The organism is Microbulbifer maximicatervae (SeqCode) (assembly GCF_052467695.1).
In genome coordinates, this window is record NZ_CP174320.1 from 353,529 (window position 1) to 411,199 (window position 57,671).

54 protein-coding genes and 3 tRNA genes (2 of these 57 cut by a window edge) are annotated in these 57,671 nt (G+C 52.6%); 27 read left to right on the plus strand and 30 right to left on the minus strand.

The genetic code is table 11. The features are described from left to right. Positions 1-70: the 5' end (the start) of a flavin prenyltransferase UbiX gene (locus tag ACJJI8_RS01595; RefSeq protein WP_444934049.1), read on the minus strand. It extends 593 nt beyond the left edge of the window; only the first 70 of its 663 coding nucleotides appear in the window; it begins with the start codon at positions 68-70; the stop codon falls past the left edge of the window. Positions 71-101: 31 nt separating this feature from the next. Beyond that, positions 102-1,484: a UDP-N-acetylmuramate:L-alanyl-gamma-D-glutamyl-meso-diaminopimelate ligase gene (mpl, locus tag ACJJI8_RS01600; protein WP_444934050.1), complete on the minus strand. Its 1,383-nt coding sequence runs from the start codon at positions 1,482-1,484 to the stop codon at positions 102-104. Between the two features lie 287 nt (positions 1,485-1,771). On the opposite strand from mpl, the gene ACJJI8_RS01605 reads away from it, so the two are divergent. Next, positions 1,772-3,034, plus strand: coding sequence for a 6-phosphofructokinase (locus ACJJI8_RS01605; protein ID WP_282931458.1), 1,263 nt, complete (start codon positions 1,772-1,774; stop codon positions 3,032-3,034). A 66-nt stretch (positions 3,035-3,100) separates the two neighbouring features. Here the strand turns inward: ACJJI8_RS01605 and ACJJI8_RS01610 are convergent, their stop codons facing one another. The 3 genes from ACJJI8_RS01610 to ACJJI8_RS01620 form a co-directional block, all read right to left on the minus strand. Beyond that, positions 3,101-3,463: a VOC family protein gene (locus ACJJI8_RS01610; protein WP_413663152.1), complete on the minus strand. Its 363-nt coding sequence runs from the start codon at positions 3,461-3,463 to the stop codon at positions 3,101-3,103. 30 nt (positions 3,464-3,493) lie between these two features. Continuing rightward, the gene (locus tag ACJJI8_RS01615; RefSeq protein ID WP_444934051.1) at positions 3,494-3,862 is read right to left on the minus strand and encodes a hypothetical protein; all 369 of its coding nucleotides are present in this window, start codon (positions 3,860-3,862) and stop codon (positions 3,494-3,496) included. Between the two features lie 456 nt (positions 3,863-4,318). Continuing rightward, on the minus strand, positions 4,319-7,171 hold the full coding sequence (locus tag ACJJI8_RS01620) for an ExeM/NucH family extracellular endonuclease (protein ID WP_444934052.1): 2,853 nt from the start codon (positions 7,169-7,171) through the stop codon (positions 4,319-4,321). Positions 7,172-7,435: 264 nt separating this feature from the next. Between ACJJI8_RS01620 and ACJJI8_RS01625 the strand changes: the two genes are divergently transcribed. Then, the gene (locus ACJJI8_RS01625) at positions 7,436-7,909 is read left to right on the plus strand and encodes a MarR family winged helix-turn-helix transcriptional regulator (protein ID WP_444934053.1); all 474 of its coding nucleotides are present in this window, start codon (positions 7,436-7,438) and stop codon (positions 7,907-7,909) included. Between the two features lie 2 nt (positions 7,910-7,911). Continuing rightward, entirely contained in the window at positions 7,912-8,886 is a 975-nt protein-coding gene (locus ACJJI8_RS01630; RefSeq protein ID WP_444934054.1) for a S41 family peptidase, read from the plus strand. 28 nt (positions 8,887-8,914) lie between these two features. Here the strand turns inward: ACJJI8_RS01630 and ACJJI8_RS01635 are convergent, their stop codons facing one another. Next, positions 8,915-9,514 carry a pyridoxamine 5'-phosphate oxidase family protein gene (locus ACJJI8_RS01635; protein ID WP_444907402.1) on the minus strand — a complete coding sequence of 200 codons (600 nt, stop codon included), beginning with the start codon at positions 9,512-9,514 and terminating at the stop codon, positions 8,915-8,917. A 103-nt stretch (positions 9,515-9,617) separates the two neighbouring features. On the opposite strand from ACJJI8_RS01635, the gene pdxR reads away from it, so the two are divergent. The 3 genes from pdxR (at position 9,618) to ACJJI8_RS01650 (ending at position 13,275) form a co-directional block, all read left to right on the plus strand. Beyond that, positions 9,618-11,072 (plus strand): MocR-like pyridoxine biosynthesis transcription factor PdxR, encoded by a 1,455-nt coding sequence (gene pdxR / locus ACJJI8_RS01640; RefSeq protein WP_444934055.1) that lies wholly within the window; start codon positions 9,618-9,620, stop codon positions 11,070-11,072. 260 nt (positions 11,073-11,332) lie between these two features. Next, positions 11,333-12,142, plus strand: coding sequence for a right-handed parallel beta-helix repeat-containing protein (locus tag ACJJI8_RS01645; protein WP_444911428.1), 810 nt, complete (start codon positions 11,333-11,335; stop codon positions 12,140-12,142). A 200-nt stretch (positions 12,143-12,342) separates the two neighbouring features. Further along, positions 12,343-13,275, plus strand: a complete 933-nt coding sequence (locus ACJJI8_RS01650) for an ADP-ribosylglycohydrolase family protein (RefSeq protein ID WP_444934056.1) — start codon at positions 12,343-12,345, stop codon at positions 13,273-13,275. Positions 13,276-13,453: 178 nt separating this feature from the next. On the opposite strand, the gene ACJJI8_RS01655 is transcribed toward ACJJI8_RS01650, so the two are convergent. From ACJJI8_RS01655 to ACJJI8_RS01675, 5 genes are all read right to left on the minus strand, one after another. Then, positions 13,454-14,497 carry an alpha/beta fold hydrolase gene (locus ACJJI8_RS01655; protein WP_444934057.1) on the minus strand — a complete coding sequence of 348 codons (1,044 nt, stop codon included), beginning with the start codon at positions 14,495-14,497 and terminating at the stop codon, positions 13,454-13,456. A gap of 25 nt (positions 14,498-14,522) precedes the next feature. Further along, positions 14,523-15,116, minus strand: coding sequence for a peptide-methionine (S)-S-oxide reductase MsrA (gene msrA / locus ACJJI8_RS01660; RefSeq protein WP_444934058.1), 594 nt, complete (start codon positions 15,114-15,116; stop codon positions 14,523-14,525). A gap of 62 nt (positions 15,117-15,178) precedes the next feature. Further along, positions 15,179-16,363: an iron-containing alcohol dehydrogenase gene (locus ACJJI8_RS01665; RefSeq protein WP_444934059.1), complete on the minus strand. Its 1,185-nt coding sequence runs from the start codon at positions 16,361-16,363 to the stop codon at positions 15,179-15,181. A gap of 105 nt (positions 16,364-16,468) precedes the next feature. Further along, positions 16,469-17,875, minus strand: coding sequence for an aldehyde dehydrogenase family protein (locus ACJJI8_RS01670; protein WP_444934060.1), 1,407 nt, complete (start codon positions 17,873-17,875; stop codon positions 16,469-16,471). 18 nt (positions 17,876-17,893) lie between these two features. Next, positions 17,894-19,267: a glutamine synthetase family protein gene (locus ACJJI8_RS01675; RefSeq protein ID WP_444934061.1), complete on the minus strand. Its 1,374-nt coding sequence runs from the start codon at positions 19,265-19,267 to the stop codon at positions 17,894-17,896. 162 nt (positions 19,268-19,429) lie between these two features. Here ACJJI8_RS01675 and ppa point away from each other — a divergent pair, with 162 nt between their 5' ends. Then, positions 19,430-19,966: an inorganic diphosphatase gene (gene ppa / locus ACJJI8_RS01680; RefSeq protein ID WP_282931443.1), complete on the plus strand. Its 537-nt coding sequence runs from the start codon at positions 19,430-19,432 to the stop codon at positions 19,964-19,966. Between the two features lie 83 nt (positions 19,967-20,049). On the opposite strand, the gene ACJJI8_RS01685 is transcribed toward ppa, so the two are convergent. The 3 genes from ACJJI8_RS01685 to ACJJI8_RS01695 all read right to left on the minus strand — a co-directional run bounded on the left by ACJJI8_RS01685 (position 20,050) and on the right by ACJJI8_RS01695 (position 22,223). Beyond that, positions 20,050-20,523, minus strand: coding sequence for a hypothetical protein (locus ACJJI8_RS01685; RefSeq protein WP_413663166.1), 474 nt, complete (start codon positions 20,521-20,523; stop codon positions 20,050-20,052). 18 nt (positions 20,524-20,541) lie between these two features. Then, on the minus strand, positions 20,542-21,348 hold the full coding sequence (gene cysE, locus ACJJI8_RS01690) for a serine O-acetyltransferase (protein WP_444934062.1): 807 nt from the start codon (positions 21,346-21,348) through the stop codon (positions 20,542-20,544). A gap of 155 nt (positions 21,349-21,503) precedes the next feature. Next, entirely contained in the window at positions 21,504-22,223 is a 720-nt protein-coding gene (locus ACJJI8_RS01695) for a M15 family metallopeptidase (RefSeq protein WP_444934063.1), read from the minus strand. A gap of 246 nt (positions 22,224-22,469) precedes the next feature. Between ACJJI8_RS01695 and ACJJI8_RS01700 the strand changes: the two genes are divergently transcribed. The 6 genes from ACJJI8_RS01700 (at position 22,470) to ACJJI8_RS01725 (ending at position 26,553) form a co-directional block, all read left to right on the plus strand. Then, on the plus strand, positions 22,470-22,754 hold the full coding sequence (locus tag ACJJI8_RS01700) for a TfoX/Sxy family protein (RefSeq protein ID WP_108735343.1): 285 nt from the start codon (positions 22,470-22,472) through the stop codon (positions 22,752-22,754). A gap of 174 nt (positions 22,755-22,928) precedes the next feature. Then, the gene (htpX, locus tag ACJJI8_RS01705) at positions 22,929-23,813 is read left to right on the plus strand and encodes a protease HtpX (protein WP_282931439.1); all 885 of its coding nucleotides are present in this window, start codon (positions 22,929-22,931) and stop codon (positions 23,811-23,813) included. 108 nt (positions 23,814-23,921) lie between these two features. Continuing rightward, complete coding sequence (locus ACJJI8_RS01710) at positions 23,922-24,281, plus strand: hypothetical protein (RefSeq protein ID WP_444934064.1); 360 nt, start codon at positions 23,922-23,924, stop codon at positions 24,279-24,281. A gap of 7 nt (positions 24,282-24,288) precedes the next feature. Continuing rightward, positions 24,289-24,819, plus strand: a complete 531-nt coding sequence (locus tag ACJJI8_RS01715; RefSeq protein ID WP_444925796.1) for a hypothetical protein — start codon at positions 24,289-24,291, stop codon at positions 24,817-24,819. A gap of 285 nt (positions 24,820-25,104) precedes the next feature. Continuing rightward, positions 25,105-26,160: a S1C family serine protease gene (locus tag ACJJI8_RS01720; RefSeq protein WP_282931426.1), complete on the plus strand. Its 1,056-nt coding sequence runs from the start codon at positions 25,105-25,107 to the stop codon at positions 26,158-26,160. 48 nt (positions 26,161-26,208) lie between these two features. After that, positions 26,209-26,553 (plus strand): Rieske (2Fe-2S) protein, encoded by a 345-nt coding sequence (locus ACJJI8_RS01725; protein WP_444915635.1) that lies wholly within the window; start codon positions 26,209-26,211, stop codon positions 26,551-26,553. A gap of 18 nt (positions 26,554-26,571) precedes the next feature. On the opposite strand, the gene sfsA is transcribed toward ACJJI8_RS01725, so the two are convergent. Further along, complete coding sequence (gene sfsA / locus ACJJI8_RS01730; RefSeq protein WP_444934065.1) at positions 26,572-27,273, minus strand: DNA/RNA nuclease SfsA; 702 nt, start codon at positions 27,271-27,273, stop codon at positions 26,572-26,574. A gap of 258 nt (positions 27,274-27,531) precedes the next feature. On the opposite strand from sfsA, the gene dksA reads away from it, so the two are divergent. From dksA to ACJJI8_RS01790, 12 genes are all read left to right on the plus strand, one after another. Further along, positions 27,532-27,969, plus strand: coding sequence for an RNA polymerase-binding protein DksA (gene dksA / locus ACJJI8_RS01735; RefSeq protein ID WP_108734345.1), 438 nt, complete (start codon positions 27,532-27,534; stop codon positions 27,967-27,969). Between the two features lie 80 nt (positions 27,970-28,049). Further along, the gene (gene gluQRS / locus ACJJI8_RS01740) at positions 28,050-28,922 is read left to right on the plus strand and encodes a tRNA glutamyl-Q(34) synthetase GluQRS (protein WP_444934066.1); all 873 of its coding nucleotides are present in this window, start codon (positions 28,050-28,052) and stop codon (positions 28,920-28,922) included. Between the two features lie 142 nt (positions 28,923-29,064). Further along, on the plus strand, positions 29,065-29,241 hold the full coding sequence (locus ACJJI8_RS01745; protein ID WP_169337099.1) for a hypothetical protein: 177 nt from the start codon (positions 29,065-29,067) through the stop codon (positions 29,239-29,241). Further along, positions 29,231-32,194: an ATP-binding protein gene (locus ACJJI8_RS01750; protein ID WP_444934067.1), complete on the plus strand. Its 2,964-nt coding sequence runs from the start codon at positions 29,231-29,233 to the stop codon at positions 32,192-32,194. Before ACJJI8_RS01745 ends, ACJJI8_RS01750 begins: the two co-directional genes overlap by 11 nt. Before the next feature lie 129 nt (positions 32,195-32,323). Beyond that, entirely contained in the window at positions 32,324-33,715 is a 1,392-nt protein-coding gene (locus ACJJI8_RS01755) for a sigma-54-dependent transcriptional regulator (protein ID WP_444934068.1), read from the plus strand. Between the two features lie 812 nt (positions 33,716-34,527). Next, a complete protein-coding gene (gene pcnB / locus ACJJI8_RS01760) occupies positions 34,528-35,904 on the plus strand; it encodes a polynucleotide adenylyltransferase PcnB (protein WP_444934069.1) in 1,377 nt (458 codons plus the stop codon). Next, entirely contained in the window at positions 35,904-36,380 is a 477-nt protein-coding gene (gene folK / locus ACJJI8_RS01765) for a 2-amino-4-hydroxy-6-hydroxymethyldihydropteridine diphosphokinase (protein WP_282931421.1), read from the plus strand. Before pcnB ends, folK begins: the two co-directional genes overlap by 1 nt. Before the next feature lie 101 nt (positions 36,381-36,481). Next, positions 36,482-37,168, plus strand: a complete 687-nt coding sequence (locus ACJJI8_RS01770; protein ID WP_444915629.1) for a deoxynucleoside kinase — start codon at positions 36,482-36,484, stop codon at positions 37,166-37,168. A gap of 5 nt (positions 37,169-37,173) precedes the next feature. After that, on the plus strand, positions 37,174-37,986 hold the full coding sequence (gene panB, locus ACJJI8_RS01775) for a 3-methyl-2-oxobutanoate hydroxymethyltransferase (protein WP_444934070.1): 813 nt from the start codon (positions 37,174-37,176) through the stop codon (positions 37,984-37,986). 78 nt (positions 37,987-38,064) lie between these two features. Beyond that, positions 38,065-38,856, plus strand: a complete 792-nt coding sequence (locus ACJJI8_RS01780; protein ID WP_444934071.1) for an acyl-CoA thioesterase — start codon at positions 38,065-38,067, stop codon at positions 38,854-38,856. A 398-nt stretch (positions 38,857-39,254) separates the two neighbouring features. Continuing rightward, positions 39,255-40,292: an endonuclease/exonuclease/phosphatase family protein gene (locus ACJJI8_RS01785; protein ID WP_444907381.1), complete on the plus strand. Its 1,038-nt coding sequence runs from the start codon at positions 39,255-39,257 to the stop codon at positions 40,290-40,292. Between the two features lie 164 nt (positions 40,293-40,456). Beyond that, the gene (locus tag ACJJI8_RS01790) at positions 40,457-42,019 is read left to right on the plus strand and encodes a hypothetical protein (protein ID WP_444934072.1); all 1,563 of its coding nucleotides are present in this window, start codon (positions 40,457-40,459) and stop codon (positions 42,017-42,019) included. A gap of 55 nt (positions 42,020-42,074) precedes the next feature. Here the strand turns inward: ACJJI8_RS01790 and ACJJI8_RS01795 are convergent, their stop codons facing one another. The 14 genes from ACJJI8_RS01795 to ubiM all read right to left on the minus strand — a co-directional run bounded on the left by ACJJI8_RS01795 (position 42,075) and on the right by ubiM (position 55,361). Continuing rightward, complete coding sequence (locus ACJJI8_RS01795; protein WP_444911445.1) at positions 42,075-43,043, minus strand: zinc transporter ZntB; 969 nt, start codon at positions 43,041-43,043, stop codon at positions 42,075-42,077. 51 nt (positions 43,044-43,094) lie between these two features. Continuing rightward, complete coding sequence (locus ACJJI8_RS01800; RefSeq protein WP_413663182.1) at positions 43,095-43,499, minus strand: GFA family protein; 405 nt, start codon at positions 43,497-43,499, stop codon at positions 43,095-43,097. Beyond that, positions 43,492-44,142 (minus strand): hypothetical protein, encoded by a 651-nt coding sequence (locus ACJJI8_RS01805; RefSeq protein WP_444934073.1) that lies wholly within the window; start codon positions 44,140-44,142, stop codon positions 43,492-43,494. Before ACJJI8_RS01805 ends, ACJJI8_RS01800 begins: the two co-directional genes overlap by 8 nt. Positions 44,143-44,256: 114 nt before the next feature. Beyond that, positions 44,257-46,380, minus strand: coding sequence for a polyribonucleotide nucleotidyltransferase (gene pnp / locus ACJJI8_RS01810; RefSeq protein ID WP_444918105.1), 2,124 nt, complete (start codon positions 46,378-46,380; stop codon positions 44,257-44,259). Positions 46,381-46,643: 263 nt separating this feature from the next. Continuing rightward, positions 46,644-46,913 carry a 30S ribosomal protein S15 gene (gene rpsO, locus ACJJI8_RS01815; protein ID WP_252083174.1) on the minus strand — a complete coding sequence of 90 codons (270 nt, stop codon included), beginning with the start codon at positions 46,911-46,913 and terminating at the stop codon, positions 46,644-46,646. A gap of 146 nt (positions 46,914-47,059) precedes the next feature. Continuing rightward, positions 47,060-48,001: a tRNA pseudouridine(55) synthase TruB gene (truB, locus tag ACJJI8_RS01820; protein WP_108734360.1), complete on the minus strand. Its 942-nt coding sequence runs from the start codon at positions 47,999-48,001 to the stop codon at positions 47,060-47,062. 3 nt (positions 48,002-48,004) lie between these two features. Beyond that, positions 48,005-48,403 carry a 30S ribosome-binding factor RbfA gene (gene rbfA, locus ACJJI8_RS01825; RefSeq protein ID WP_108734361.1) on the minus strand — a complete coding sequence of 133 codons (399 nt, stop codon included), beginning with the start codon at positions 48,401-48,403 and terminating at the stop codon, positions 48,005-48,007. Positions 48,404-48,492: 89 nt separating this feature from the next. Further along, positions 48,493-51,387 carry a translation initiation factor IF-2 gene (infB, locus tag ACJJI8_RS01830; protein ID WP_444934074.1) on the minus strand — a complete coding sequence of 965 codons (2,895 nt, stop codon included), beginning with the start codon at positions 51,385-51,387 and terminating at the stop codon, positions 48,493-48,495. Between the two features lie 64 nt (positions 51,388-51,451). Beyond that, positions 51,452-52,954 carry a transcription termination factor NusA gene (gene nusA, locus ACJJI8_RS01835; protein WP_413663186.1) on the minus strand — a complete coding sequence of 501 codons (1,503 nt, stop codon included), beginning with the start codon at positions 52,952-52,954 and terminating at the stop codon, positions 51,452-51,454. A 42-nt stretch (positions 52,955-52,996) separates the two neighbouring features. Beyond that, entirely contained in the window at positions 52,997-53,461 is a 465-nt protein-coding gene (gene rimP, locus ACJJI8_RS01840) for a ribosome maturation factor RimP (RefSeq protein ID WP_108734364.1), read from the minus strand. Positions 53,462-53,597: 136 nt separating this feature from the next. Beyond that, a tRNA-Met gene (locus tag ACJJI8_RS01845) sits at positions 53,598-53,674 on the minus strand. A gap of 37 nt (positions 53,675-53,711) precedes the next feature. Then, a tRNA-Met gene (locus ACJJI8_RS01850) sits at positions 53,712-53,788 on the minus strand. A 41-nt stretch (positions 53,789-53,829) separates the two neighbouring features. Beyond that, positions 53,830-53,906 (minus strand) — tRNA-Met (locus ACJJI8_RS01855). 288 nt (positions 53,907-54,194) lie between these two features. After that, the gene (gene ubiM, locus ACJJI8_RS01860) at positions 54,195-55,361 is read right to left on the minus strand and encodes a 5-demethoxyubiquinol-8 5-hydroxylase UbiM (RefSeq protein WP_444934075.1); all 1,167 of its coding nucleotides are present in this window, start codon (positions 55,359-55,361) and stop codon (positions 54,195-54,197) included. A 195-nt stretch (positions 55,362-55,556) separates the two neighbouring features. On the opposite strand from ubiM, the gene ACJJI8_RS01865 reads away from it, so the two are divergent. After that, positions 55,557-56,348 carry a PhzF family protein gene (locus tag ACJJI8_RS01865; protein WP_444934076.1) on the plus strand — a complete coding sequence of 264 codons (792 nt, stop codon included), beginning with the start codon at positions 55,557-55,559 and terminating at the stop codon, positions 56,346-56,348. Positions 56,349-56,430: 82 nt separating this feature from the next. Next, the gene (locus tag ACJJI8_RS01870) at positions 56,431-56,853 is read left to right on the plus strand and encodes a GFA family protein (RefSeq protein WP_444896197.1); all 423 of its coding nucleotides are present in this window, start codon (positions 56,431-56,433) and stop codon (positions 56,851-56,853) included. 82 nt (positions 56,854-56,935) lie between these two features. On the opposite strand, the gene ACJJI8_RS01875 is transcribed toward ACJJI8_RS01870, so the two are convergent. After that, a protein-coding gene (locus tag ACJJI8_RS01875) for an NnrS family protein (protein ID WP_444934077.1) crosses the window boundary here: on the minus strand, positions 56,936-57,671 show its 3' portion. It continues 425 nt past the right edge of the window; the window shows 736 of its 1,161 coding nt (coding positions 426-1,161); its start codon lies off the right edge, out of view; the stop codon is at positions 56,936-56,938.

Here is a 57,671-nt window from a genome sequence, read left to right on the forward strand (position 1 = left end):
TAGCCAGGGTCACGGTCTTTTCGAAAGAGGATTGATGCAAAGTCGATACCTTATTAAGCCCTGCGAGCATAGGACTGCGCAGGAAACATTAGTCTTCTGACTTAGAGATCGTATTTCTGTTCCAGGGCACCGATAAGGCGCTGGTGGATACCGCCAAAGCCGCCGTTGCTCATCACTACGATATGGCTACCGGAATCGGCTAGCTGCAACACAGATTCCACACCATCTTCAATCGAATCAATAGTTTTGGCCGGCACCGATGAGTGGTGGGCGACGTCTTCCAGGGACCAGTTAACTCCCTCAGGCTGATACCAGAGCACCATATCGGCTCCGGAGCAGGAGTCGGCCAGCTTGCCCTGGTGCACTCCCATACGCATGGTATTGGAACGCGGTTCAATCAGGGCAATGATTTTATCCTCCCCTACCTTCGCCCGCAGACCATTGAGGGTGGATTCAATCGCGGTAGGGTGATGGGCAAAATCATCGTAAACACGGATGCCGGCCACTTCTCCCAGGCACTCCATACGGCGTTTAACCCCCTGGAAGCGTGCCAGAGCTGCCGCACTCAAATCTGGGGTGACACCCACATGCCGCGCCGCAGCCATAGCCGCGAGGCCATTTTGCACATTGTGCTGCCCGGTCAGGTCCCACTCGACCCGCGCCACAGCTTCGCCTTTGAACTGAACCGTAAAACTGCTGCCATCGGCGGCAATATCCACTGCGCACCAATCACCCACTCGCACACCTTCGGCAGACTCGCTGCCAACCCGCTGCACTTCACTCCAGCAGCCTTTATCAAGCACCTGCTCTACATTCTCTTCGGCAGAGGCCACTATCAGGCCGCTAGCAGGCACAGTTCGTACCAGGTGATGGAATTGTTTCTGGATTGCCGCCAGGTCCTCAAAGATATCTGCGTGGTCAAATTCGAGATTGTTGATAATCACCGTGCGCGGGCGGTAGTGCACAAACTTGGAACGCTTGTCGAAAAAGGCAGTGTCATACTCATCCGCCTCAACAATAAAGAAGGGAGACTCTCCCAAACGAGCAGAGACACCAAAATTAGCCGGGACCCCACCGATCAGGAAGCCGGGCTGCATATCTGCCGCTTCCAGAATCCAGGCCAGCATACTGGCGGTGGTGGTTTTACCGTGGGTTCCGGAAACCGCCAATACCCAGCGGCCACCCAGGAAGTGATCGCACAACCACTGGGCGCCAGAGGTGTAAGCCAACCCTTTTTCCAGCACCGCCTCTACTGCCGGATTCCCCCGGGACATGGCATTGCCAATAATCACCAGGTCCGGGGCGGGCTCCAGCTGTGCGGGATCATAGCCCTCGGTAATTTGGATACCCGCCTGTTGCAACTGGGTGCTCATAGGTGGATAAACATTGGCGTCACTGCCGGTTACGCGGTGCCCTTCCGCCACCGCCAGTTGGGCCAAACTGCCCATAAATGTGCCGCAAATACCTAGAATATGAATATGCATAGCGGAAAAATGTACTCCTACGGGTTGCGGCGCAAGCTTAACACGGCAATTCGGGCCAGTAATTGCCAAATACCCCAGTTACCATGCAATTTACTCGCTATTCCATTAGACTCCGCCCCCGCATTGGTCGGCCTCATCCCCGGTACGGTGGTAGGAATTTTCCCGAAAGGGTCGACACCCGATACGAGCTCCCGGTTATCCCCACTGGCACAAATGTTTAAAACTAGATGCGAGGCGGACTACCGGATCGGGATACTTCTCTATATCTCTATAAGCACAGGATAACCATGTCGAAAAAGAACGCCTTTTATGCGCAGTCCGGTGGCGTTACCGCCGTGATCAACGCATCCGCCTGCGGCGTAATTGAAGCTGCGCGTGAAAACCCGGACCAGATTGGCAATGTCTACGCAGGGCTAAACGGTATTCTCGGCGCGCTGCGCGAGGAGCTGATCGACGTGAGCCAAGAGAGCGCAGAGGATATTGCTGCACTGCGCCACACCCCTTCCGGTGCCTTTGGTTCCTGCCGCTATAAACTGAAGAGCCTGGAAGAGAACCGCGCAGAATACGAGCGCCTGATCGAAGTCTTCAAAGCGCACAATATTGGCTACTTCTTTTACAACGGTGGTGGAGACTCCGCAGACACCTGCCTGAAAGTATCCCAACTGTCCGAGACCATGGGTTATCCAATCCAGGCCATCCATATTCCCAAAACTGTGGATAACGACCTGCCCCTGACCGACAACTGCCCGGGCTTTGGCTCCGTTGCCAAATATGTTGCCGTTTCCACCAAGGAAGCGGCCATGGACGTGGCCTCCATGTGCGCTACTTCCACCAAGGTATTTATTCTCGAGGTGATGGGCCGTCACGCGGGCTGGATTGCCGCTGCCGGCGCTCTGGCCCAAGAACAGGAAGGCGATGCACCCCACATTATCCTGTTCCCGGAAATCGCTTTCGATAAAGAGAAGTTCCTCGCCAAGGTACAAAAGACCGTAGACGAGAAAGGCTACTGCGTTATCGTCGCCTCCGAAGGCGCCCAGTACGGCGACGGCACCTTCCTCGCCGATGCCGGCACCACCGACGCCTTTGGCCACAAGCAGTTGGGCGGTGTTGCACCGACCCTGGCCAACATGGTCAAAAGCGAACTCGGCCTGAAGTACCACTGGGCCCTGGCAGATTACCTCCAGCGCGCCGCCCGCCATATCGCTTCTGCTACCGACGTTGAGCAAGCCTACGCCGTAGGTCGCGCCGCAGTGGAAATGGCTGTAGCAGGCAAAAATGCCATTATGCCAGCCATTATTCGCGCAGAAGGTGAAGAGTACAGCTGGTCCATCGCAGAGGCGCCACTGTCTGAAGTCGCCAACGTAGAAAAATTTATGCCGCGCGAATATATCAGCGAAGATGGCTTTGGAATTACTGAAGAGGGACGCAAGTACCTGCTGCCATTAATTCAAGGCGAGGATTACCCTCCCTACAAAAATGGCATTCCCCAGTACGCCACCCTGAAAAAGCAGCTGGTGGAAAAGAAGCTGGGTACTGATTTCGAAGCTTAATAGAAACGATTGCCAGTCTCCCAAAAGCCTCCGAGTAAAATCGGGGGCTTTTTTCTGTAAACGCCTCTACGCAGACTCCACATCAGACCAAACCGCAAATTCATTGCCGCAAGGTTCCCTAAAATGGAAGCGCCTGCCACCGGGAAACGGGAAAATTGGCTTGGCTATTTCGGCTCCGCATCGCGTGACCTTCTCCAGGGTACCCTCCAGGTCGCGGCTGTATAACACCACTAATGCAGATCCATTTTCAGTAGTGCTCTGCAACTCTGCCTTGAAAAAGCCACCATCCAATCCAGCATTTGAAAAAGCGGTGTACTCCGGACCGTAATCGGTAAAAGTCCAATTAAAAGCCTCGGTAAAGAATGCTTTTGTCTTACCCAAATCCCTGGAGGGCAACTCAATATAATTAATTTTCTCGCACTCTCTCATAAGCTCACCATTTTCCTTATTTTTCAATTTTCAGGCTGTAGGTCGCACAGGGGTATTCACCACCCGAAAACTGCCATTTGCCAGCGCTAGTGGCCGATCCTGATAGAGAATAATGGCGCGATCCATCATCTGTACAAAATCGAGCATCGCATAAAGGATCACACCTTTTCGCCCCTGATATATATCAGGCCGATAAATCAACGCCGCCATCCTATCGTCCATGGCTTCATAGGTATATGAAGCCTCCCCAACTAACTCTCCCGACGCCGTAACATAACAATGTGTCGCGGTTTCATAGGTTACCGTGTGGGTAGAAAGGTCGGGGAAATCACCTTGTTTTGAATAGTGTGTGCCGGTCCATTCCAGGCTTAAACCTTCCAATGTCTTAAATGCCTGCAAACTATGTCTCCCCCAGTGGTTTAATAGCTTCGCCGATCACTAGTAACTGATTTACCTGAAGCAATAAAACACACGCTGACTGAAAACGACACTCCTTGCATTAAATATTTATCTATTTTGATACGTCTCCGATAGTCCCCAATGATACCTCAATACTCCAGAAAGACATCTTAGGCACTTTGCTCAAGTCTTTTTCCAATTCAGGGATCGGGCACGCACAAACACTTTCCCCTCCAATGGTCCATATAAAAAAGATTTTAATGACTCGCAATGGAGCCTTGCCGGGCTACCAATATGAAAACGAGGAAGTGAAACACTCGGGCATATACCCACGAAGGTAAAGAAGAAAAATACGCAATTAACGCGGGGAGGAAAGAAAACGGCCGAATATCTCTTGCCTTAATATCCGACCGTTCAATATGTGGAGTTAATTATTTATTGTTGTTGATATCCATCTCAGTGCCAAAACGGCTTGCGAATCTCAATTTCACGGTAGGCTTTATCTTCATTACCGAAATCGTCTTTCACAGTCAGGGTAATTTCATAACTACCACCGGTGGCATAGCGATGCAGTGCCATGGGGCCGGAGCGGCTGGTGCCATCACCAAAGTCCCACTCATAGCTCAGGTTACCGTCACCATCGTAACTACTGCGCTCTTCAACCCACACCCAGCGCAGGAAACTGTGCACTTTAAAGTCAGCCTGAAGCTCAACAACTTCATCAACCTGTACAAGCTGCTCAACGGTGGAGATCGCTCCCCGGTCGTCCTCAACCTGGAGAATTACAGAATAAGTGCCTGCTGCATCGTAGCTATGACTGGGGTTTTGCTCAGTACTGGTAGTGCCATCACCAAAATCCCAGGCCCAGCTAACGATAGTGCCATCGGTATCGACGCTGCTGTCGAAGTAGTTCACTTCGAAGCCTTCAACACCCCACTCAAACCCGGCAACCGGCTCCTGGTTATCTGCCCCCAGGTCCAACTCAACCACAAGCGGATCGTGATCTGAAGCGCGGAATGCATCAGTCGAGTAGAAACTCTCCACCTGCTCATCGGTTTTATTCTCGATGTTGTAATCCAGCACCCGAGGCTCATCGGCATTGATATGCCAATCGGCCGCACCTGTTACCAGAGGAGCCAGTGATTCACTGGCGAGAGCGTGATCCAAGTAGCCGGACTCACCGCTGTAAACATAGGAGTAGGCTTCTCCTTCACCGAAAACCTCCAACAAATCAGCGTAGCCAGCGTCCTTTAGAGTGCTAATTGGGTTTTCGCGGGCATAGCTATTGAGGTCACCGAGCACCAGAACACGATCGGTGCCGCTACCTGTCGGGTCAGAATCAATCCATGAAACCAGGGCATCTGCGGCTTCGGTGCGCAGCGAGTTCCAGCAGCCCTGTCCATCACCCAGATCATCGTTCAAACTGCCATCGTCAGGACAACTTCCCTTTGATTTGAAGTGATTGACCACCACGGCCAGCTCTTCACCACTTGATAGTTCGGCAAAAGCTTGTAGCAGTGGTTGGCGGTTACCGTCATCAAAGGGATAGCTATCAGTTGTCGCAGCAGCGCCTACAGGCATTACCCGATCGCTGCGATAAATCAGCCCCACAGAAATTTCATCGGTGCCCAGTTGAGTCAGGTCTGGATTAATAAATTGATAGTTTTCACTGCCAGTAGCCGTGTTAAGGCCATTAATTAAATCCTGAATAGCACTTTCTGAACCGTAGCCATCGTTCTCAATTTCCATTAAGCCAACTACATCGGCATCCAGGTCTAAAATAGCGGAGATAATTTTATTTCTCTGGCGCAGGAATTCTTCTTCAGTATCAGCCCCACGGGAAGTAGGGAAACCGCCGCCATAACCATCGCCATTAAAATAATTCAGAACATTAAAGCTGGCGATCTTTAAACTGCCCTTACCCGGTAATTGTGGAGCGCTTTCACGCAGGTTGGCAGCAACAAATTCTGGCGCCTCCACGGGATGTACTCGGTAGGCGCTGTAGCTATACCCCATTACACCGCGCAATCCCTCTACCGTATCGCCATTGCGTAAGGTATTACTGGCACTGAGGCCAGAGACCGGGTATGGCACCGCTTCCGGGTTCTGCACACTGGAACCATCGTCCAACACAATCCTGTTAAGATCGTTTGCACTTTCCTGTGCTACGGCTGCAACCCCAGGCTCATTGTTGTGGGTGGGAATATAGAGACGGCCATTGGCCAGGGTGACTTCACCATAGCGCCCCAGGTTATAGTGGTCATTCACCATCAGGGCTTGCGGGAACTCAACCAACATCCCCTCGTATTGCTCCTGCTCTTCAGCAGAACTAAACGGCAGGGAGACTTCCTCGGCAGTCACACTGTAGCCGCTACCGCAAACCGTAACGCCATCTACCTCATCTAACTCGGTAAAGTCATAGTATTCAGTAACCACACCACCGACACGAACCAAATCCCCGACTTGCACATCTACACCGAAGCCTTTGTCGTGTACAAACAGTCCCTCAGAGGTATTGATCTGGCCATCCTGATCACTGTCTTCCTCTTGCAGGAAGAAGCCGGAAAGGCCGGTGCTGGTATCTTGGAAATCACCAACAACAACGGCTTCAATTTCGTGGCGCTCATTCTCCAGAGCGCTTTCAAACTCATCACCCTGAACCTGGCTGATTAACGTAGAAGTATCTCCGCAATCGCCGAGAACAACATCGTCATCACCGCCGTCATCTCCGCCACCAGTGCCGTCTTCGCTGTGCCAACCGAGGTTGGAAAAGTCGTCCTGGCCCAAGCTGGACCACTGCGCAGCAGGGTCAAAATCCGTGCTGCCATCAACACGACCTTCACTCACACTCCAGTTGCGAGTTAAGGTTTGGTTCTGGGTACCCAGACTGCTATCGCCCCATTGGCTACCGGGATCAACACCGATCTGGCCGATAACATCCACATATCCATTGGGGCCACTCAGGGCAACCGCATCATCCCCATTAAACAGGCCGCTGGTATAAATCTGATCGGCTACTGACAGGATTGAGGAGTCAGCACTGGCGTGGGCGAATACGTAAACATCGCCGTCTGCCAAGCTGCCACTTAGGGCGATGATTGAAGCCGCCGCAGAGGAGCCATTGAAGTAAAGTTCAATGCTGTAGCTACTGAGGTCAACCGCTGCACCCGTGCCATTGTAAATTTCAAGGGCCTTATTGTTGCTACTGCCCTCGATATATTCAGAAATAATGAGGTCGCTGGCTTGGACCTCTTCAGCCAAAAATGGTAACCCCAGGGCTGCAAGGGCAGCCAAGCCAATCTCTTTCATAATGTTCTCTTCACTCGTACCTGACACAGATCACGCGGCGCAAAGATTGGCGGTTAATTCCTAAAGTTCGATGAATGAAATATGAAATTTAAATTTCAGCTCTTTGTTCAAAAATCCATTTCACACAGAACCCGCCAAACTCGCCACACAATGCAAAAAAAGCGCCAAAGAATTTGTACGGGGTGATGAATAGCGGCAAAGAAGCTTGAAAAGTTCGCCAAAAGTTATATAGTCACTTATATAAGTGCTTATGGAACAGCTTTTATGAAATACAACAGCCAACTGGGGACTCAGCTTCGTCACATTCTGGAATTACTGGATGGCGATGTAGCAGAGAGCTATAGGGCCTGTGGCCTGGAGAATTACAAACCCCGCTACACCCCGATAATGCGTGCACTTATCCACAAGAGAGATATCACCATTAGTGAGGTGGTAGCGAGCACCCACATTTCCCAGCCCGCAGTGAGTCAAACTGTAAAAGACATGATTAAGCAAGGGCTGGTACAGACCTCTTCTGGAGAGGATGCTCGCCAGCGCAAAATACGCTTGACCCGCAAAGGCAGTGCGTTGATACCCAAGTTAAAACAGCAGTGGATAGCAACTCTGGAAGCTGAGCAGTCCCTCAATAGCGAATTACCGACAGAACTATCAGAGCTGCTCAATCAAGCAGTTCAAGCTTTAGAGAAACGTCCTTATTTAGAGCGGATACAAGAAAATCTATCAATAGAGGCTACATAAATATGAAACGCCAACTCAAGATGAGTTTAGCGGTATTAATCAGTTTTTTTTCCATGTCTATCGCGGCAAGTTCCGGCGCAATGAGTTCCTGCCAGTTTGAGACAGGCCCGGTTATTAAAGCTGCTGCAGTAGCTATTCAGAAGCACTATATATTGGAGGAAAAAGGACAGGCGCTATCCGCTCAACTCAATAGCCTGGCAGAATCCAAACACTTTAATCATCTTTGTAGTGACTACCAACAATTAGCCAGCGCACTTACCAAAGAAATTCGCACCCTTTCCGGTGATAAGCATTTCTATATAGAGCATATAGATAACCAAAAAGAAGCCCACAATTGGATTGAACAGTGGCAGGCTGAAGCGCCCAGCAATAACTACGGCGTTAAGAAAATTGAGATTCTTCCCGGTAACATTGGCTACCTTTCCCTCTCTTCTTTCCACACCTATAAAAATGCCCACCAAACCCTCGCTGCGGCTTTCACCCTGCTTCGCCACAGCGAGGGCCTAATACTCGATTTACGCAGTAATGGCGGCGGAGACGAAGAAACCGCCAATGCTGTTCTGCAGTCATTTATTGACCCCCATTCTCCCTTTCCCTTTGTTATTGAAAGCCGCAAGGGGAGAGAAATACCGAAACGTATTTCACCTCAACCCTGGCCCACCTATGGGAGTGACAGACCAATGGTCATTCTGATTGATGGGAGATCCTTCTCTGCATCTGAGAGTACCGCCTTCGCACTACAACAGCTGGGCCGAGCCACGATTGTCGGTAATGCCAGCGCCGGTGGGGCACATATGATGGAGTCCCCCAAATCCCTCCCCTATGGCTTTGAAATCGGTATCCCAGATAAACGCCCGGTTTCTACGATTGCCGGCAGCCGCCCCAATTGGGAAGGACAGGGTGTTATCCCCGATATTGAAGCCGGCCAGCAGGAGATCATTCAAATCGCATTAAAAGTAGTGGCAGAGGCCCTATAAGGCTCCCTTTACTTTGCTAAATTGAGCACTAGCGAAACGGGCACACAGGCTTGACCCCGCTCCACACAGGCAGAGCCGAATCCTCTTTATTATCGGATGGCGCGCCAGTTCGGCTTTTGAAAGCCCCCTCCTCTATGGTCAGGCGCATCAAAGCTGTTCCCTTGCGCTCCTGTAGGCTGGGGAGGCGCACCTGATCCCAGCGCCCCGGTTCTATATCGTCAATAATCGCTTTAAAAACCGCATCAAATTCCCGCTGCTCTTTGACCCTCTCACCTCGGCAAAACAATACCGCAGAACGATAATTAGCACTGTGATGAAAGGCTGACTTGGCCAGTACCCACTCATCATAACGGGCAAATGAAATACAGACCTGTTCTCCTGCCTCCAATAGTTTTTGTAGCCGACTCTTGTTAGCCAGGTGAAAATACAAAAACTCTCCCAGGCGCCAAATGGTTAAGGGAATAATGATGACTTCGCCGTCTTCAATAAAACCGACATGGCCCATTTTTAGCTCGTCGACAAGCTTATAAACATCCTCTCGCCGATAACTGGCACGCTTGGGGGCACGACGTACACGACTTTTCGCTGAGGTTGGCAATTCATCAGAGATTGGCGAATGTAAATTCATAAAACCTCCTTTAATTCACTCTGGTATGAAATAGATATCGCCAATGTAGGATCTTGCTGGTACGCTGATAAGCGCCAGTTTTAACTATTTTATGGTGCCAGTTTTGAGTGCCGCCGAGCTTACAGACCTAACTCTCGAATCAGGCCAGCCACTACAGGAACAGTTGTATCGACAATTGGTAGATTGGATCTGCAACGGCCGGCTGGCTGCTGGTACCAAGCTCCCCTCCTCGCGCCGATTGGCAGAATCCCTCTCTATCAGCCGTAATACAGTGACATTAGTTCTGGACCAGCTGAAAGCGGAGGGCTTCCTTACCAGCCATCCAGGGAAAGGCGTATTTGTATCTCCCGAATTGCCGGCCTACACAAAGAAAACACACAGGCAAGGTTGGCAAGCACAGAGGAATAGGTACTTACCATCACTTTCTCACTATGGTGATTTTGCACAGACTTTATCTTGGGGTAAGAAAAGTGAAGATCAATCTCTTCCCTTCACCCCCGGCCTACCGGATCTAAACACATTTCCATTCACTATTTGGAACAAATTATACCGCCGTCACCAATCCAGGTTAGCTCTCGCAGGTTACGGGCAAAGCCAAGGTTATTTACCTTTGCGTATGGCACTTACGGAATACTTGCGCAACTCCCGGGGAGTTCGCTGTAATGCTGAACAAATTATTATTACCAATGGAGCTCAGGAGGCCCTGAATTTATGTGCACTAGTCGCGATTAACCAGGGAGACAAGGTTTATATAGAAAATCCGGGATATCGCCGTGCTCGAGCAGCTTTCCAATCTGTTGGAGCAAAGCTCGTACCAGCGAACCTGAAAGATAAGCACTTGGATGTGGATAAGCTGGTCAGTAGTGCAACCGAAGCCAAGTTACTTTTTACCACACCAACACATCAGTACCCAATGGGTGGTGTTATGCCCGCAGGTGAACGGATCAAACTGCTGGATTGGGCGACACAGGCGAGCTGCTGGATAATTGAAGATGATTACGACAGTGAGTTTTCATTCCAACATAAACCCGTCGCGGCACTCCAGGGCATGGGAGAAAATACACCTGTGTTCTACATGGGGAGCTTTAGTAAGACCTTACTACCCAGCCTACGATTGGGCTATTTAGTGGTGCCTAAATCTACAGTAGCGGCATTTACCCAAGCAAAAGAAATGTTATCTGGCCACTCCCCCTTAGTCACACAAGCTGTCGTGGCAGACTTTCTCGATGAGGGGCATTTTGTGCGACATCTTCGCAAAATGCGTTCAAGCTATATGAAGAAATGGGAACATTTCTGTCAGCTTATTCGAGAAGAAATACCACCTCCAGCCGGACTAATTGCCAGTAGTGCCGGTATGCACTTGGTTATATCCACGCCGGGACACGACGACATCACCCTTTCAAAAAAACTACGCGAATACGGATTTGGCAGCACACCACTATCGCTCTTCTATTCCAATAAAAATGAAGATTCAGGGTTGGTGCTCGGGTTTGCCAATACAACTTTCGAACAGAGGGCAGATTGCGTAAAGATTCTCGCAAAAAATCTTAAAAAGTAGCCATTGCACACCCAAACAACGCTTATTTTTATAATGCCGGCTTCTTCATTTTTCGCACCAGCATTAAGCACCTCCACCTAAAATAAAAAAGTAAATATTTTAATAGAATAAAAACAATCTATTATCACCAAAATATCAAATAAAACCCAATAAATTAGGAAAAATTTCCTATGGTTCTTTCCCAAACCTAGGTCACAATCTCCATGGCTTTGGGTGTTCACTCTCTTTTTTAATTACTCAGATAATTAGGGAAATTTGATATGAAAAATAGAAATATGAATTCTATAAAAGCATCATTGCTCGCTGTATCCGGTATTGCAGCACTATCGCTCTCCGCCGTCGCATCAGCTGTCAGCTGTGGAGATACCATTACAACCGCAGAATCACTTACCGGCGATATTCTTGGCTGCGCAAGCCATCCTGCACTCGTGATAGATGCTGGCGGATCACTCGATATGGCGGGTTACCACCTCAGCTGCGATGGCAGCGGAATTGGCATTCAATTGAAAGACAGCGATAGAGTCCTTGAGGATACTGTTGGTGGAAGCACTATCACAAACTGTAACAATGGCGTATCTGCCGAAGGCGATGGCAGCCATCAAATCTTTGATATCACTGCTTCATCAAACTCTATTGCAGGAATCGCCCTTTGGAGTTCAGGCAATACTGTTGAAGCCTCCGATGCTAGCGGCAATGGGGGTATGGGCATACGCGTTATGGGTGACGGTAATCGTGTGAGATACTCTGTTGCATCAAGTAACGGTCTCCAAGGAATAAAGATCGTTGGTGACAATACTCTCATCAGATTCAATGAGACGATTCTCAATATGTCGAGTGGGATTGTAATTGATAGTGGGGATGGCGGCATTGTTGCCAACAATCTATCAGATAATAACGGCGTTAACGGCATTATGATGTTGGGACTGGGGCAAGTCGGATACTTGATCATTGGCAATACCGCAGAAAATAATGCTGGCGCAGATCTTGCTGACCACAACCACCCTGCTTGCACTGGCAATGTATGGATTAGAAATACTTTTGGAAGTGCTAACGATGCCTGTATTAATTAAATGATATAGCGACTTTAGTGGCGAGCCGATTAGTTTTAAATATCGGCTCGCTCTCACCTAAAACAAAACCCTTCCCCTCGCGGGCCATCAACTACCAATAGATGTTTTCTAGAATAAAATTGTTACTTATAACAGCAATTAATAGTGGTCCTTATAGCTAGTAGCGACTTCCCCTGAGAGTAAGGTATAGAAATCAAAAAATGATAAAGCTCAGTAAATACAGAGGTTGCTTTAAAGGAATAGCCATCGGCGATTCCTTTGGCGCCCCGTACGAAGGCGGCATTCTAGAAAGACAACTCTGGAAAATTATCGGGAAAACCGAACAGGGTAGAAAGCGTTACACCGATGACACGCAGATGTCTATTGATATTGCGACCTCCTTTCTTGAACATAATTACCTTGATCAGGACCACATAGCCAAAAAACTTGCCCAAAGTTATCGCTGGAGCAGAGGGTATGGTCCCAGTGCAGCGAAACTACTCAAAGGCGTCAGGGATGGTAAACGCTGGCAAGATTTAAACCGAAAAAAATTTAAGCATGGTTCTATCGGCAATGGGGCCGCCATGAGAGCACCTATTATTGCCCTCTGCCACCCCCAAAATGACTATCGCCTCAAGCAATATGTACAATCGGTGTCTGAAATCACCCATGCCCATCCAGTTGCTGTCGAGGGAGCATACTTGATCGCTATCGCCATCTGTGAATCCCTGCAAGACCGTTCAAACAGAGAGATATTGAACAAACTGGAAGTAAGTTGTAAGTCCGAAATATATCGCTACAAACTGGAAAAGTGTGCGACTCTACTGTTTAACCAGAAAATCCCACATCCGCAGCAAATCAAGCAATGGCTAGGTAATGGCATTACCGCGCCAGAGTCCTGTATCACCGCTATTTACTTTGGACTTAAGTATCGAAACTCTCCTTTAACGTCTGTATTAGCTAATATTTTTTCTCTAGGTGGTGACACAGATACCTTGGGTGCCATGGCTGCTAGCATCTGGGGGGCATTAAATGGAGAAGACCGAATGGAAAGCATGGCCGACAAGGTCGAAAACATCGATTTTATTACCGAGCTTTCTGAGAAACTCTATTTCACCCAATATCAGCATGAACAAGCCTTACAACCTGCATAGCCTACTAAAAAGGGAGAAGGGAAGAATACACCGCGCTTGGACCCTATGGTGATTCTTTTCTTCCACCCCAGTAGTAAGCCTTAAACAAGTAGAGCGGATCGTAAAATAACCAAAATGTTAATTTAAAAATCTCTGACAGCTTAACCAGAGCACCATGTGGCTATTAAAAAGTGCTTTATTAGGACTGGATACTTCTCACCCTGGCCAAAAGCTTTTCGATACTATCAACAGTAGTGCGCGCCCCAATAGCGCCAACAAAGAAGAAATGGTTACCTGTAACGGTCTGTGAAAAATAAGCGGAAGACGAGCGGATAATAAGCTGTACTAGCTCCCACCTTTCCCTTGGAATCTGCTCTGGAGATGCACCCCCTAAAAGTTTACTGGCAAGAATTCGATTGCGAATAAATGCCCAATCATCAATATTACACAGCACGTTTTCCAAATCCCCCATTGAATCACTCTGAATAACAACGGGAATTGGATAGTCCAAGAAGTCAAAGGTGTTTGCCGTTTTCAATGCCCTGGAAAGATCTTCCTTAAACCCTTGCCCATCATACATTAACCCAGTGCCAATAAGTGCGATGGGAATTGCTCCAAGGAACGCCTCCCGATAGATATCTTTGGGGATAATTGTGTGTTGGTTTAAGGCATTTTGCTCATCAAGCGCGGCCAAAAAGGCAGGATATATGCCCTTTCGACTGGCCATCCCATCAACTGTCATTTCGATGGCTTTGGCATTAGCTTCGGGAAGAAAGCCCGGCAACGCGGGTTCTGCGGCCATAGCCACAAAGCATTCAATCGAAAAATTCAAGGCTTTGGCCGCCCTCGCTAGAGCCCCAGCGATTTTCCCTCCCATACTCCAGCCGCACACCACTACCGAATTTGGAAGGTTATATTCAGACAAAATCTTGGCAATAATTTCTGCAGCCTGATCTCCCCAATCTTGAATTGTAAACTCCGGGTGAGTACTGCAAAAAACCGCATTTTCCATAGGGTAAGAAATAGCAAGGAAGGGAAAACCCGCTCGATTGACCCAGTGACTTATAAAATCATCTGAGCGGCCACCGGGATAGCCGTAGAAAATACGCGCTAGATGTGCTGTGCCTGGAATAAATACCATTAGCGGATTGGTACTAACCGCCGAAATATAACGGTAAAGCACTGGAAAATCATTGATTGTTTCCAGGACTTCCCCGTCAAACAAAGTGGGACTCGGTGCCATATTCACCCTGCGGAGAGGCAATCCGTTAACTTGGCGCTTTCCCCCAGACCTCCTCTAAGCGCTTATCACGCCCACAGCGGTAGCGATAGTACTTGTAACGCAGGGGATTACGTTGGTAATAGTCCTGATGGTAGGCCTCTGCGGGATAAAAGGTTGCAGCGGGTTTTATTTGTGTCACCACCTTTTTACCCAACTCCGCTTCTACCTTTTTCTTGCTCTCCTCTGCTAACACCTTTTCTTCTTGATTGCCGTAAAAAATCTCGGCTCGGTACTGGTCACCGCGATCGCAAAATTGACCACCGGAATCAAAAGGGTCAACGTTGTGCCAAAAAATATCCAGTAAGTCGGAATAGCTGACTTTATTCGCATCGTACTTTACCTGAACAACTTCCGCATGCCCCGTACCACCGGAAGATACCTGTTCATAGGTCGGGTTTTTGACATGGCCACCGCTGTATCCTGAGGTGGTTTCCAGGACGCCATCGACCTTGTCAAATGGCGGCTCCATGCACCAGAAACACCCTCCTGCAAAAATAGCCGTGCGAATATTCGATGAATCCTGAGCCAGGGAAATACTGGCCAATGAGAGGAACAAGAGAGCAATAATACTGCGCATCATTCAGTCCTTTACCGATTGTCGATGGAACACATTCTCTTCTGTCGTCTATTCGCAGGAATTTATTACAGGGTGACGGTACCTTCACAGGCGCGCAAGAAAATATCCCGATACTCTATCCCGTTAAAACGCATCGGGTTAGTACTAGCGGAAGGCTCCACCGATGCCATTTTCCCAACTCTGTCGGCATCAGTGTCATCAATTCCAATCTCCGACAGGCTGTGGGGAATCCCCAGCTGTTTGCGCAATCCGAGCAACCAGTTGAGTACCGCATCAAATCCGCTATCAAACATCTCATTACCGGCCAGTTGTAGATAAAGTGCCAGATGCCCCATAGGCACCTGGATGGCTGGACGGTTGGCGATCAGAACGTAGGGCATCAATATCGCATTTAACAAACCATGGTGCTTGTCATACAGGGCCCCCAATGGATGTGCCAGGGCGTGGATAGCGCCCAAGCCCCGCTGGAAAGCTGTAGCCCCCATACAGGAAGCTACCAACATTTGCTGACGCGCCTCGAGTTCTGCGCCTATAGCATAAGCTCGAGGCAAATACTCCTTGATCAGGCGCATCCCCTCCAGGGCGATTCCCTCGGCCATAGGATGGTATTGAGGGGAGTAAAAAGACTCGAGATTGTGTGACAGCGCATCCATTCCCGTCGCTGCGGTGAGGTCTGGCGGCAACCCCATTGTCAATTGAGCATCGAGAATAACGATGTCCGGCATCATGCGCGGATGGAAAATCAGCCTCTTAACCTGTGCTTTCTCATCGGTAATTACCGCAACCCGGCCAACTTCAGAACCTGTGCCAGCCGTCGTGGGAATGGCAATCAGCGGTAAAATACCCTCTGGGTCCACACGCCTGTAGTTATCGCCAATATCCTCAAAATCCCAAATACTGTGCTGCTGTCCCGCCATAAGGGCAATGGCTTTGCCCGCATCCAGGGCCGAGCCCCCGCCCAAGGCAATGACCCCATCGCACTTCTGCTCACGCAGCCTGGCTACCCCATCGGCGATATTTATCTCATTGGGATTACCTTTGATTTTGGAAAAAACGCTAACTTCCAGACCCACCTGTTGGCATGGGTTAATCGCACTATCGACCAGTGGCAATGCGGCGACTGTAGGATCAGTAACTAATAGAGGCTTGTGAATATTCAGCTCCAGGCAAGCTTCAGCCAATTCAGTAATGCGACCGGGGCCAACCCAAACGGTCGTGGGATAATTCCAATTGACATGGTATTTATCCACAATTTCCTCTCTGACGTTCTGTCACTTTTGCATATTCAAAATAGGCTGTGACCTTTCGGAAAACAGGCAGACAATTTCACTTTCTGCATCCGGCAACCGTTCCCGCTAACCATCATGTTTAAAATGAAATGACTTGGGGCGGGTTAAATTCTCAAATCCAATTTTAGAAAGCGTACATCCACGACCAGATTGCTTAACACCCGTCCAGGCCAATTCCGGATCCAGGTAATCACAACGATTTAAAAAAACAGTGCCGGCCTCTAAATACCCTCCCATCTCCATTGCTACATCTTCATCGCGGGTAAAAATAGCCGCAGTAAGACCAAATGGGCTGTTATTCATAAATTCTAGAGCTTCGCCATCATCATGCACTTTCTGCACCCCCAGCACCGGCCCAAAAGTCTCCTCGCGCATCACTCGCATATGGTGTCGCACCCGGGTTAACAGTTGCGGTGCCATATATTGGGTGCCCCGCTTGTCCATTGGGAATTCACTCACATCCAAGTGGACCTTCGCGCCCTCCGCTATCGCTTCATCCACCTGCGCGCGAACCCGGTCTGCAGCTTCCGCACGCACCAAAGGCCCCAAAGTGGTCTCCACTTGATCCGGGCGCCCCAGTCGATAGTCACGCAGTAAGTCGACCGTTTGGGAAATAAACTCAGAAAAAATATCTTCATGCACATAGGCCCGCTCAATACCGCAACAGGACTGCCCGGAATTAAAATAGGCGCCGTCGACTACCGCAGCCACAGCTTGGTTAATATCGGCGTCGGCGCGGACATAAGCTGGATCTTTTCCCCCCAGTTCAAGTCCCACTTGAATAAATCGACCGGCAACTGTGCGTTCTAGGTTCGCGCCAGCGCCAACCGAGCCGGTGAAGGCAACATGCTGGATTTCCCCCGCACAGGCTAATCGCTGGGTATAAGCATGATTTAAATGAAGAAACTGAAAAACACCGTAGGGCAGTCCCGCCTCGCGAAAAATCTCCACCATTCTCTCAGCACAAAGCGGCGTCTGTGCCGAGTGTTTTAAAATCACTGCATTGCCCGATAGCAGTGCCGGTACCACTGCATTAACCGCCGTCAGGTAAGGGTAATTCCACGGGGCAATTACCAGGGAGACCCCTAAGGGCTCGCGGCGGATAAACCGGGTAAAACCCGGCTTCTCAGGTAACTGAATGTCAGCGAGGGCTTCAGTAGCAAGCTGTGCCATGGTCTGCGCACGATCCATAAACCCGCTAATTTCCCCTCCTGCATAACGGATTGGACGCCCCATCATCCAACACAGCTCCCGCCCCAAACGCTCTTTTTTAACGGCAAATATTTCCACAGCCCGCTCGACAATGGCGATGCGCTCATTGAGGGGAGTTCGCCTCCATGCTTTTTGTGCTTTACTGGCCCGATCCAGCACTACACGGATTTCCACCTCTCCCGCCAGAGCGCGCTCTACATAAACACTGTTATCAATAGGGGAAATACACTGAAGGTGGTGCATGATTTTTGTAGTCTTCATCGGCATCGATACTCCCAATTAAATAATTTCGAAGTACCGCTCCAACTCCCAGTCACTCACATGGCGGCGATATTCCCGCTCCTCCCACTCGCGACTGGCAGAAAAGTGTTCAACAAAGTCGCTGCCAAATAATTCCTGTGCCGCTTCTGACGCCTTAAATTGCTGAGTGGATTCCCACAGTGTACCCGGCAACACTTGTTCGTTTTCCAATTCCAGCGAGTAAGCATTACCGGCGACAGGCTCACTGGGCTGCCACTGCTGCATAACACCGTAAAGACCCGAGCCCAAAGCTGCTGCCAGTGCTAAATAGGGGTTGGCATCGGCGGCCCCCAAACGGTATTCGACGCGCTGGGAAGTGTCGCCGCCGGGGATAGCACGCAGTGCCGTTGTGCGGTTTTCCACCCCCCAATTGGCTCCCGTCGGCGCCCAAAAACCGGGTACCAGGCGGCGATAACTGTTAACGGTCGGTGCCATCAGGGCAAGGAATTGCGGCATCAGCCTTTGCTGCCCAGCTATGAACTGACGCATTATCTGGCTGATACCATCTGGCTGGCTCGAATCGAGAAAGGCGGAATCACCGCTGCCACTATTGCGCAGTGACAAATGAATATGCCCGCTTTGCCCCGGGTACTCACTGGACCAGCGAGACATAAAAGTAGCCATCAAACCCATCCGCTGTGCCAGCACTTTTATAAAGGTTTTAAACAGGGCAGCTTTGTCGCCAGCGGCCTCAGCGCTATCCACTGCAATAGCCGCCTCTAAAACTCCCGGGCCTGTTTCCGTGTGTAAGCCCTCCAAGGGGAAATCCATGCGCTCGCTCAGCTCCAGGATTTCCCGATACAGCTCTCCGTGTACGGAATTTCGCAGTATGGAATAGCCAAACACATCGGGGGTAAAAGGCTTTAAATTGCGGAAACCCTTGTTCCGCACTGAATCGGGCGTTTCGTCAAACAGGAAAAATTCGTACTCCAGGGCGGCACAGGGATCAAATCCCAATGCGCGACAGCGTTCAATCACCCTGCGCAGAACTGCGCGGGGGCACAGCGCCTGGGCTCGACCATCAAACTCCGCGAGAAACAACAACATATCGCCTTCAAAAGGCACATCACGGCAACTATCGGGGAGTATACGTACCGGGGCGTCTGGATATCCGGTATGCCAACCGGTATAACGAGTGTTGTCGTAGAGCTGATCCTTAACATCCCAGCCCAGGACCACATCGCAAAACGAGAAGCCCTTTTCCAGGGATGAGAGGAATTTGGCGCGGCTCATATATTTGCCACGCATTACACCATCGGTATCGAATAAGCCCACTTTGACATGACTGAGGCCTCGTTCTTCAACAATTGCGCGGGCCTCCTGAGCGGTTTTTACCTCCCGTGCCTTTACCATGACTGGTCCTGCCCCGTTGTTGTTATCTCCGAGTTACAGGATAGACCCGCCAGACGAGCTTCGACGCCAAAAACCCGGCGCAGGCGTGACTTTCAGCCGAGCCCGTCAGCATATATAATCCGCGCTCCAGATTTTCAGTTACCTATTCATTCAGGACCAGCAATGAGCTTCGAAAAGATCCCGGCAGGTAAAGAACTGCCCAACGATATCAACGTAATCATCGAGATCCCTGCCAACCACGACCCGATCAAATACGAAGTGGACAAGGACTCTGACGCAGTATTTGTGGATCGTTTCGTTGCCACTCCCATGTTCTACCCAGCAAACTACGGCTACGTGCCCCAGACTCTGTCTGAAGACGGTGACCCCCTGGACGTGCTGGTTGTAGCGCCTTACCCGGTAATGGTTGGTTCTGTAATCCGCTCTCGTGTTGTTGGCGTTCTGAACATGACCGACGAATCCGGTGTTGATGCCAAACTGCTGGCCGTTCCGCACACCAAGCTGACCAAGCTGTACGATCACGTTGAAGAAATCAGCGACCTGCCCGAGCTGCTGATCAAGCAGATCGAGCACTACTTCGAAAACTACAAAGCCCTGGAAGCGGGCAAGTGGGTTAAAGTAGAAGGCTGGGCTGACGCCGAAGCTGCACGCAAAGAAGTTATGGCTTCCCGCGAGCGCTACCTGAAAGAAGAAGGCTAAGCCTCACTTCTTTCAGAAGACTCTGAGCAATAAAAAAACCGGCCTAGTGCCGGTTTTTTTATTGCCTGTTAGGAGAGACCCTGTCAGTTAACTTCCCAATTGGGAACAGGGACAGGAGACGGCTCCTCCCCCTTGCGCTCACTCTCATCCAGAAGCTGGCCTTCCGCTGCACGCAAACTGAGATGCTCTACCTCAACGCTGACCGGTTCCACCGACTTGCGTTCATGCTCCTTTACGAGGTTTCCCTCCATGGGTGCCAAGGTCCACTGCGGTTTGGCCGCAGCTTCCTCCTTGGGCTTGCTCTGCTCAGTAACAGCTGTTCCGCTTTCATCCTTAATGCTGACCTGTGCGCCTATTTTGGCCAGGTTTGCCTGAAACTGCTGTGCTTGGGGCAGAGACAAGCCTTTTTTCAGTACCAGCGGGCGCCCACTGAATAGTTTCTCTATCGCCTGGGGATTACTTTTAAACAGGCGCACCATACTGGCTTTTACATCACCAGCGGTAAAACCCGCCACCAAATCACCGCGAAAAACCAAGCTGTAGGTGGATTGCGACATCAATAATATTTCCCTGAGTTACTCTTCCGAATCCAGAGTCTGGTCCATGGTATAAGCCGGGGCCCCTTCAACACGCCCTCCTACCTGGCGGGCGGGAACACCTGCGACGGTTGTATGAGCGGGCACATCGTGCAAGACCAAGCTACCGGCGGCAATTTTGACGTCCTCTCCCACCTTAACCGGACCCAGTACTTTGGCCCCGGCGCCAATCATCACTCCGGGGCCAATTTTCGGATGGCGATCGCCACTGCCGCAGCCACTGCCACCCAATGTCACCGAGTGGAGAATCGATACATTGTCCTCTACCACACAGGTCTCCCCCACCACCAATCCAGTAGCGTGGTCAATCATAATGCCGCAGCCAAATCGCGCTGCTGGGTGAATATCCACCGAAAACTGCTCTGATACCTGGCTCTGGAAATAGAGCGCCAGGGTATGGCGACCTTGATTCCACAACCAGTGCGCTATCCGGTGGGATTGCAGGGCGTGAAAACCCTTAAAGTACAGGAAAGGCGTCAGGTACTGGTCACATGCCGGGTCACGGTCATACCAAGCGCAAATATCCTCGCCCATACAGCGGGAAATACTCGGGTCATTGGCCAGAGCCAGGGCAATCACTTCCTGAAGCGCGGTTGCCGTGAGGGCATTGTGCTCAAGCACCGAAGCCAGGTGATCAGCTATAGCATCATCCAAGGACTTGTGGCGCAAAATGGTATTGTGGAAATAACTTGCCAGGATAGGCTCACCGGCAGCTGCCTCTGAGGCTTCAGCCCGCATCGCCTGCCAGATATCCCGCTGGCCTTGAACGGCCGCTTCCTCACCCATAATTCATCTCCCTTATATTCCCCAGGGCACTCACTGCGGCGCAGCTTGGCAGGATCACTAGCCCCTTTCAAGAGGAAGCCTCCATCGCAAAGTAGCTTTCTTGCCACCCCCAATGAGGTGGTAATGAACTGTAACCAACCTATCTCAACAGGCCGCTATAGTTGCCCATTAAATGGGGGATAGCAGTGATCCGGAACCCAGATATAGCGCGTATAAATGTCCTGAAGGTGCTCGCAAACCGCAGTGCCCAGGGATAGTTCTGACTCTTGCAGCAGCTCGGACAGGCGTTCCACGCTGAGAAGTTCCTGAAGCTCTCGGGCCCTGGGGGCATAGCTCAGGTGCCAGCGTTCCGGTGCGACTCCGCCGCGATCCTCTGCATAGGGTCGGAACAGCCCATAACTATTACCCGTGCTGATTTGGTTATCCAGCCAACGGTGGAAGGCGCCAAAAGCTCCGTCGTCCGCCACCTCCTGGGGGGTAAGCTGGACTGCATAGTCAGCAGGGACCGCCGCCGCATCAATAATATCGAAATCGGTACCCCAGTGGTGACGGGATGCTCCCGGCAATGCGGACCAGCGCAGAATGGCGAAGATCAGCTCCCGCTCGCTTAACTGTTCAATATCCAGGGGAGTACCGTGACTATCGAGAACCGGGCGGTGACCCTGCGCTTTGGCATTCCAAATCAACAGTTGTCGATCAAAGGCGCGAAAACCGGAAACGATTTTGGGGGCAAACCCCTCTTCACGGGCATCCCGACTCAAGCGCTGGAAGGCGATCAGTGCTTCGGGATGTAAAAGCTGGTCAGAAGCTGGGTCGACAATGACATGCTCATCGCCGAGCCCAAATAACATACGCTTCAGCGGTGTCGATAACATTTGCATCTCATTATTAGGCGAACTCCAAAGGGCAGGCTAAATTATTCAACAGGCTATGCCTACTTTAACAGAGCGCAGACAGTCGCCCTTAACTATGGCACCAAAGCAGGGGCACCAAAAGCAGGCGCGCCGCACAATAATCTGGCGGTAATGTTTGTTAGCCACCTGTTAATTTATGTTAAGTTCAAAGCCGCAGTCGAGGGGTTGGCTGCGACAACGGACGCTCAAACTGGTAGGGAAAACCGAATGCACCCGAGTCAATCAGAACTATTAAAACTAAAAAACCTGGGCCTGGCCTCGGTCAATATTCTCCACTCTATTGGCATTCGTTCCCACGATGATCTGCGCAGGGTTGGGCCTGTCGAGGCCTTTATCAGCATTCGCAATCGGGGGATTAACGCCTCCAAAGTAATGCTCTACGCTCTTCAGGGCGCGCTGATGGACGTGCACTGGAACGACCTGGAGCCGGAGCTGAAACAACACCTTACCAGCGAGGTCGACCGCCTCCTTGCCACCCAAAACTCTGACTAGCAATTCCCCTCAAACACCCCGGAAAGAGTCGCAGACACACGCACTCGACGGACTCGGCACAGCAAGCCAAGCTGTGCCGATCTACAGTAAGGCAAGTTGCGCCAACCCTATCTAAACTTACCGGTGGAGCCGCGGAATAATTCCGTAAAGACACTCACTCAAAGGAGAGATCCGATGTTGCGCATTGGGCTATTCCTGCTGACCAACCTTGCTGTCCTTGTATTGGTTGGCATTATTTTCAATATTTTTGGAATTGGGGGAATTCTTCAGGCAAACGGTGTCGATCTCAACCTCGGCGCCTTGTTGCTGATGTGCGCGATTTTTGGTTTTGGCGGATCTTTTATTTCCCTGCTCTTATCGAAAACCATCGCACGGGTCAGTACCCGCACACAAATTATCGAGCAGCCCCGCAGCGCCGATGAACAGTGGCTGGTAGAAACCGTACGGGAACTCTCTCGCAAAGCGGGCATCGGTATGCCGGATGTGGGGATATTTCCAATGCCCCAGGCAAATGCCTTCGCCACCGGCTGGAATCGCAACAGCGCCCTGGTTTCTGTCAGTGCAGGTCTGCTGCAGCGCTTTAGCCGAGAGGAAGCCCGCGCCGTAATTGGCCATGAAATTGGTCACGTGGCCAATGGCGATATGGTGACGCTGGCACTGATCCAAGGCGTGGTAAATACCTTTGTGATGTTCCTCGCCCGCTTGGTTGGATTCTTCGTAGACCGGGTTATCTTGCGCAACGAAGAGGGATTGGGCATCGGCTATTTTGTCACATCCATTGTTATGGATATCATATTCGGCTTCTTCGCCATGATGATTGTCGCCTGGTTCAGTCGCCGCCGTGAATATCGGGCCGACCATGCCGGCGCCACACTGGCCAGCCCCCAATCCATGATTGCCGCACTGCAACGACTCAAGGTGGAGTCCGATCGCGGTCACGAGGAACCCCTACCCGGCAATATGAAAGCCTTCGGTATATTCGGTAGCATGGGAGCACTTATGGCCACGCACCCACCACTGGATGATCGTATTCTCGCCCTGCAAAACTTCCGTAATTAGTGTCTAATTGGATAGATAAGTGATCAGAGCTGTAGTTTCAATTTCTCACAGAGCTGCCACTAAAACGTAGTTACTTTCTATGTGGACAGATGCAAAGTAAAAGCATTTATGCAAAGAAGTGTCCTGAAGTACATCCCACTACTCATCGCCATATTTTTAATTGGGTGTTCTCCTTCATGGAGTGATGGCCCTTACGAGATTTATTGGATAGATGGCGAAAAAGCCCTTGGTTTTAATTTGGGGGACGATGCCTACATCCGCCGTATCGATGAACCACATCATATCAGTGCAAACGAGATGTTCGTCTCAGTCTACGCTTGCCCTGAGGGTGCCTGCGCTTACTATTACGTAGATCGACTTAAAGACCACAAATTCGCAGATTCTTCCAAGTTTATTTTTGGCCCCTACACAGAAAAAACCTTTGCCAAATTGCAACAAAAGCTACAACTACCAAAACTGGAGCAATAATAAAAACATGAGAAAAGCATCAAGATTTATGCCTAAATACAAGCCTGAAAGGGCAAGTAAATTTACACTATTTACTTTTCTAACAGCAGTGTTAGCTCTCCTTATTTACCATCCAATATACCTTTTAGCTTTAGTTGGCTTAGTATTATTGGCCATAATTTGGGGCTATCTCGAACAACCCAAAATTGATAGGCATTTCCAACATCTACGTGACAACCGCAAAGGTTTATCCATTTGTGAATTTGCCCGGGAGTTTGATTGCAAAATTGTAGATACATGGATTATTAGAGCGGTGTATGAGCAACTACAAGCGACACTTCCCACCAAACAACTGGTCCCAATTCAAACATCAGATGATTTCTTTAATACCCTAAAACTGGATGAAGATGATCTCTATCTGGACTTATTTGAAGAGATCGCACAAAGAACCGGGCGAACCCTTGAGGACTATCAAAGCAATCCCTATTTTGGCAAGGTAACAACGGTCCGGAACCTGGTACTGTTTTTTAATCACCAGGCCCGTGGCGAGTCAACCTGACAGGCCGTAACAGGTTTTGTACTGTTCGACAAAACTAGCGCATATGTCACCATTAATCCCACCGCAGAAATTTCATTGCTCCAGCAGCAGTCGGCGACGCTCAGCCAAAGTGAGTTCCGATCCATAGCCCCCAACTTTAAATCTCGCCAGCAGCCCCCAATAAACAGCCAACACCGCATAACGATTGCAAACAAGATACACTTTCAAAACAGCAACAAACAAAAAGGGAGACGACAGTTACAGACGTCTCTTCCAATCCGGTAGTTCAAAGGGAGGATTGTATTAATGACTCTACTTAAAACTCTACGCGCCAGCTTAATCTCAGTCTTTTTACTGCTTACGCCAGCAATATCTGCACAGGCAGAAACCTTTGCCACCGACGACGAACGCAACACCATGCAGGTGTTCAATTTTGCCAGTCCGTCGGTGGTCTATGTCACCAATGAAACCCTGGTGCGGGATCGCAGGACCCTGCGCCTCCACTCAGTGCCCAAAGGCGCCGGCAGCGGATTTATCTGGGACACTCAGGGCCATATTGTCACCAATTTCCACGTCATTGAGGGTGCGCGGCAAATCACTATTACTTTGCAGGATCGCAGCGAGTGGCCGGCCGAACTGGTGGGATCTGCGCCGGAAAAAGATCTGGCAGTTCTGAAAATTAACGCTCCCAGGGAGTTGCTAAAACCGCTGGTTGTGGGCACCTCCAGCAATCTCGCGGTAGGCCGCAAAGTACTGGCTATCGGCAACCCGTTCGGCCTGGACACCACTCTCACCACCGGGGTGGTCAGCGCCCTGGGGCGGGAAATTGAAGCCGCCAACAACCGCACCATTCGTAATGTTATCCAAACTGATGCTGCTATTAATCCAGGTAACTCCGGCGGCCCATTGCTGGATTCCCAAGCGCGTTTAATCGGGGTCAACACCGCAATTTACAGCCCCAGTGGCGCCAGTGTCGGTATTGGCTTTGCGATTCCAGTGGATACGGTCAAAAAAATTGTGCCGGAACTGATCAATCACGGCCGCCTGGTGCGCCCGATTATTGGTATCGAATCCGCCCCGGACCAGTGGAGTAGCCGCTACGGCTTTGAAGGGGTCGCCGTATTGCGTACCGCTCCCGGGCTTCCCGCAGAGAAAGCCGGCTTGCGCGGTATCCACCGCACCCGGGGTGGAGGCTGGGAATTAGGCGATGTGATTGTAGAAATAGAACAGCAGCCGATTCGCAGCTACGACGATCTGCTCAATGCCCTGGAAAAGCACAGTGCCGGTGACGAAATCACTATCGGCATATTGCGTGACGGGACAATTCGCTATACGTCCATTAGACTCGCGGCACCCGAATAAGCAGGCGCTTGCGCCCTGAACAAGAATTAGGCCGGGAGCCGATAATCTATGCAGAAGTACTTCCTGTGTCGCTATGACGAAATAAGCGAAGGTCAATCTAAAGGGTTCTCCCTCGGAGACACTGCCGCCGGCACTGACAATGTGTTTGCTGTGATGAAAGATGGCGAGGTCTACGCCTACAAAAATACCTGCCCTCACCGGGGCATCAATCTGGACTGGCAGGAAGACCAGTTCCTCGATCCCGATGGCGCACTTATTCAGTGCGCCTCCCACGGCGCGCTATTCCTGATTGAATCCGGGGAGTGTATCGCCGGGCCCTGTACTGGTGATGCCCTGACCCCAGTACCCGTGGAATATGCACAGGATGGTCTCTACGCATTACTGGCCGACTGACAGCCCCCTGCCTTTCCCTCACGGGAGAAAAGGCAGGGCCTCCGCCAGCTCGACGCCTTCAGCATCGAGCTTCGCGCGATATGCAAGCACTTGCACACCAGCATCGACAGCGGAATCCAGGGCATCAGCATAAGCAGAGTCAATTTCCCGCGCCGCCTGCACCGTCTCGATACCGCTGTGTTGGACGCAGTAAAAAAGTACCGCTCGCACTCCGCTCTCAGCCAACTTTTGCAGTTCGCGCAGGTGCTTGGCGCCCCGAGTACTTACCGCATCGGGGAAGTAACCCTGCACCCCATCTGCCAGGGTCACATTTTTCACTTCCACGTAGCAGTCCCCATCGGCGCCGGACAACAACAGATCGATACGGCTGTTTTCCTCGCCGTAACGCACTTCCCTGCGCAGGGATTCATAGCCCTGTAACTCGCTGACTACGCCAGACAGAATGGCCTCTTCAACCAGAGCATTGGCGCGGCCTGTGTTCACCCCCGCCAGGGCTCCATCCGGGGTCGTACAGATTTCCAGAGTGTGGCGATACTTGCGCTTGGGGTTGCCAGAATCGGAGTACCAGCAGTCTCCCCCCTCCACCCAACAATTCTTCATAGACCCCGTATTTGGGCAGTGGATGGTAAACACGTCACCACTGGCAGATTCCACATCGGCGAGAAAGCGCTTGTATCGGCGCAAAAGTGTTGCCTTTTGCAACGGGGGGGTAAATTTCACGGGCTGGACCACTTGGCTGTAATTTCAGGCGCCACAAAATAGCAGACAACTATTTGTGGCGCGAATCGCGCAGATTTGATAGCTTCCTCGCTCTCGGTCGCCAGGGGTATCGGTACCGAGAACAGGATTAGCCTGACACCGCAGCGAATTTGATAGGTGAAAAAAGCATCACTTAGAAAGATTCCGGTCTAGGCTAGATTGAATTTGGTGGTATCGCCCCCATAAAGGGGGGCCCGTATAGAAAGAGAGGCAACGACTATGCCCAAAACTGCTGCGAGCACCGAATCTCTGCACGGCTTTGAGCCCTACAAGGAGACGCAGGGCGAAGAGTACATGAATGAGAAGCAGCAGGAGCATTTCCGCAACTTGCTGTTGGCCTGGAAGGCCGAGCTGATGGCGGAAGTGGACCGCACCGTTTCCCACATGAAAGACGAGGCCGCAAACTTCCCCGATCCCGCAGACCGCGCCAGCCAGGAAGAAGAGTTTAGCCTGGAATTGCGCACCCGCGATCGCGAGCGCAAGCTGATCAAGAAGATCGATGCCACCCTGGAGCTTATCGACCAGGATGACTACGGTTTCTGCGAAGCCTGTGGTGTTGATATCGGCATTCGCCGCCTGGAGGCCCGTCCAACCGCCACTCTGTGCGTGGACTGCAAAACCCTCGCGGAAATCAAGGAACGGCAGATCTCCGGCTGATCCACAACCGATAGCGGCACGGCGTTCGCTTGCGATCGCCCTGCTCGGAGGGGGCGATCAATGTATCGCCCCTATTCATTTTGAACAGCACAACTCCCTATATTGGTCGCTTCGCACCCTCCCCGAGTGGACCGCTCCACTTCGGCTCACTGGTGTGCGCCGTCGGCAGCTACCTTGACGCCCTCGCCCATGGCGGACACTGGCTCCTGCGCATGGAAGACCTCGACCCTCCCCGGGAAGAGCCCGGCGCGGCAACCCGCATTCTGAAATCCCTGGAAGCCCACGGACTGCACTGGCACGGCCCCGTCGAATGGCAGAGCAAGCGCTACGCACTCTACGAGGAAACCCTGTCCACACTGCGCCAACGGCAACTGATTTACCCCTGCGACTGCTCACGCAGCCAGATTAAGAAAAATGGTGGACATGCGAACGACTTCTGTCGCCTTAAATACGATGTGAGCGAACCCTCAGCGCTGCGATTGCAATGCGCAGGCGGCGAGGAAAGCTTTGTGGATATTTGGCACGGAGAGCAACGGCAGCTCATCCGCGAAGACACCATTCTCAAGCGCCGCGACGGCCTCTATGCCTACCAACTGGCAGTCGTTGTCGACGATATCGACCAACAAATCAACCAGGTGGTGCGCGGCTCAGATCTATTGGATACCACCGGTGCACAACAGCGCCTGTTTAAAATCCTCGGCGCTACTCCCCCCCAGTTCGGCCATCTGCCGCTGGTGATGGGCCCTGACGACAGGCAAAAACTCAGCAAACAAAATCACGCGCCGGCTATCGACGACAACATGGCTTCCGGTAACCTGTGTAAGGCTTTACAGTTCCTCGGCTTCAAACTGCCAAACACTGCCCTAACAGAATCCCCCGAGCATATTCTCAAGTGGGCTACCGCACGCTGGCGCCGCCACCAGGTAGATATGCGCAACCGCCAATTGCACTGATTCCAAGCTGCACTTACCATTTCCGCGCCAGCCGCCCTTAGGGGTCCGGCTGATAACCCGCGTTGACGATTACACAGGGATGACTTCTCACCGGTACAGTGCGCGGGCAACAAATTTCTCTAGCGGGTTTTCAAGGCGATCTATGAGTAACCGCACACTATTAATTCTGCTGGTACTGGTGGGTTATGTATTCTCCCCCACCATCTTTACCTGGATGATCAATCCCGTCGGCGCCTGGTACCGGCCTTTTATCCTCTGGTTCGTGCTGATCCTACTGGCGATTTTTATCCAGTGGAGGCGCAAATCGAATGAGCTTTGATATTGCCCACATTGCCCTGGTGGGAGTGGCCTATATCGCCACCCTGTTTTTTGTCGCCTTCGCCACCTCCAAGGGCTGGCTGCCTTCCCGCTGGGTGCGCCATCCGCTGGTTTATGTGCTCTCCCTGGGCGTATCATTATCGGCCTGGACCTTCTACGGTATCGTCGACCTGGCCTGGCAATATGGTTACGGGGTACTCGCCTACTATCTGGGCACCGGCGCCATGTTCCTGTTTGCGCCAGTAGCCCTGGAGCCACTGGCGCGCCTGGCACAGCGCTACCAGCTGTACTCCCCGGCAGATCTTCTGGTGTTCCGCTATCACAGCCGCCAGGCGGGGACTCTCGCCACCCTGTTTATGCTGTTGGCGCTGCTCCCCCTGATCGCCCTGCAAATCCAGGCGGTATCTGAGACCCTGGCGCTGCTGTCGCGGGATAGTGTGGCAGCCCTGGCACTGCCGGACAGCGGTGTATCGAGCAAAAATTTAATCGCATTTTTTTACTGCGTACTGCTGGCGGTATTCACCAGTATGTACGGCGCCACCCGCGAGCGTGGCGAGGGCCTGGCCAGCGCCATGGCCCTGGAGTCCCTGGTAAAACTGGTGGCGCTCACCGCGGTGGGCGGCTATGCCATTTACGGAGTCTTCGGTGGATTTTCCGGCCTGGATGAGTGGCTGCTGGAGAACCCCGATATGCACCAGCTGCTCTACACCCCCATCAAGCAGGGCTCATCCCACACCCTGCTGCTGGTGTTTATCGCCACTGCCGTGGCTATGCCACATATTTTTTACCTGAGTATTGCCGAGCGCCCTACCGGACAGGCAATGCGCACCGCCAGCTGGGGCTTCCCCCTGTTCCTGCTGCTGATGGCCCTGCCCATCTTCCCCATCATGTGGGCGGGCTTTGCCCTGGATGTGGCCGGCCCGGTGCAGTACTTCTCCCTGGCGGTTCCCCGCGCCAGTGGCTCGGCCCTGCTCACCACCCTGGCCTTTATCGGCGGCCTGTCGGCAGCCACTGGCGCACTGATTATGATCACCCTGGCCCTCGCCACCATGGTGATGAACCACTGGCTGCTGCCTGGCACCCGCTGGCACTCTGAGGACAATATGTACCGGCAGCTGGTGTGGCTGCGCCGCGCACTGATCGCCGCTCTGTTTATTGCCGGCTTTGCCTTTTACCTGTTACTCAACAACCGACTCTCCCTGTCGGATCTGGCCCTGCTGGCATTTATCGGATCACTCCAATTTCTGCCTGGGATTTTTGCTGTAATCCACTGGCCGCGAGGCAATCGACGCGGATTTGTCGGTGGCCTGCTGGCAGGCATGTTGCTTTGGGGGGGCGGCCTGTTAATTCCGTCAATTTTTGGGATTACCGGCATCACCCTGCCCGGCACCTCCCTCCAAATTCCCCTGGGAATGTCTATCTGGACACAGATCACCACCCTGTCACTGGGGGTCAATGTCCTGTTATTTGTCGGTCTATCTCTGTTCACCCGCACCAGTAGCCTGGAGCAGTACGCCGCTGACCTGTGTAGCGACGACACCATCGCCCAGGCTCTGCGCCTGGGACTGGATGTGGAATCCGCCGCAGATTTTCGCCTGCGCTTGGCTGAAAGCCTCGGGGCCGCTACTGCGAATAAAGAAGTTAAACGCGCTCTCGCCGCCCTCAATCTGCCGGACAACGAGCGCCGCCCCTACGCCCTGCGTCAACTGCGCAACAAGCTGGAGTCCAATCTCTCCGGCCTGCTGGGGCGTGTTCTGGCGGTGCAAATTATTGATCGACACTTCCCGTTCCAGAACAGCGATCAGCCGGCAAACAAAGACATTCACCTGATCGAGACCCGATTGGGCCGTTATAAGCACCAGCTCACCGGCTTGGCCGCAGAACTCAATAACCTGCGCCTGTATCACCGCCAAATGCTGGAAGAGCTGCCGATGGCCGCTTGCTCTCTGGGGCGCGACGGAGAAGTCCTGTTGTGGAACTACGCCATGCAGGACCTCACCGGTATCAGTGCCAGCGAGGTAATTGGCTCGAAACTGGAATACTTGGCGGAACCCTGGCGCAGCCTGCTGGGGGAGTTCGCCCTATCCACTGATGCCAGCCGCTTTAAGCAACAGGTGAGCCTCGACGGCAATAGCCACTGGCTCAACCTGCACAAGGCGCGGCAAAAACGCAGCCGCAGCGACCGCTCCCGCGACGAGCGCGGCGATGCACAAATGTTGTTGCTGGAGGACATTACCGAAACACAGGTCTTGGAACAGGAACTTATCCACAGCGAGCGCCTGGCCTCTGTGGGTCGCCTGGCCGCCGGCGTAGCCCATGAAGTGGGTAACCCGGTAACGGGAATCGCCTGCCTGGCACAAAACCTCCAGTACGACTGTGACAACCCAGAGGTCCTGGATACTGCCGACCAGATCCTGAGCCAGACCCAACGCATCAGCCGTATCGTCCACTCCCTGGTCAACTTCTCTCACAGTGGCAGCCAGGAAGACAGTGAGCGGGCCCCGGTAGATCTCTATGCCTGTGTACAGGAGGCGGTCAATCTGCTGTCCCTGCAACGGGATAAGACCGAGGTCCAGTTTGAGAATCGGGTACCCGAAGACCTGATCGCCCCGGGAGACAACCAGCGCCTGATCCAGGTGTTTATCAACCTGCTCAGCAATGCCCGCGATGCCAGCCCCGATGGCGGCCAGATTCTAATTGAGGGCTATCGCAAGAGCGGCAGCGCCTGTGTCTCTGTCACCGACAGCGGACCGGGAATTTCAGCTCAGCATCGTGAACGGATTCTGGAGCCCTTCTTCACAACGAAAGAGCCCGGCGAGGGTACAGGACTGGGCCTGGCAATGGTTTACAGCATTGTCGAGGAGCACGGCGGCCAGCTGGAATTGGTCAGTCCCGCAAATCCTGAAACCGGGACTGGCGCCCGCTTTATTGTGCAACTCCCCCTGGGAGACTGAGATGGCTGGACACCCAAATCGATCATTATTTGTGCAAAAATAACCCGATTAACCGTTTTTGAGTTGCATCGAAACGGCGCCCGGGTAAAACTAGGCGCTTACTGAGCATTTTGTAACCAGGCGTAACATATGAGCCACATCCTCATCGTCGAAGATGAAGCCATTATCCGAACAGCGCTGCGCAAGCTTTTAGAGCGGCACCGCTACAAAATCAGTGAAGCGGGTTCGGTAAAGGAGGCGCTCACCAAGTACCGCCTCAATGAAGTTGACCTGGTTATTTCCGATTTGCGCCTGCCCGGCGCACCGGGCACCGACCTACTCAAGCACGCCGGTGATATTCCGGTACTGATCATGACCAGTTACGCCAGCCTCCGCTCTGCGGTGGACTCCATGCGTATGGGCGCCGCCGACTATATCGCCAAGCCCTTTGACCACGACGAAATGCTCGCAACCGTCCGCCGAGTCATAGGCAAAGCGGAGCAGAATCGCGCCCAGCCCGTCAACGAGAAAGAGAATACCGGCACTATCGCCGGCATGATTGGCAGCAGCCCTGTAATGAGGGAGCTCTACAGTCGCATCCATAAAGTTGCCCCCACAGATGCCACCGTCCTGGTCCACGGTGAAACCGGTACCGGTAAGGAACTGGTTGCCCGGGCTATTCACGAGGAGAGCCGCCGAGCCAACAAACCCCTGATCTCCGTCAACTGTGCCGCAATTCCCGACACACTGATTGAATCGGAGCTGTTCGGCTACGAGAAAGGCGCATTTACCGGTGCCCAGAGTTCCCGGGAGGGACTGGTAGCGGCAGCCGATGGAGGAACCCTGTTCCTCGACGAGATCGGTGAGCTGCCCCTGGAGGCTCAGGCCCGCCTGCTGCGTGTATTGCAAGAGGGCGAAGTGCGGCCAATTGGCTCGATCGAATCCCGCAAAGTGGATGTGCGCCTGGTAACAGCCACCCACCGCAACCTGCGCCAGCTGTCAGCGGAGCGTAAATTCCGGGAAGACCTCTACTACCGCATCAATGTGGTGCAAATGACGCTTGCCCCCTTGCGCGAGCGAGGCAGAGACGTCCTAGCACTGGCAGAGCACCTGTTGGAAAAGTTCTGCACCAAGATCGAGCGCCCCTTATTGCGCCTGTCACCGGAGGCCATCCAGGCTGTTACCACCTACACCTGGCCCGGTAACGTGCGTGAATTGGAGAACGCCATCCAGCGCGCTGTAATCCTGACGGATAAGAACAGCCGCGAGATCGACCACAAAACCTTGGATATCGATCTAGACCTGGTGCCGATCGAAGAGACCGACGGCATCCCGCGCCCCCGCAGCCTGCACACCGACCCCCGTGAGGACCTGTCCCTGGAAGACTACTTCGCCCGCTTCGTTATTGAGCACCAGGACACCATGAGTGAGACAGACCTGGCCAAGAAGCTCGGCGTCAGCCGCAAATGCCTGTGGGAACGACGCCAAAAGCTGGGCATCCCCCGCAAGAAGAGCCGTCGCAGCGCCGCCGCAGAAGCTTAAAACTAACGCTATCCCCAGGGGGCTTCGCCCCCTGCTCCCAATCCGTCCTCACCTGTCAAACTCCTTCGACCACTTTGTTACCCCACCCCCACAGGGGTTACCAACCAGAGTGTTACCCACACCCACCCAGAAGTAACAACTCTCGCACCTTCCGTAACGCAATAGCTCTCAGAAAAGTTCCGTCAAATTTCGTAAAGATCTTAACTTATTGATTTATAAAGGTTTTTAAAAGTTGGCATACTAAGTGCTTTACTCTTAGTACAAAAATTGAAAACAGCCAACAATAAAAATAAATGACTGTTAAAAGCCCTATAACAACTAACAATAAGTGGGGCGAAACATAATAAAAATAATGGGGCGGCCGACAATAAAAGCAATGAGTGGCCAAAACCGCAAGAACAACAATAAACAATAACAATAAAACTCAAGAAGAATAAGAATAACAACAAGCGCGTTGCAAACTGACTGAACTGTACCTGGGAGAGGGTGTTTGCTTGAAAGCAAATTGAGAGCGCAAGGAAGCCGCTGCCTTCATACTGGTAATAATAATTCCCATATTTCTTTTCCCCCGAACTTACAGGCACCCGCATATTGCGGGCGCATTCCTTTGCGTGTGTTAGAATCGCGCCCGCGAGTCCCGATCTCTGAGGATAAACAGCCGCTGAGGCTCCTTTCCGGACTCGCTCCTGGGGTAGCCCAGGTATAGAGGCTCCAGCAGTGCCATCGTGAATCTCCCCAGAGGGACCACCACTTATACAGGCCGCCAACTAATGCGTGGCCAAGCACAGCGGGGCTTTCCCGGCCATCCCTAAATGGCAGCAGTCAACATAGACAGCCGTATGCTCAACAACCTGATTAGTAGTATCAAACGCTGGCGCAGGCCGGCCAGTAAAGGCCCCAGGGTTATCGCCCGCAACGACCACAGCATCTCGCGCCGAGAAATCAGCCGCGCGGCCTTAACCGTTATGAAGCGCCTTCAGGATGCCGGATACCAGGCGTATATCGTAGGTGGAGGTGTACGCGACCTGATGCTCGGCGGTCACCCCAAGGATTTTGATGTGGCCACCGACGCCACTCCAGAGCAGGCCAAGGTGCTTTTTCGCGGCGCACGCATTGTCGGTCGTCGCTTTCGCATCCTGCACGCCCGTATAGGCCGTGAAGTTATCGAAGTGACTACCTTCCGCGGTCACCACAGCGATGGCGAGACCCACGAGGCCAAGCAGTCCGAACACGGTATGCTGCTGCGTGACAATGTCTATGGCGACCTAGAAAGTGATGCCATGCGTCGGGATTTCACGGTCAACGCGCTCTACTACACCACCAAAGGGTTTGAAATCCACGACTACACCGGCGGTGTCGAGGATATTGAAAAGCGCCTGATTCGAATGATCGGCTCCCCAGAGGTCCGCTACAAGGAAGACCCGGTGCGCATGCTGCGCGCGGTGCGCTTCGCCGCCAAGTTGGATTTCACTATTGAAGGCAAGACCGAGGCTCCCCTGCACGAGCTGGCGCCACTGTTACGCAATATTGCCCCGGCTCGCCTGTTCGATGAGATTCTCAAGCTGCTGATGAGTGGCCACGGAGAGCGCACCTTTGAGCTGCTGCGCCAGTACCAGCTCTGGCAACACCTGTTCCCGGATAACGCCGCACAAATTGAGGCCAACAACGCGGCCCTGAAACTATCCCAACAAGCCCTGCGGAACACGGACCAACGTATCCGCGCCGATATGCGTGTTACCCCAGCGTTCCTCTACGCCGCCCTACTCTGGCCTGCGGTGAGCACCGAGCAACAAAAGCTGATTGCCAAGGGCACCCCACCAGCGCCAGCGCTGGCCCAAGCGGCACAAAAAGTTACCAGTTCACAGCTGGCCCACACCGCTATTCCCAAGCGCTTCTCAATCCCCATGCGGGAAATCTGGGACCTGCAACAGCGCCTGCCCCAGCGCGGTGGCAGTCGGGCCCAGCGCTTACAGGAGCACCCCCGTTTCCGCGCCGCCTACGACTTCCTGTTGCTGCGGGAAGAAAGTGGCGAGATTGAAGCGGGCCTGGGCAAATGGTGGACCGACTTCCAACAGGCAGACGATGAGCAGCGCCAGCAAATGGTGCGCAAGCTACAGCGCACAGGCAGCGGTGGGCGCCGCAACCGTAACTCTCGCGGCCGCCGTCGCAAGCCGAGAGCAGAACAGTAATGGAAACGGTATACATCGGCCTGGGCAGTAACCTGGCAGAGCCCGGCAAACAACTGCGCAGCGCCCTATCGGCCATGGAACGAATCCCCAGTACAGAATTATTGGGGTGTTCGAGCTTTTACCGAAGCGCCCCGGTCGGCCCCGGCGATCAACCCGATTACATCAATGCCGTCGCAGCATTGAAAACAGCACTGTCCCCGCTGGCACTACTGGACCAGCTCCAATCTATCGAGCTGTCCCACGGGCGCGAGCGCTCCATCCGCTGGGGCGCCCGCACCCTGGACCTGGATATCCTGTTGTTTGGGGAATCTCAAATCGATGAGCCCCGCCTACAGGTCCCACACCCGCGCATGGCCGAGCGCAACTTCGTACTGCTACCCCTTTCTGAACTGGCTCCTGCGATGGAACTGCCCGGATTGGGAGCCCTTCCAGCACTCTTACAGGGCTGCCCGGAAAACCGCCTGGAAAAGGTTTGATCGACTGAGGCTCCCCAACTACTCGACGGGCGGCCCTCTCAATAGTACTTTTGCGTTTGCAACTCATCAGGGAAGACCCCAGACAAAGAGGAGTCGCTCAAGTGGTTATCGAAAAACCCGAGACCAGCACAGCTGAACTCAACCTGTCCAATAAAACACCGCCTAAATTTATCGCGGTGGAAGGCAATATTGGTGTGGGAAAAACCACACTGGCAAAGAAGCTGGCCTCCACATTCAATTACGACACGCTGTTGGAATTACCCGAGGAGAACCCCTTTTTGGAGCGTTTCTACCGGGACCCCCAAAATGCCGCACTGCCCACCCAGCTGCACTTTCTCCTCCAGCGATCACAGCAAATCCAGGCACTGCGGCAGGACGATATCTTTGAGCCGGTGCGGGTGTCGGACTTTTTGATCGAAAAGGACCAGCTGTTTGCAGAAGTCACCCTGGATAAGGATGAGCTGCACCTATACCAACAGGTGTACAAACACCTCACCCTGGAAGCACCCAAGCCGGACCTGGTGATCTATTTGCAAGCCCCCCTCGATGTGCTGCAAGCCCGAATCCGCAATCGGGGAATCCCGGCTGAGCAGGCGATAAGCAATGAGTACCTCGCCACCCTCAACAACGCCTACACCCGCTTTTTCCATTTTTACGATGAGGCGCCTCTACTCATCGTCAATACCGAGGAGATCGACATTGTCGATAGCCCAGAGGACTACCAACAGCTGGTCGAATATCTGTTCACGATCACCAGTGGCCGGCACTATTACAACCCAGGAAGTTAATCGTTATGTATGCACCCTCTGAATTAGAAAAGCTCGTAACCGTTCAAACCCTGCGAAAAATGAAAGCGAATGGTGAGAAGTTTATTACCGTTGCTCTCTACGATGCCCCTATGGCTGCGATGGCACAAAAGTCCGGGGTTGAGACACTGCTCGTCGGAGATTCCCTGGGCATGACCGTGCTGGGTTACGACAGCACCGTGCCAGTGACGATGGAGCAAATGATTTACCACGTCGAGGCGGTCGCGCGCGGCAATAAGAAGTCCCTGATTATGGGGGATATGCCGTTTATGACTTACGCCACCCCGGAGCAGGCACTCCGGAATGCAACCCGGATCATGCAGGCCGGTGCACATATGGTGAAGATCGAGGGAGGCGCCTGGCTCGCCGACACCGTGAAGATTCTTACTGATCGCGGTATTCCCGTTTGCGCCCACCTGGGCCTCACCCCTCAATCAGTACACAAACTGGGAGGCTATCGCGTTCAGGGGCGCGACGAAGAACACGCCAAGCAAATCCTCGAAGACGCCCTACAACTCGACGAAGCCGGAGCTGATCTGCTGGTGTTGGAATGTGTACCCGCCGACCTGGCAAAGCGTATTACCAAAGCCGTATCCATGCCCACCATCGGCATAGGCGCGGGCCGCGACTGCGATGCCCAGGTACTGGTAATCAATGACATCCTGGGCCTCACCCAACAGCCCCCCAAGTTTTCCAAAAACTTCCTGGTAGAGGCCGAGGATATTCCCGGGGCCCTGCGCAAATACGCCGAGGACGTCAAGCAAGGCGTTTTCCCCGGCGAGGAACACATATTTAAATAATACTCCCCTCATCCGGGTGCTTCTCACCCGGTATTTTTCTGCGGCAGGTCCCACCTGCCGCTCTCAAGCGGTAACACTATGACTTTCGACCAACTAATCCAGGATTGGCTCTCGACCAATGGCGCCACTTCTGTGCCCGAAGGCTGGACCCAGGGGCGAGCTACATTTGGCGGCCTTGTAGCCGCAATGCTGTATGAGCAGATGGCTTCAGAGCTGCCTTCTGAGAGCAGCTTACGCTCTTTTACCACCTCATTCGTAGGCCCGGTTACCCCGGGGGAGATTAACACCCGTGCGGATGTCCTCCGCGCAGGCCGCTCTGTCACTCAGGTACAGGGGCACCTCGATCAGAATGGTGCCGTTATGCTGGCGGGCCTCGCCAGTTTTGGTCGCGGCAGGGAGTCATCCGTTCTCGCCAAAGGTCCCTCAGCACCGGAGTACCCCACCCCGGATAAATGCCTGCCCCTGCCCTATATCGAAGGTGTAGTGCCGGAATTTACACAGAAGTTCGATTACCGTATCGCATGTGGGGGCCTGCCTTTCAGCGGCGCAAAAGAGAGAGTTTTAGGTGGCTGGGTACGATTTAAGGATGGCAGTGAGAGCCGTACTGGTATCAGCCACTTACTCGCACTGATCGATGCCTGGCCACCGGCGACACTCCCGATGATGAAAGAGCCGGCTCCCGCCAGCTCATTAACATGGACAGTGGAGTTTATGGAGCCACTCCCAGAGCGCACCGCTTCTGACTGGTGGCAATACGAGGCCGAAGTGGAACAGGCTGAGGATGGCTACGCAGTAATACAGGCCCGCTTGTGGGATGCCGATGGACGTTTAACCGCCCTCTCCCGCCAAATGGTCACTATCTTTGGTTAACCAGCACTCGTCGATCAACTATCCCTTTACCGCCACTCATTGAGTGCCTTGGCTCCACGGATGGAACCATTTAAGCGGTCCTAAAAAATTTTGTAACTTTTCTGCAGCCTTCAGATCACTCTAAATAATACTTCCCGATCCTGCTTAACCCGCCTAACGAATCAATTATTACCTACATAAAAATATACAACTTTCGTGATTTTTATTATTTTTTTATGGAAAAAATAATTCGCGCCGCCCTTACAGAAAAATAAAATAAAAAAAACCTCCTTTACTCCAATTTGTAATCTACGCTATCCATCATCCCCTCCATCGAAAACAAAGGGGCCGCCAGAGAAACGCCCCAATTTTCGACCCCACTACAAAACCGTCGGTAATAACAAAGTTGGAGAGCAATAATGATAAAAAGAATATTTTTTTCACTCACACTTCTATTCAGCCATTCCGCCGCAGCAGTAGATTTTGAAGACGTTTGGGATGCAATTACTTCTTGTAACTGGTTTGAATTTATTGATGATGTCGACGATACCGGTTCAAAAGACCTGGACGGCTATGAATACGGTGACACTGAATTTGCCGATGCCAATTCAGGCAGCTTTGACATGATCGTCTACAACATGGATGGATTTTTGGAGTGTATAGGCGGCAACAGCAAGTCTGACTTCAAACAAATTATTAACACTTTTGATAATAACCCCAAAGACCTCTGGTTGATGCAGGAGGCTTGGAGCAAAACCAAAGCCAATTATCTGGACGACGACGACAAGCTCGATAACGACACAGTCCCCTATCGCTCCAAACACTGGAAAGGCACTGGTACCAGCTTTGGCAATGGCCTGCTGACCTTTTCCAAGTTTCCGTTTGACCGAGATAATCGCGATGACGACGACTACACCTTCGCCACTTATGAGGAGGAAACTTTTGATAAGTGCGCAGGTAATGACTGTGATACCGAAAAAGGCTTTACCGTAGCAAAAGTTGAAGTGACCAAAAACTTCCATGTTCATGTGTACAACACCCATATGGATGCAGGACACCAAGACGATGATCTAAATGCCAAAGCCAAGCAACTCGACCAGATTGCCGATATGATCGTCGCCCACTCAAGTAATGCCACAGTCATTTTGGCTGGTGATTTCAATATGGCGTTTGATGAAAATGACGACGGCTGGCGCGGTACAAACTACCAAACTTGGAAAGCATTTTTTGCCAAAACCGGCGGCAAGCATGCCTGCCAATATATGCTATCTGGCAGCGACACCAGCTTGGAAGCCTGTGCTGATGAACTTCAGGACGATACCGATCATGTCGTCGTTATTAATAACAACCCCAATTACACGCTGGACGTAACCAATTACTACATTGGCTCCGCAGAGTACACAGGGCTGAGCGACCACGACCCAGTATTTGTAGACTTCTCATGGGTTAAACACTAAACGAGCGGCACACAGCCTCTTCCGCAGGGGATCGGAAGGGGCTTAACCAATTTACCGACAGAGTGAACGACACCGGACTGAAAACACAATCCAGCTACAATTTTGCTTATTGAGGAGAACTTTAACCCACGCATAAACCGCATGCTTGGCGGGAAGGGCTTTCAGTGGACAGGATTAAGAACCTAGTTGTCGGGAGTGGTCCTGCGAGTATCGCTACGGTTAAGGCATTGCAGGATATCGGGCAAGAAGTCGAAGTCGTTGATGTCTCATATGACCTTGAAGACGATATCAAATACCAAGTTAATATCTTATCCAAAAAAAACATTGATGCATGGACTCAGGAGGACAAAGATAAACTGTTTCCAGCTCCAGTAGCCTCCCGAAAAGGCCTGGAAAGAAGATATCTATTTGGGTCTGACTTTCCATACAGAGTACCAAAACCTCTCAGCATTACGACAAAAAACTGTAATACAGAATTTTCCCATGGCTTTGGTGGGCTTGGGAACGTATGGGGTGCAGCTATCATGCCCTACAGTGAAAACCAGCTAGCAAATTGGCCTATTTCCTTAAATGAACTAACGCCATCCTACAAAAATGTACTCCGCTATATGCCTATAAGTGCGGAGATAGACAATCTCAACAACGAGTATCCACTATTCCCTAACAACTTTACTGCCATCAAAAGAAATGCGCCGACAGATTTCTTATTGAAAAAATTGAAGGCTATTGAAAGTAATCTCCAGAGGAATGGCATTGAATTTGGTCGAGCCCGCTTAGCGGTAGATGCAAGCAAGGGGGAGCATGGATGTAGATATTGCGGCCACTGCTTTGACGGATGCCCATACCAATCTATTTTCAACCCTAAATACTTGTTTGAAAAACTACAAAAAGACAAACTCACCATACATAAAGGTCTTCTTGTCCTGGAGATTCATGAAACAAGTCAAGGCGTAGACGTGATTGCAGTTGATATAACCAATAGCAAAATAAAAAAAATTACCGCACAGAAAGTTTTTCTCGCAACCGGCCAGTTTGCCACCACTACAATACTGGCAAGATCCCTCAATCTATTAAATACTCCAATCAAAATCAAAAACAGCCAGTATTTTTTCTTCCCCCTCTTTCTCTACAAAGGGTATCGTTATGAGATTGAGTTTACCCTCGCAGAAATCTTTCTAGAAGTTGACAATCCAAACATAAGTCCTGAACAAATACACCTCCAACTTTATGGTCGAAGCCAAATTATTGAAGAACAATTAACATCTCTACTTCCCCCCCTTTTCCCAAAGCAAGTCGCCTTGGATCGCTTATACGTAATTCAGGGTTTTATGTCCTCTGAGGATTCTGATTCATTGGAACTAACTTTAACCGACAAACAAGCAGATAGCTCTTCAATAGAAATAAGAGGAATTGAAAATACGAGAGCCCGAGAAATCGCCCAAAGAACACAGTCTTTAATAAGGCGTTCACTGATAAGGCTTGGTATGGTCCCCCCCTTCTTTCTCACCGTACTACCACCAGGCAAAAGCTTCCACCTTGGTGGCAGTTTCCCGATGGGAGGAAAACATGAGATATTCCGCTCAGACCTCTTAGGAAGGCCGGCACACTTTAAAAATGTCCATATTGTGGATTCTGCCAACTTTCCCAATATTGCAGGCTCAACCATCACCTTTACCATTATGGCGAATGCTGATCGAATCGTAAGGTCTATAGGGTTTCGTGGCTGATTGGCAGCCCAGATAACTGAAATAACCTATTTAGCTAGGATACTTCAAAAGATAACTACAACCACTTTTTCCAGTAAAACAAAGCGATCTGCCCAGCCAATGCCACCACCAGCAAGATGCAAAAAGCAATAAAGCCCAAGGACGACTGTCCCCAGGGAATACCGCCGACATTAATCCCAAACAATCCAGTGAGAAAGCTCAGCGGCAGAAAAACTGCTGCCACCACTGATAGTACATACATACGACTATTCAACTGATCCGAAGTGCGACTCAACAATTCCTCCTGAGCGATTGCCGCGCGCTCCCTTACCGCATCGATATCGTCAACATGGCGCTGTAACCGATCATTTACCTCTCCCAAGAGGGCGTGGCTGTGCTCATCAAACCAGGATAGGGATTCCTGCTGCAAACGCCCGAGCACCTCCCGCTGCAGGCATAAGTAGCGTCGCAATACGATAGTTCTCTTGCGCAGCCGAACCAGTAGGGAAGAGAGCTCCGAACCTCCCTTATCTAATAACAGGTTTTCCAGGTCATCGATTTTTTCTTCGAAGTCTTCGGCCCGATCACACATACGCAAGACCAACAGATCTGCCAGGGACATCAAAAGAGCCGCAGTTCCACGGGGACCAAAGCCACTGCGCAAACGAGAAAGCAAGTCATCCTCTGAAAGCAACTTCCGTCGGCCGGTACTGATAATACGGTTTTCCTCGGCCCAAATGCGAATGGCGATCATATCCTTTGCACGCGGTTTGGATTTTCGCTCAATGCCGTACATAGCCAACATCAGCCCCTGATCCACAGTCATTACACAGGGGCGCGTTGTCTTCGCAGACAGGGTCTCTATCGCCGTAGCTGTGAGTCCACTATCCTGTTGCAGCCACTCGACGGTGTTGGTGCTGTCGTAGTCAAAATGCAACCAGAGAATTCCCTGATCAGGTTGCCAGGATTTCACCTCTGCCCAGGAAAGCTCTCGGCCCGAGCCTTTGCGATCGAGTAAGACAGCGTAGACCAGACCAGTTTCCATAAGCTCTCATATCACCTGATATTGATTGGAGCATCACTTTCTTTGCGCGACTTATTTACTGAGATGGGCCAGCTCTGCGGCGTTCTGCTCCCAGTTTTGACCATCGAAAGGTTCGACCTCCAAGTCTCCGGGCCTCTCATCAAAACAGCGCGCATTAAGACTATAGCCATCCGGGTTGGAGCGCGGCACATAAAAAGACTTAACGCCGCAATGGCGACAAAACAGGTGCTTGGCCACTCCCGTATTAAACGTATAACAATCCAGGTCTTTTTCCCCAGACTCCAGCTTAAAGTTTTCAGCGGGAATAATGACGTGCAGAAAACCCACTTTTTCACACATCGAGCAATTGCACGCATGGGCTACCAGTTTCTCCTCTGAGTCGCGCTCGTGCCGCGCCCGATAGCGAATAGCGCCACAGTGGCAACCTCCGCGAAGTTCAGTAGTAACTTTACTCATTTGAATTATTTTCCTTTTCAAATAACGGGCGGGCAGCCAACAGTGAAAACAGCGAAAGGCCCAGCAGCAGGTGGAACCAGTTTGTACGCGCCAAGCCCAGCACTCGCGGAGCGCCGGTACCCACAAACAATCCATCCATTGCAATGACTACTGCCCCTGCCCCCAGTAACAAAGGACCCGGTGGCGATAATCGTCGCGGTGACATCAATTCCATCATTGCAACCCACAACCACAATAGAAGCCCCAGGGCGGAAAATACCTCTGTCACTTCCTGCGGCGATAACCTGCCACTTTCCGAGACGCCAATAGACGAGGCCAATACCAGCACCAGCACTACATAAGCGGGTCCCCGGGCACTCTGTCCAATACCTATCTCGAAACGTGCCCAAACCAACCCTATTCCAATTAGCAACAGCGAACTAAACCCGGATAGCTGCAGTAAAGCCCGGTGTAATTGGGTTGCCCCGGGATCAATACCGTAGCGATAGGCACCGACAATCGCGGAGACAGCGATAAATAGAAGACCCGCCATCACCAAGAGTGCAGCTGATTGGAAGCGAGCATTGGTAAGACGCCAGTACTGATTGGCAATCAGCAGTGCGGCGAGGGTGAGGAGAATGTCGATCAGCCAGAAGTTGTCCAATGTTTTGCCCTTTTTTTCCAGAATTCTAATAGAAAACCGGTAATAAGCGACAATTCCGCTTCGGCAGATACAAAAAAACCCGGCTTAAAAGCCGGGTTTTTTCAGTCCGTAGACTTAAGCTTCGTCGGAAGCTTGCTTGGCTTCTTCAGCGGCAGCTGCATCGGCCTTGGCTTCCTTGATAGAAAGCTTGATACGTCCACGCTGGTCAACGTCGAGTACCTTAACCTTAATCTTCTCACCTTCACTCAGGTAATCAGTTACGGCATTTACGCGCTCTTCAGCGATCTGGGAGATATGCACCAGACCGTCTTTGCCCGGCAGGAAGTTAACGAACGCACCGAAGTCTACGATACGTACCACGGTACCTTCGTAGATAGCGCCAATCTCAGCTTCCGCAGTGATCTCCTCGATGCGGGTTACCGCCGCTTCCAGGCTCTCACCGTCTTCACCGAAGACTTTGATAGTGCCGTCATCTTCGATATCGATGGAGGCGCCGGTCTCTTCAGTGATGGAGCGGATAGTCGCACCGCCTTTACCAATCACGTCGCGGATCTTGTCCGGATGGATCTTCAGGGTCGCGTAGCGCGGTGCGTTCTCATTCACGGTGGTACGGGAAGAGTCGATCACCTTGTTCATTTCCGCGAGGATGTGCAGACGCGCGTGCAGAGCCTGCTCCAGAGCGGTTTCCATGATCTCTTCGGTAATACCTTCGATCTTGATGTCCATCTGCAGCGCGGTTACACCAGAGGCGGTACCCGCTACTTTGAAGTCCATATCGCCGAGGTGGTCCTCGTCACCGAGGATATCGGTCAGAACCGCGTAGCCTTCGTCTTCCTTCACCAGCCCCATAGCGATACCGGCTACCGGTGCCTTCAGCGGAACACCCGCATCCATCAGCGCCAGGCTGGAACCACATACGGAAGCCATGGAGCTGGAACCGTTGGATTCAGTGATCTCGGAAACTACACGCACGGTGTAGGGGAAGCTGTCCGGGCTCGGCAGAACTGCAGCGATACCGCGACGAGCGAGGCGGCCGTGGCCGATTTCGCGACGACCGGTAGCACCTACACGACCCGCTTCACCTACAGAGTAGGGAGGGAAGTTGTAGTGCAGCATAAAGTAGTCTTTGCGCTCACCTTCCAGGGCGTCGATGATCTGTGCATCGCCAGTGGAACCGAGGGTAGCCACTACCAGAGCCTGGGTCTCACCACGGGTGAACAGCGCAGAGCCGTGGGACTTGGGCAGAGCGCCAACTTCCACAGCGATCGAACGTACAGTTTTGCTGTCGCGACCGTCGATACGAGGCTCGCCACGCACTACAGCGCCGCGCACCAGCTTCTTCTCCAGCTTGCCGAAGTAGCTTTTTACCAGATCGGCGCTAATTTCTTCAGTAGCCAGGGCTTCAGCGGCTTCGCTGCGCAGTTCCGCCAGGCGGGTGCTGCGCTCTTGCTTGTTGGTGATGCGGTAGGCTTCGGCAACCTTTTCGCCAAACTGAGCGTCCAGGGCAGCTTTCAGCTCGGTGTTTTCCGCCGGAGCCTGCCAGTCCCACTGGGGCTTGCCCGCTTCCGCTTTCAGCTCTTCACAAACCTTGATAATGGCCTGCATTTCCTGGTGTGCGTAGAGTACGGCACCCAGCATGATGTCTTCCGGCAGCTCCTGGGCTTCGGACTCCACCATCAGTACGGCGTCTTTGGTACCGGCAACGACCATGTCCAGCTCGGAGGTCTTCAGAGCTTCGTAGCCCGGGTTCAGCAGGTAGCCGTCTTGCTGGGTGTAACCCACGCGCGCAGCACCGATTGGGCCTGCGAAAGGAATACCGGAAACAGACAGCGCTGCGGAAGTGCCGATCATGGCAGCGATATCCGGGTCCATGTCCTTCTCAGCGGAGAGAACAGTACACATCACCTGAACTTCGTTCATAAAGCCGTTCGGGAACAGCGGGCGGATCGGGCGATCGATCAGACGGGAAGTCAGGGTTTCTTTTTCAGACGGGCGGCCTTCACGCTTGAAGAAACCACCGGGAATTTTGCCAGCCGCGTAGGCTTTTTCTTGATAGTGCACGGACAACGGGAAGAAGCCCTGATCAGGCTTGGCTTCTTTAGCGCCGACAACAGTACACAGGACAACAGTCTCTCCCATGCTAACCAGGGCAGCACCGGTAGCCTGGCGCGCGATACGGCCGGTCTCGATGGTGACTTGGTGTTGTCCGTATTGGAAAGTTTTGCTTACTGGATTCACTAGTTTTTTTCCTATTTCCTTACGGTTACTGGCCCATTCCAGTAACCCCTACAGTGGTTGCCTGGATAGAAGTTCCAAACCTTCAATCCAGAGCGATACGGGGATGTACCGCTACCGACCCGGGTGGCCGGTGCAAACGCAGCACATCCGCCAGGATATTTGCCCCTGGGGTTGTGTTGCGAAACTGCCGAAAAGTGACAACAGCGCCACTTTTCAGCAAGCATTAAAGAAGAAAGCCCGCCAGAGGCGGGCATTCCAGGGTCTTAGCGACGCAGGCCGAGCTTAGCGATCAGCTGTGCGTAACGGTTCAGATCCTTGCGCTTCAGGTAGTCCAGCAGCTTGCGACGCTGGTTTACCATGCGGATCAGACCACGGCGAGAGTGGTGATCCTGCTTGTGCGCAGAGAAGTGACCCTGCAGTTTGTTGATGTTGGCAGTCAGCAGGGCTACCTGGACTTCCGGAGAACCGGTGTCGCCTTCAGATTGGCCGTGCTCTTTCAGGATTGCTGCTTTTTCTACTGCAGACAGTGCCATAACGATTAACCTCGTCGTAATATGCTTTAAAAGATTCGGCTGGCCCGTGCATATTTACAGACCAGCTACTCACTGTTGTGGACTTAGTCCACTGCAATACTCTCACATCAACCGCTATCGGCTCTCACCAATATAGCGTTTTCTGCTTAAGTACTACTTACCAGACGCCGAGGCGCTACGCACCCGTCGTCAGTAATTTCTCCTACGCCCAGAAAATCGCCATTTTCCAGGAAGAGGCGCACCATATCACCTTCTTCACCGATACGGTAGACCTGCAAATCCATTACCGGCTGCCCCTGACGCACATAGTAACCAGACTCGTCCGGAAGGGTGAGTTTGGGCAGCGAGGAGGCAGGAGAATCCACCGATAACAGGTGGTGATCCAACTCCTCCGCCATTCCCTCACCCCGCTCTGCGGTGAGCTCATCCAGAGTCACTGAATCGGCCTCGACGTAGGGACCGGCTGCGCTGCGGTGCAACTCTTCCACATAGGCACCGACACCCAGGGCTTGACCCAGGTCTTCGGCAATACTGCGAATATAAGTGCCCTTGGAGCAGTGAACCTCAACTTCTGCACGGGGCTGGGCGCCCGGTGTAAAGCTCAGCAGTTCAAATTCAAAAATCTCTACTTCCCGCGCCTCGCGCTCCACTTCCAAGCCCTGGCGCGCCAACTTATACAGCGGCTGCCCCTTGTGCTTGAGGGCCGAGTACATGGACGGCACTTGCTTGATGGGACCGCGAAAGGCTTCCATCGCTTTCAGCACAGCTTCTTCGGTCAAACCGGAAGCATCTTTGGTTTCCAGTACATCGCCATCAGCATCGCCACTGGCTGTAGTCATACCGAAAACAAAAGTACTGCGATAGCGCTTGTCCGCATCGAGCAGGTACTGGGAAAACTTGGTCGCTTCGCCGAAACAGATCGGCAACACGCCGGTTGCCAGGGGGTCCAGCGCTCCGGTGTGACCGGCGCGATTGGCGAAAAAGAGTCGTTTGGCTTTTTGCAGGGCGTCGTTGGCAGTAATCCCGGCGGGCTTGTTCAATAACAGCACGCCGTGAACCGGCCGGCCCCATTTTGGTCTGCGGCCCATGGATTAATCTTCGTTGGAGTCGCTATCGTCGTCTTGGTGTTTGCGATCTTCTTTAACCGCCTTGTCGATCAGGGCAGACAGCGCCTGGCCGCGCACCGAGGTCTCGTCGTAGCGGAAGTGCAAACGGGGAATAGTGCGAATCTGGATCGCGCGCGCGAGCTGCGTGCGCAAAAAGCCGGCGGCTTTATTCAGCACTTCGATAGAGGTATTAATTTTGCTGCGATCATCCTCACCCACCAGGGTGACAAAAACTTTAGCAACGGTTAGGTCGCGGCTGACTTCAACATCATTGACGTTGATCATACCCAGGCGAGGATCGCGAATCTCGTGTTGGATCAGCTGGGCCAGCTCGCGGCGCATGGCGTCGGCGACGCGGTCTGCGCGATGAAATTCTCTTGCCATTGTTTACCTATTGAGAATGGCGGTTTAAAGACAGGAAAACCCGCACGGCTAGGCCGCGCGGGTTTATCCTCGATCCGCTGCGGAACTCCTTAGAGTTCGCGAGCAACCTTAACGATATCGTAAACTTCGATCTGGTCACCGGACTTAACGTCGTTGTAGTCCTTAACCCCGATACCACACTCCATGCCGTTGCGCACATCTTGCACATCGTCTTTGAAGCGACGCAGGGATTCCAGTTCGCCCTGATAGATCACAACGTTGTCGCGCAGTACGCGGATCGGCTTGTTGCGGTAGACGGTACCTTCAGTAACCATACAACCGGCAATGGCGCCAAACTTCGGTGAGCGGAACACATCGCGAACCTGGGCAATACCCACGATCTCTTCGCGTATTTCCGGATCAAGCATACCGGACAATGCCTGCTTCACTTCGTCGAGCAGGTTGTAGATCACGCTGTAGTAACGAATCTCTACGCCTTCTGTCTCAGCAACCTTTCGGGCAGCCACATCAGCACGGGTGTTGAAGCCCAGAACGATAGCGCCGGAGGTCAGGGCCAGGTTGATATCGTTCTCGGCGATACCACCTACACCGCTGGACACGACGTTGACAGAGACTTCTTCGTTGCCGATATCCGCCAGTGCGCCCAGGATAGCTTCCAGGGAGCCGCGAACGTCCGCTTTGATAACAACCGGCAGTACTTTGCGCTCGCCGGCTTCCATGTTCGCAAACATGTTTTCCAGCTTGGCCGCCTGCTGGCGCTGCATGCGCTCACGACGCTCTTTATCACCGCGCTGTTCAGCTACTTCACGAGCTCTGCGCTCATCCGCAACCACCATGAACTCGTCACCAGCGTTGGGTGTGGTGTCCAGACCCAGCAGCTCAACCGGAGTTGAAGGGCCAGCTTCTTTAACCTGCTTGCCCAGCTCGTTGGTCATGGCGCGAACACGGCCGTAGCTCTGGCCTGCCAGTACGATATCGCCGCGCTTCAGCTCGCCGTTCTGTACCAGCAGGGTGGCCACAACACCGCGACCTTTTTCCAGGCGGGATTCGATCACAACACCTGTTGCCGGTACCTTGACCTTGGCCTTCAGCTCCAGCATCTCTGCTTGCAGGGAAATCGCTTCCAGCAGGTCGTCGATGCCTTCACCAGTGTGTGCAGACACATTGATAAACTGGGTATCACCGCCCCAGTCTTCAGGAATTACATCTTTCGCAGCCAGCTCGTTTTTAACACGATCGGGATCGGCAGCTTCTTTGTCGCACTTGTTGATTGCAACAACCAGCGGTACACCGGCAGCGCGGGCGTGGTTCACAGCTTCTTCAGTCTGCGGCATCACACCATCGTCAGCGGCCACCACCAGAATCACGACGTCAGTCGCCTGGGCGCCACGGGCGCGCATCGCAGTAAAGGCGGCGTGTCCGGGGGTATCCAGGAAAGCGATCTCGCCCTGGCTGGTTTTCACACGGTAAGCACCGATGTGCTGGGTAATACCACCGGCCTCACCTGAAGCCACCTTGGTCTTACGGATGTAGTCCAGCAGGGAGGTTTTACCGTGGTCAACGTGACCCATAACGGTAACTACTGGTGCGCGGGACACCTCAGTGCCTTCACTGGCCTGGGTCTCGGCAACCAGCGCTTCCTCCAGCTCGCTCTCAGAGCGGAATACCACCTTGTGGCCCATCTCCTCGATGATCAGCTGTGCAGTTTCACGGTCCAGGCTCTGGTTGATAGTAACCATCTCGCCCATTTTCATCAGGCGCTTGATCAGGTCACCGGCTTTCACATTCATCTGTTTGGCCAGCTCGCCAACAGTGATGGTTTCGCCCAACTGTACTTCGTACACCTGTTTCTCCGTGGGCCTTTTAAAGCCGTGCGTAGGTTTAACCTTCAAGGTCGGACGAGACAGGGAGCGCGTGCTGCGCTTGGATGCTTCGTCTTCCTCAAATACTTCCAGCGCCTGTTCGTACAGAGCGGTTTTGCTGGATTTTTTCGGGCCGGACTTGGAGCGGCGACCGCGACGCTTACGCGGCTCGTCCTCAGAGCGATCAGCTTCAGCGGGGGCAGTGGATGCTGCCTCCAGCTTGCGACGCAGAGCTGGCTTGACCTCAGTGGTCTTCTCAGCACTTTTTGCCGGTGCTGGCTTAGCCTTGGCTGTCTGTGCAGCTTGTGCAGCTTTCTCTTTCTTTTCCTGGGCTGCGCGTCGGTCAGCTTCTACTTTAGCTTTCTTCTCTTCAAGTTCACGCTTTTCCTGCTCAGCCTGCTGCTTGCGACGCTCCATCGCGGCAATTCGCATTGCCTCGATATCGTCTGAGTAGCTTGAGCGGATTGGTGCGGCGGGCTCTGCCTTTTTCACTACGTTTTCCGCGGTCTTATCCTCTGATTTAGCCGCATCTTGATCGGCTTTTACTTCATTGCTTGCTTTCGCTTCGGCTTCAGCCTTGGCTTTTGCTTCTGCTTCGGCCTTTGCTTTCGCTTCGGCTTCAGCCTTGGCTTTCGCCTCGGCTTCGGCTTTGGCTAGCGCCTCTTCTTCCGCCGCTAGGCGTGCAGCTTCTGCCTCGGCTTCTACGCGAGCGCGTTCGGCTTCGGCCTCCAGTCTTTCCTGCTCATTTTGCAGGGCATCGACTGCCGCTTCCTGCTCGGGGCTGCTCGATTCTTCGCCTGCCGCTACGGTTTCAAGCTCAGCTTGAGGGCGCTTCACATAAGTGCGCTTCTTGCGCACTTCCACATTCACAGTCTTGCGGCCGGTGCCAGAGCCAGTCTTCAGCGTGCTTGTGGTTTTGCGCTTCAAGGTGATCTTGCGCGGCGCGGCGCCCTGCTCCCCGTGACTGCTTTTCAGGAAACTGAGCAAGACCTGCTTTTCCTCGTCTGACACCACTGCATCCACAGAGGTGTGAGGCAAACCCGCTTCTTTCATCTGCTTGAGCAGACGGTCTTCGGTGGCACCAACCGATTTGGCGAGTTCACTAACTGTTACTTCGGCCATTCTCTCTCCTAAAAGTCACTTGGTCGGAGGGGGTTACTTATACGTAAGTTATTTTTCGCTGCATTTAAGCTTCTTCGCCGCTGTCATCGGCAAACCAGGGCTCACGCGCCTTCATAATCAGCGCTGCAGCGCGCTCCTGGTCGAGACCTTCGATATCCAGCAGGTCATCGACAGCCTGCTCTGCCAGGTCTTCCATCGTGGAAATACCACGGCTGGCCAGTTGGAATGCCAGCTGGCGCTCCATACCGTCCATATTCAAAAGGTCTTCCTGGGGCTCAGATGCATCCAGCTTCTCTTCAGATGCCAGCGCTTGGGTCAACAGGGTGTCCTTGGCGCGGGCGCGCAGCTCCTCAGCGATATCCTCATCGAAGCCCTCAATTGCGAGCATCTCTTCGATGGGTACATAAGCTACTTCTTCAAGAGAGGCAAAGCCCTCTTCAACCAGCACACCAGCAACGTCTTCATCGATATCCAGGCGATCCATAAACACCTGCATGATGGAGCTGGACTCGGCTTCCTGCTTGCTCTGCCACTCGTCACTGCTCATGACATTGATCTGCCACTGGGTCAGCTCGGAGGCCAAGCGCACATTCTGGCCGCTGCGGCCGATAGCCATTGCGAGGTTTTCCTCTGCCACGGCTACGTCCATAGAACCGGTGTCTTCGTCGACCACGATGGATTCAATTTCTGCTGGCGCCATCGCATTGATAACGAACTGAGCGGGGTTTTCGTCCCACAGAACGATATCTACACGCTCACCAGACAGCTCGTTGGATACCGCCTGAACACGCGCGCCGCGCATGCCCACACAAGCACCCACCGGGTCGATGCGACCGTCGTTGGTATTTACAGCGATTTTTGCACGCAGCCCGGGATCGCGGGCCGCGCCTTTAATTTCGATTACCTGCTCGGAAATTTCCGGCACTTCAATGCGGAACAACTCGACAATCATTTCCGGGCAGGAGCGGCTCAGCATCAGCTGGGGGCCGCGGGCTTCCGGTTGAATTTCCAACAGGATTGCGCGCACGCGATCACCGAGTCGGAAAATTTCGCGACCAACCAGCTGATCGCGGGGCAGGCGCGCTTCGGCGTTATTACCCAGGTCTACAGCGATAAAGTCGCGGGTCACCTTCTTCACAGTGCCGCTAACCATTTCGCCAACGCGATCGCGGTACTCGTCTACAACTTTGGCGCGCTCGGCTTCACGTACCTTTTGTACGATGACCTGCTTTGCGGTCTGTGCGGCGATACGTCCAAATTCTACATTTTCCACCTGCTCGCGGAAAACGTCACCTGCTTTCAGGTCAGCATCTTTTTCGTGGGCTTCTTCCAGGGTGAACTGGGTACCCAACTCAGCCAAGACTTCATCACCGACCACTTCCCAGCTGCGGAAAGTCTCGTAATCGCCTGAACGACGATCAATGATAACCTCAATGGTTGAATCTTCGTCGTAGCGCTTCTTCGTGGCCGTTGCCAATGCCGCTTCGATGGCCTGGAAAATAATCTCCTGGTCAACGCCCTTCTCGTTGGATACCGCCTCGGCTACCAGCAAGATCTCTTTGTTCATGCAACTGTGCCTCAAAATCGCCTGAGCTCAGGCTCCTACAGGTTATTTGGTAAATTGGGGAATGATATTTGCTTTTTCGATACTGTCGATCGGCAAAAGGTATTCGTTTTCACTATCTACACGCAGAACCACTTCATCACCCTCTACACCGGCCAGCAGTCCGCGCCACTTACGCTGCCCATCCAGAGGCATACGCAGACGAACTTCAATCTGGGCGCCGATAAAGCGCTCGTACTGGGCCAGCTTATAAAGAGGGCGGTCGAGCCCTGGGGAAGAGACTTCAAGTGTGTACTTACTACTGATGGGATCTTCCACATCCAGTACAGCACTGGATTGGCGGCTCACTTTCTCGCAATCCTCAACGGAAATACCGTTTTCGGAGTCGATATAAATGCGCAGCAGCGCGTTGCGACCGTGGGTTTGGTACTCAATACCCCACAACTCACACCCCAGCGATGCCACCACCGGCGCCAGAAGCTCTTCCAGCAATTCGCGTTTGCTCGCCATTCTCGTCACCACATACAAAAAATGGGCCTACGGCCCACTTCGAAAAATATCTGCAACTTTTCTTGCAGATACGAAAAAGCCCCTGACGGGGCTTTGACCGCACATTCGTGCAGTCAGTGTGCACGAATGCAAAATTTGGTAGCGGGGGCAGGATTTGAACCTACGACCTTCGGGTTATGAGCCCGACGAGCTACCAGGCTGCTCCACCCCGCAACAACGAAAGCGCAATCAAAGCTTCCCTAAGGAAAGTTGGTAGCGGGGGCAGGATTTGAACCTACGACCTTCGGGTTATGAGCCCGACGAGCTACCAGGCTGCTCCACCCCGCAACAACAAATGCGCAATCAAATATTTTACCCGAAGGTAAAATTGGTAGCGGGGGCAGGATTTGAACCTACGACCTTCGGGTTATGAGCCCGACGAGCTACCAGGCTGCTCCACCCCGCAACAACTCCAAGAAACAAAGCCTGGTTGATCTTTGTTTCCCTGCGGCGGGACCAGCCCAACCACTCAAGAGGCTGCGCATTCTATTGGTGCTGACCCGGTGAGTCAAGCCGTAATTGGCATTTGTTTTCACCGGGGGGTTAAAGCCGTCTCTACCATCTCGCAAATCAGTATAGAAAAGGAAGAAAATCCCGCAAGCAGGCCACCTTCATATACCGTCTTCTTTCTTGCACAAGTACTTTTTATAAAAAGAACGAAGAGCAAAACTCTCTTAACAAGCCTCTGGATAAGCTAGCGAGTTAACTGGTGCACTATTGCTTTTCGAATTGGGGGAAAGCGATCACTGACTCGCAACACCATTTTGCGCAGCAACTTGGCCGGCAGGCGATCGTCAGTAAACAAATCCACCACCCTATTAGTTCCAGAGTAAATCGGCTTGGATTCAACCCGGTGCAGCATCTGGTAACGGGCCAGGGCCCGAGTCAGCTTGGCCGGGTTATATAGACGGCTAACACTATCCAGTTGACGGGCCAAAGTATCCGCACCGGCCAAGCCCAAATTAAATCCATGCGCGGTCACTGGATGCATCCCCACAGCGGCATCTCCCACCAAGGCAAAGCGCTCAGTGAAAAAATGATGTGCATAAACCGCAACCAATGGATAACAGTGGCGCTCACCAAAAGCTTCGACACCGCCGAGCTGGGACGCGCTTTCGCGGGATACGTGCCCGGCAAACTCTTCATTACCCATCGCCATAATCTGGGCAGAGAGACTGGCGGGAACAGTAACCACGGCCGATGAAATATTTGCCCTGGGCAAAGGCAACAGCGCCAGTGTCGAGCCGTAGCGGAAACACTCCCGGGCAATACCATCGTGGGGTAATTCGGTGCGTACAGGGCCGACAATCGCCACTCGGCCAAAGTCGCGCATATCGGCGCCAATTCCCGCCATGCGTCGCACTTCAGAAAAACGGCTGTCGGCTGCAACCACCAGGGAAGCGCGCACGCCCTCCCCCTCTGCCAACTCAAGATGACGCATAGCGCCACTCAATGTCATCCCGGTAACGGTCGAGTTATCGAGCAGCGTTATATTCTCAGTCTCCAAAACTGCCTCATATAAGATTCGCCGGATTGCAGAGTTGGAGACAATAAAACCCAGAGGCCCCCTCTCTCCCGGGCTAAAGTGGAGTGTCGAAGGGGAATTGCCGTCGACTACTTCGGCAGCATTTAGCGGACTAATCTCTTCCGGGGATAATCTCTGCCAAGCCCCCAGTTCTTGCAGCAGCTTGTAGGATTTGTGTGTCAGGGCAATCTCGCGGCCATCGTCAACGGGAGCGGACAGCGCCGACTTATCCTGGCGCTCAATAATTGCCACCTGACACCCTTTGCGGGCGAGCATCACCGCCAAGGAAAGTCCCGCCGGTCCAGCACCTACGATAGCTACATCGGACTCCGTCATTTTCACACCCCTGATCTGCACGCAACAAATACAAGTCACTCTAGTGACTCACATCCGGGATAAACTGATCCAGATCAGGTTAAAGCCAATCCCAAGCCGCTCTACAGAGGTATAAATTGGTGAACTTTAGGGGTATAAAATATCACGCCCGCCACCAGCGCTTCTGAAAAAACTGGAGCACCATGGAGTTCAAATATGGAACTTGAAATTCATTTCATTAACGCCTTTACCGACAAAGTCTTTCACGGAAACTCAGCCGGAGTTGTTGTTACTGAGAATTGGCTGGATGAAAATTTAATGCAGTCCATCGCTGCAGAAAATAACCTTTCCGAAACCGCGTTCCTGGTAAAACGCCCAGATACCAGTTATGGAATTCGCTGGTTTTCACCGTTAACGGAAATTGATTTTTGTGGTCATGCCACCCTGGCGTCAGCCCATGTTCTTTTTTCTCAAAACCCTCAATGTGAGCAACTCCAGCTCCATGCTGCCGCTGTGGGCAAAATGACAATAAGCCGAGGGGAAAATGGAATTATTTCCATGGACTTCCCACGAAGGGAGCCACAACCCATAGATCGCATACCGCCGGAATTACTGGAGGGGCTTTCAATAACACCAAGCCAGGTGTTACTTAACAACCAAGCTTACTTTGCCATCTACGATAGTGAGCGAGACGTTTTGGATGTGCAGCAGGATGCGAGCAGCCTGCGAAAGCTCGCCCCCTACGATGTGGTCGTTACGGCAAAATCCGATAAGTACGATTTTATCTCCCGATACTTCTGGCCATCCAATGGTGGTGCCGAAGATCCGGTGACCGGTTCTATTCACACAGGGCTCGCCCCTTACTGGTCACAAATTCTGGATAAGAAAGAGCTGATCGCCTATCAAGCCTCTAAGCGCGGCGGCCTGCTGAATTGCACCATCGCCGGGGACAGGGTCATTATCTCAGGCAAAGCAGTACCCTATTTGAGCGGGACCATACGGGTTTGATACCCCAACGCCGGGATTTCCAAAATAAATCACAGTTTCCCCTAATTACGATAAGTACAGCTAAACAGAGGAGCATTAAGCAATGGAACAAAAAGGATCGTGCCTATGTGGCACTATTAACTTCGAAATTGAAGGTGACTTTGGCGGCTTCTTTCTCTGCCACTGTAGTTACTGCCGCAAAGATACCGGTTCAGCCCATGCAGCAAACCTATTCTTCGCATCAGCGAAACTTGAATGGCTATCCGGTGCAGAACAAGTCAAAACCTTTAAGCTGGCAGGGACGAGGCACAGCAAAAGCTTTTGCAATCAATGCGGTTCCGCAGTGCCACGAGAAGATCCTGAAATTGGCCTCTTAGCGGTTCCCGCTGGCAGTCTGGATCGCCCAATAGATGTAAGGCCTAATGCCCATATCTTTATGGCCAGTAAAGCCGAGTGGGACCGGGAACTGGAAACAGTACCTAAAGTAGACAAACTACCCCAGGTAGCTAGTGCGGACTCTGAATAGACCAGTTAATGATGGCTTTACTCGACCACAGTTGCTGCGATGATAAGGTTTCTCGCAGCAACTGAAGATCACATAGAGAGAATTAGCCGCGATGACCGTCAACGCGCGGCTGGAAAAGCACCGGGGTGTAATACAGTAAGAAAAGCGTGTAACCGACTACCCAGGCAATAATTGCTGCGAGCAAACCACTCGGGGCGGGTGCCCAAAACACACGTGCGAGAGCAGATAACGCCAGGGCCATAAAAGCCAGGGGCATCAAGCGCGGCGCCTTCAATATCCGACCTGTGTGGCCGAGACTGACGCGACTGGTCATAGACAAGATCAATCCGCCGATACCGCCAACGGCAAATGCGTGCAAGGCGGGACTCTGCCAGGAAGGGGCAATTTGGCTCCAGGCCAGAGCCGCGAGAAAACACCCCAAAATAACCAACCAGTAGCTCACATGCAGAGACCAAACCATCGGTTCTGCCCATATTTTTGTAGGGTGCCAGCGCACCACCCGGATCACCTGCAAAATACCCAGAGAGACCGCAAAAAAGGCCCAAACCATTTGCGGCAAACCAACAGCCACCGATAGCAACAAGCCCACCGCAGCAATATGGGTACCCCACTCTACAGCCGGTATCTTATCTCTTGGGCTCAAGTGAAAGCGGCGCGCCGTAAAGAAGGGTATAACCCGCCCGCCGATTATCAGAATAATCGCCGTCACCAACAGCAAAGCCAGCAAGGCGATTCGGCTCTGTGCCCCTGGCAGCAACCAGTGGCTAGCGGACAATGCAGCAAACATCAGCATCGCAGGCAATACAAACATATTTCGC

Bases quoted from the DNA above. Each gene is read 5' to 3' on its own strand.
- mpl (WP_444934050.1), bottom strand. From the start codon at position 1,484: ATGCATATTCATATTCTAGGTATTTGCGGCACATTTATGGGCAGTTTG.
- ACJJI8_RS01605 (WP_282931458.1), top strand. From the start codon at position 1,772: ATGTCGAAAAAGAACGCCTTTTATGCGCAGTCCGGTGGCGTTACCGCC.
- ACJJI8_RS01610 (WP_413663152.1), bottom strand. From the start codon at position 3,463: ATGAGAGAGTGCGAGAAAATTAATTATATTGAGTTGCCCTCCAGGGAT.
- ACJJI8_RS01620 (WP_444934052.1), bottom strand. From the start codon at position 7,171: ATGAAAGAGATTGGCTTGGCTGCCCTTGCAGCCCTGGGGTTACCATTT.
- ACJJI8_RS01625 (WP_444934053.1), top strand. From the start codon at position 7,436: ATGAAATACAACAGCCAACTGGGGACTCAGCTTCGTCACATTCTGGAA.
- ACJJI8_RS01630 (WP_444934054.1), top strand. From the start codon at position 7,912: ATGAAACGCCAACTCAAGATGAGTTTAGCGGTATTAATCAGTTTTTTT.
- ACJJI8_RS01635 (WP_444907402.1), bottom strand. From the start codon at position 9,514: ATGAATTTACATTCGCCAATCTCTGATGAATTGCCAACCTCAGCGAAA.
- ACJJI8_RS01645 (WP_444911428.1), top strand. From the start codon at position 11,333: ATGAAAAATAGAAATATGAATTCTATAAAAGCATCATTGCTCGCTGTA.
- ACJJI8_RS01650 (WP_444934056.1), top strand. From the start codon at position 12,343: ATGATAAAGCTCAGTAAATACAGAGGTTGCTTTAAAGGAATAGCCATC.
- ACJJI8_RS01655 (WP_444934057.1), bottom strand. From the start codon at position 14,497: ATGGCACCGAGTCCCACTTTGTTTGACGGGGAAGTCCTGGAAACAATC.
- msrA (WP_444934058.1), bottom strand. From the start codon at position 15,116: ATGATGCGCAGTATTATTGCTCTCTTGTTCCTCTCATTGGCCAGTATT.
- ACJJI8_RS01670 (WP_444934060.1), bottom strand. From the start codon at position 17,875: ATGAAGACTACAAAAATCATGCACCACCTTCAGTGTATTTCCCCTATT.
- ACJJI8_RS01675 (WP_444934061.1), bottom strand. From the start codon at position 19,267: ATGGTAAAGGCACGGGAGGTAAAAACCGCTCAGGAGGCCCGCGCAATT.
- ppa (WP_282931443.1), top strand. From the start codon at position 19,430: ATGAGCTTCGAAAAGATCCCGGCAGGTAAAGAACTGCCCAACGATATC.
- ACJJI8_RS01685 (WP_413663166.1), bottom strand. From the start codon at position 20,523: ATGTCGCAATCCACCTACAGCTTGGTTTTTCGCGGTGATTTGGTGGCG.
- cysE (WP_444934062.1), bottom strand. From the start codon at position 21,348: ATGGGTGAGGAAGCGGCCGTTCAAGGCCAGCGGGATATCTGGCAGGCG.
- ACJJI8_RS01695 (WP_444934063.1), bottom strand. From the start codon at position 22,223: ATGTTATCGACACCGCTGAAGCGTATGTTATTTGGGCTCGGCGATGAG.
- ACJJI8_RS01700 (WP_108735343.1), top strand. From the start codon at position 22,470: ATGCACCCGAGTCAATCAGAACTATTAAAACTAAAAAACCTGGGCCTG.
- htpX (WP_282931439.1), top strand. From the start codon at position 22,929: ATGTTGCGCATTGGGCTATTCCTGCTGACCAACCTTGCTGTCCTTGTA.
- ACJJI8_RS01710 (WP_444934064.1), top strand. From the start codon at position 23,922: ATGCAAAGAAGTGTCCTGAAGTACATCCCACTACTCATCGCCATATTT.
- ACJJI8_RS01715 (WP_444925796.1), top strand. From the start codon at position 24,289: ATGAGAAAAGCATCAAGATTTATGCCTAAATACAAGCCTGAAAGGGCA.
- ACJJI8_RS01720 (WP_282931426.1), top strand. From the start codon at position 25,105: ATGACTCTACTTAAAACTCTACGCGCCAGCTTAATCTCAGTCTTTTTA.
- ACJJI8_RS01725 (WP_444915635.1), top strand. From the start codon at position 26,209: ATGCAGAAGTACTTCCTGTGTCGCTATGACGAAATAAGCGAAGGTCAA.
- dksA (WP_108734345.1), top strand. From the start codon at position 27,532: ATGCCCAAAACTGCTGCGAGCACCGAATCTCTGCACGGCTTTGAGCCC.
- ACJJI8_RS01745 (WP_169337099.1), top strand. From the start codon at position 29,065: ATGAGTAACCGCACACTATTAATTCTGCTGGTACTGGTGGGTTATGTA.
- ACJJI8_RS01750 (WP_444934067.1), top strand. From the start codon at position 29,231: ATGAGCTTTGATATTGCCCACATTGCCCTGGTGGGAGTGGCCTATATC.
- ACJJI8_RS01755 (WP_444934068.1), top strand. From the start codon at position 32,324: ATGAGCCACATCCTCATCGTCGAAGATGAAGCCATTATCCGAACAGCG.
- pcnB (WP_444934069.1), top strand. From the start codon at position 34,528: ATGGCAGCAGTCAACATAGACAGCCGTATGCTCAACAACCTGATTAGT.
- folK (WP_282931421.1), top strand. From the start codon at position 35,904: ATGGAAACGGTATACATCGGCCTGGGCAGTAACCTGGCAGAGCCCGGC.
- panB (WP_444934070.1), top strand. From the start codon at position 37,174: ATGTATGCACCCTCTGAATTAGAAAAGCTCGTAACCGTTCAAACCCTG.
- ACJJI8_RS01780 (WP_444934071.1), top strand. From the start codon at position 38,065: ATGACTTTCGACCAACTAATCCAGGATTGGCTCTCGACCAATGGCGCC.
- ACJJI8_RS01785 (WP_444907381.1), top strand. From the start codon at position 39,255: ATGATAAAAAGAATATTTTTTTCACTCACACTTCTATTCAGCCATTCC.
- ACJJI8_RS01795 (WP_444911445.1), bottom strand. From the start codon at position 43,043: ATGGAAACTGGTCTGGTCTACGCTGTCTTACTCGATCGCAAAGGCTCG.
- ACJJI8_RS01800 (WP_413663182.1), bottom strand. From the start codon at position 43,499: ATGAGTAAAGTTACTACTGAACTTCGCGGAGGTTGCCACTGTGGCGCT.
- rpsO (WP_252083174.1), bottom strand. From the start codon at position 46,913: ATGGCACTGTCTGCAGTAGAAAAAGCAGCAATCCTGAAAGAGCACGGC.
- truB (WP_108734360.1), bottom strand. From the start codon at position 48,001: ATGGGCCGCAGACCAAAATGGGGCCGGCCGGTTCACGGCGTGCTGTTA.
- rbfA (WP_108734361.1), bottom strand. From the start codon at position 48,403: ATGGCAAGAGAATTTCATCGCGCAGACCGCGTCGCCGACGCCATGCGC.
- infB (WP_444934074.1), bottom strand. From the start codon at position 51,387: ATGGCCGAAGTAACAGTTAGTGAACTCGCCAAATCGGTTGGTGCCACC.
- nusA (WP_413663186.1), bottom strand. From the start codon at position 52,954: ATGAACAAAGAGATCTTGCTGGTAGCCGAGGCGGTATCCAACGAGAAG.
- rimP (WP_108734364.1), bottom strand. From the start codon at position 53,461: ATGGCGAGCAAACGCGAATTGCTGGAAGAGCTTCTGGCGCCGGTGGTG.
- ubiM (WP_444934075.1), bottom strand. From the start codon at position 55,361: ATGACGGAGTCCGATGTAGCTATCGTAGGTGCTGGACCGGCGGGACTT.
- ACJJI8_RS01865 (WP_444934076.1), top strand. From the start codon at position 55,557: ATGGAACTTGAAATTCATTTCATTAACGCCTTTACCGACAAAGTCTTT.
- ACJJI8_RS01870 (WP_444896197.1), top strand. From the start codon at position 56,431: ATGGAACAAAAAGGATCGTGCCTATGTGGCACTATTAACTTCGAAATT.